Source organism: Paraburkholderia bengalensis (assembly GCF_037126505.1).
GTDB lineage: Bacteria > Pseudomonadota > Gammaproteobacteria > Burkholderiales > Burkholderiaceae > Paraburkholderia > Paraburkholderia bengalensis.
Genome location: NZ_JACFYJ010000015.1, coordinates 1 through 57,671 on the forward strand (window position 1 = coordinate 1; position 57,671 = coordinate 57,671).

General features: G+C 57.9%; 48 protein-coding genes and 3 pseudogenes (1 of these 51 running past the window's edge). 37 read left to right on the forward strand and 14 right to left on the reverse strand.

What is annotated here, in order from left to right:
* Positions 1–222 precede the first annotated feature (222 nt).
* The 3 genes from H3V53_RS11820 to H3V53_RS11830 all read left to right on the forward strand — a co-directional run bounded on the left by H3V53_RS11820 (position 223) and on the right by H3V53_RS11830 (position 2,961).
* The gene (locus H3V53_RS11820) at positions 223–813 is read left to right on the forward strand and encodes an IS607 family transposase (RefSeq protein WP_336598052.1); all 591 of its coding nucleotides are present in this window, start codon (positions 223–225) and stop codon (positions 811–813) included.
* Between the two features lie 215 nt (positions 814–1,028).
* Entirely contained in the window at positions 1,029–2,135 is a 1,107-nt protein-coding gene (locus tag H3V53_RS11825; protein ID WP_419539474.1) for an IS5 family transposase, read from the forward strand.
* A 97-nt stretch (positions 2,136–2,232) separates the two neighbouring features.
* Positions 2,233–2,961, forward strand: coding sequence for a hypothetical protein (locus H3V53_RS11830; protein ID WP_336598054.1), 729 nt, complete (start codon positions 2,233–2,235; stop codon positions 2,959–2,961).
* A 497-nt stretch (positions 2,962–3,458) separates the two neighbouring features.
* On the opposite strand, the gene H3V53_RS11835 is transcribed toward H3V53_RS11830, so the two are convergent.
* The 3 genes from H3V53_RS11835 to H3V53_RS11845 form a co-directional block, all read right to left on the reverse strand.
* A protein-coding gene (locus H3V53_RS11835) for an IS5 family transposase (protein WP_336598055.1) occupies positions 3,459–4,270 on the reverse strand; the annotation gives its coding sequence in 2 pieces (ribosomal slippage) (positions 3,459–3,922 and positions 3,922–4,270; 813 coding nt in all).
* Positions 4,271–4,353: 83 nt separating this feature from the next.
* Positions 4,354–5,409, reverse strand: a complete 1,056-nt coding sequence (locus H3V53_RS11840) for a hypothetical protein (RefSeq protein WP_336598056.1) — start codon at positions 5,407–5,409, stop codon at positions 4,354–4,356.
* Positions 5,410–6,996: 1,587 nt separating this feature from the next.
* Positions 6,997–8,103: an IS5-like element ISBph2 family transposase gene (locus tag H3V53_RS11845; protein WP_336598057.1), complete on the reverse strand. Its 1,107-nt coding sequence runs from the start codon at positions 8,101–8,103 to the stop codon at positions 6,997–6,999.
* A 738-nt stretch (positions 8,104–8,841) separates the two neighbouring features.
* Here H3V53_RS11845 and H3V53_RS11850 point away from each other — a divergent pair.
* The 5 genes from H3V53_RS11850 (at position 8,842) to H3V53_RS11870 (ending at position 12,389) form a co-directional block, all read left to right on the forward strand.
* Positions 8,842–9,339: a toll/interleukin-1 receptor domain-containing protein gene (locus tag H3V53_RS11850; RefSeq protein ID WP_336598058.1), complete on the forward strand. Its 498-nt coding sequence runs from the start codon at positions 8,842–8,844 to the stop codon at positions 9,337–9,339.
* 61 nt (positions 9,340–9,400) lie between these two features.
* Positions 9,401–10,837, forward strand: a complete 1,437-nt coding sequence (locus H3V53_RS11855) for an SIR2 family protein (protein WP_336598059.1) — start codon at positions 9,401–9,403, stop codon at positions 10,835–10,837.
* A gap of 2 nt (positions 10,838–10,839) precedes the next feature.
* On the forward strand, positions 10,840–11,322 hold the full coding sequence (locus H3V53_RS11860; protein ID WP_336598060.1) for a TIR domain-containing protein: 483 nt from the start codon (positions 10,840–10,842) through the stop codon (positions 11,320–11,322).
* A gap of 74 nt (positions 11,323–11,396) precedes the next feature.
* Positions 11,397–11,681: a hypothetical protein gene (locus tag H3V53_RS11865; RefSeq protein ID WP_336598061.1), complete on the forward strand. Its 285-nt coding sequence runs from the start codon at positions 11,397–11,399 to the stop codon at positions 11,679–11,681.
* A gap of 78 nt (positions 11,682–11,759) precedes the next feature.
* Positions 11,760–12,389, forward strand: a complete 630-nt coding sequence (locus tag H3V53_RS11870) for a hypothetical protein (RefSeq protein ID WP_336598062.1) — start codon at positions 11,760–11,762, stop codon at positions 12,387–12,389.
* A 433-nt stretch (positions 12,390–12,822) separates the two neighbouring features.
* Here H3V53_RS11870 and H3V53_RS11875 read toward each other — a convergent pair whose 3' ends face one another.
* Entirely contained in the window at positions 12,823–13,734 is a 912-nt protein-coding gene (locus tag H3V53_RS11875; protein ID WP_336598063.1) for a LysR family transcriptional regulator, read from the reverse strand.
* A 284-nt stretch (positions 13,735–14,018) separates the two neighbouring features.
* Here H3V53_RS11875 and H3V53_RS11880 point away from each other — a divergent pair, with 284 nt between their 5' ends.
* The 8 genes from H3V53_RS11880 (at position 14,019) to lhgO (ending at position 23,462) form a co-directional block, all read left to right on the forward strand.
* Positions 14,019–14,432, forward strand: coding sequence for a cupin domain-containing protein (locus H3V53_RS11880; RefSeq protein WP_336598064.1), 414 nt, complete (start codon positions 14,019–14,021; stop codon positions 14,430–14,432).
* 7 nt (positions 14,433–14,439) lie between these two features.
* Positions 14,440–15,249, forward strand: a complete 810-nt coding sequence (locus H3V53_RS11885; protein ID WP_336598065.1) for a hydroxypyruvate isomerase family protein — start codon at positions 14,440–14,442, stop codon at positions 15,247–15,249.
* A 36-nt stretch (positions 15,250–15,285) separates the two neighbouring features.
* Complete coding sequence (locus H3V53_RS11890; RefSeq protein WP_336598066.1) at positions 15,286–16,599, forward strand: NAD(P)H-dependent oxidoreductase; 1,314 nt, start codon at positions 15,286–15,288, stop codon at positions 16,597–16,599.
* 78 nt (positions 16,600–16,677) lie between these two features.
* On the forward strand, positions 16,678–18,111 hold the full coding sequence (locus tag H3V53_RS11895) for an NAD-dependent succinate-semialdehyde dehydrogenase (protein WP_336598067.1): 1,434 nt from the start codon (positions 16,678–16,680) through the stop codon (positions 18,109–18,111).
* Positions 18,112–18,126: 15 nt separating this feature from the next.
* Complete coding sequence (locus H3V53_RS11900) at positions 18,127–19,146, forward strand: TRAP transporter substrate-binding protein (RefSeq protein ID WP_336598068.1); 1,020 nt, start codon at positions 18,127–18,129, stop codon at positions 19,144–19,146.
* 99 nt (positions 19,147–19,245) lie between these two features.
* Positions 19,246–21,108: a TRAP transporter large permease gene (locus H3V53_RS11905; protein ID WP_336598069.1), complete on the forward strand. Its 1,863-nt coding sequence runs from the start codon at positions 19,246–19,248 to the stop codon at positions 21,106–21,108.
* A 38-nt stretch (positions 21,109–21,146) separates the two neighbouring features.
* Positions 21,147–22,202 (forward strand): alcohol dehydrogenase, encoded by a 1,056-nt coding sequence (locus tag H3V53_RS11910; RefSeq protein ID WP_336598070.1) that lies wholly within the window; start codon positions 21,147–21,149, stop codon positions 22,200–22,202.
* Between the two features lie 18 nt (positions 22,203–22,220).
* Positions 22,221–23,462: an L-2-hydroxyglutarate oxidase gene (lhgO, locus tag H3V53_RS11915; RefSeq protein WP_336598071.1), complete on the forward strand. Its 1,242-nt coding sequence runs from the start codon at positions 22,221–22,223 to the stop codon at positions 23,460–23,462.
* Between the two features lie 180 nt (positions 23,463–23,642).
* Here lhgO and H3V53_RS11920 read toward each other — a convergent pair whose 3' ends face one another.
* Positions 23,643–24,446, reverse strand: a complete 804-nt coding sequence (locus tag H3V53_RS11920) for an SDR family NAD(P)-dependent oxidoreductase (protein ID WP_336598072.1) — start codon at positions 24,444–24,446, stop codon at positions 23,643–23,645.
* 176 nt (positions 24,447–24,622) lie between these two features.
* Between H3V53_RS11920 and H3V53_RS11925 the strand changes: the two are divergent.
* The 4 genes and pseudogenes from H3V53_RS11925 to H3V53_RS11940 all read left to right on the forward strand — a co-directional run.
* Positions 24,623–24,877, forward strand: a pseudogene (locus tag H3V53_RS11925) (carboxymuconolactone decarboxylase family protein); the annotation flags it as partial.
* Between the two features lie 194 nt (positions 24,878–25,071).
* Positions 25,072–25,308, forward strand: a complete 237-nt coding sequence (locus H3V53_RS11930) for a beta C-S lyase family protein (RefSeq protein ID WP_336598073.1) — start codon at positions 25,072–25,074, stop codon at positions 25,306–25,308.
* Between the two features lie 18 nt (positions 25,309–25,326).
* Positions 25,327–26,124 (forward strand): MalY/PatB family protein, encoded by a 798-nt coding sequence (locus H3V53_RS11935; protein ID WP_336598074.1) that lies wholly within the window; start codon positions 25,327–25,329, stop codon positions 26,122–26,124.
* A 146-nt stretch (positions 26,125–26,270) separates the two neighbouring features.
* The gene (locus tag H3V53_RS11940) at positions 26,271–26,813 is read left to right on the forward strand and encodes a cysteine dioxygenase family protein (protein WP_419539475.1); all 543 of its coding nucleotides are present in this window, start codon (positions 26,271–26,273) and stop codon (positions 26,811–26,813) included.
* Between the two features lie 186 nt (positions 26,814–26,999).
* Here the strand turns inward: H3V53_RS11940 and H3V53_RS11945 are convergent, their stop codons facing one another.
* Genes H3V53_RS11945 through H3V53_RS11965 form a run of 5 tightly spaced genes read right to left on the reverse strand, consistent with a single transcriptional unit; the run spans position 27,000 to position 32,001 of the window.
* Entirely contained in the window at positions 27,000–28,541 is a 1,542-nt protein-coding gene (locus H3V53_RS11945; RefSeq protein WP_336598075.1) for a class I adenylate-forming enzyme family protein, read from the reverse strand.
* Between the two features lie 5 nt (positions 28,542–28,546).
* Entirely contained in the window at positions 28,547–29,281 is a 735-nt protein-coding gene (locus tag H3V53_RS11950; RefSeq protein ID WP_336598076.1) for a CoA-transferase subunit beta, read from the reverse strand.
* Positions 29,274–30,116 carry a CoA transferase subunit A gene (locus H3V53_RS11955; protein ID WP_336598077.1) on the reverse strand — a complete coding sequence of 281 codons (843 nt, stop codon included), beginning with the start codon at positions 30,114–30,116 and terminating at the stop codon, positions 29,274–29,276. Before H3V53_RS11955 ends, H3V53_RS11950 begins: the two co-directional genes overlap by 8 nt.
* Positions 30,117–30,127: 11 nt before the next feature.
* A complete protein-coding gene (locus tag H3V53_RS11960) occupies positions 30,128–30,850 on the reverse strand; it encodes an enoyl-CoA hydratase/isomerase family protein (RefSeq protein ID WP_419539477.1) in 723 nt (240 codons plus the stop codon).
* 2 nt (positions 30,851–30,852) lie between these two features.
* Positions 30,853–32,001 (reverse strand): CaiB/BaiF CoA transferase family protein, encoded by a 1,149-nt coding sequence (locus H3V53_RS11965; RefSeq protein ID WP_336598079.1) that lies wholly within the window; start codon positions 31,999–32,001, stop codon positions 30,853–30,855.
* A gap of 267 nt (positions 32,002–32,268) precedes the next feature.
* Between H3V53_RS11965 and H3V53_RS11970 the strand changes: the two genes are divergently transcribed.
* On the forward strand, positions 32,269–33,018 hold the full coding sequence (locus tag H3V53_RS11970) for an IclR family transcriptional regulator (protein WP_336598080.1): 750 nt from the start codon (positions 32,269–32,271) through the stop codon (positions 33,016–33,018).
* 7 nt (positions 33,019–33,025) lie between these two features.
* Here H3V53_RS11970 and tcuC read toward each other — a convergent pair whose 3' ends face one another.
* The gene (gene tcuC / locus H3V53_RS11975) at positions 33,026–34,324 is read right to left on the reverse strand and encodes an MFS transporter (protein WP_336598081.1); all 1,299 of its coding nucleotides are present in this window, start codon (positions 34,322–34,324) and stop codon (positions 33,026–33,028) included.
* 1,278 nt (positions 34,325–35,602) lie between these two features.
* On the opposite strand from tcuC, the gene H3V53_RS11980 reads away from it, so the two are divergent.
* Positions 35,603–35,875, forward strand: a complete 273-nt coding sequence (locus H3V53_RS11980; protein ID WP_336598082.1) for a hypothetical protein — start codon at positions 35,603–35,605, stop codon at positions 35,873–35,875.
* 510 nt (positions 35,876–36,385) lie between these two features.
* On the opposite strand, the gene H3V53_RS11985 is transcribed toward H3V53_RS11980, so the two are convergent.
* Positions 36,386–37,339 (reverse strand): IS5 family transposase, encoded by a 954-nt coding sequence (locus tag H3V53_RS11985; protein WP_336598083.1) that lies wholly within the window; start codon positions 37,337–37,339, stop codon positions 36,386–36,388.
* A gap of 132 nt (positions 37,340–37,471) precedes the next feature.
* Here H3V53_RS11985 and H3V53_RS11990 point away from each other — a divergent pair.
* Positions 37,472–38,279 (forward strand): annotated as a pseudogene (locus tag H3V53_RS11990) (IS5 family transposase).
* 391 nt (positions 38,280–38,670) lie between these two features.
* Here the strand turns inward: H3V53_RS11990 and H3V53_RS11995 are convergent.
* Positions 38,671–39,546: a LysR family transcriptional regulator gene (locus H3V53_RS11995; RefSeq protein ID WP_336598084.1), complete on the reverse strand. Its 876-nt coding sequence runs from the start codon at positions 39,544–39,546 to the stop codon at positions 38,671–38,673.
* Positions 39,547–39,691: 145 nt separating this feature from the next.
* Here H3V53_RS11995 and H3V53_RS12000 point away from each other — a divergent pair, with 145 nt between their 5' ends.
* The 10 genes and pseudogenes from H3V53_RS12000 to H3V53_RS12045 all read left to right on the forward strand — a co-directional run bounded on the left by H3V53_RS12000 (position 39,692) and on the right by H3V53_RS12045 (position 49,179).
* On the forward strand, positions 39,692–41,440 hold the full coding sequence (locus H3V53_RS12000) for an acyl-CoA dehydrogenase family protein (protein ID WP_336598085.1): 1,749 nt from the start codon (positions 39,692–39,694) through the stop codon (positions 41,438–41,440).
* Positions 41,440–42,630, forward strand: a complete 1,191-nt coding sequence (locus tag H3V53_RS12005) for a CaiB/BaiF CoA transferase family protein (RefSeq protein WP_336598134.1) — start codon at positions 41,440–41,442, stop codon at positions 42,628–42,630. Before H3V53_RS12000 ends, H3V53_RS12005 begins: the two co-directional genes overlap by 1 nt.
* A gap of 63 nt (positions 42,631–42,693) precedes the next feature.
* Complete coding sequence (locus tag H3V53_RS12010; protein WP_336598086.1) at positions 42,694–44,010, forward strand: MFS transporter; 1,317 nt, start codon at positions 42,694–42,696, stop codon at positions 44,008–44,010.
* 273 nt (positions 44,011–44,283) lie between these two features.
* Entirely contained in the window at positions 44,284–45,015 is a 732-nt protein-coding gene (locus tag H3V53_RS12015; protein WP_336598087.1) for a transporter substrate-binding domain-containing protein, read from the forward strand.
* Positions 45,016–45,117: 102 nt separating this feature from the next.
* Positions 45,118–45,752, forward strand: a pseudogene (locus H3V53_RS12020) (class I SAM-dependent methyltransferase); the annotation flags it as partial.
* 359 nt (positions 45,753–46,111) lie between these two features.
* A complete protein-coding gene (locus H3V53_RS12025; protein ID WP_336598088.1) occupies positions 46,112–46,384 on the forward strand; it encodes a hypothetical protein in 273 nt (90 codons plus the stop codon).
* A 387-nt stretch (positions 46,385–46,771) separates the two neighbouring features.
* A complete protein-coding gene (locus H3V53_RS12030; RefSeq protein WP_336598089.1) occupies positions 46,772–47,488 on the forward strand; it encodes a UPF0149 family protein in 717 nt (238 codons plus the stop codon).
* Positions 47,489–47,570: 82 nt separating this feature from the next.
* Positions 47,571–47,837, forward strand: a complete 267-nt coding sequence (locus tag H3V53_RS12035) for a hypothetical protein (RefSeq protein WP_336598090.1) — start codon at positions 47,571–47,573, stop codon at positions 47,835–47,837.
* A gap of 141 nt (positions 47,838–47,978) precedes the next feature.
* Positions 47,979–48,440: a DUF6882 domain-containing protein gene (locus H3V53_RS12040; RefSeq protein ID WP_336598091.1), complete on the forward strand. Its 462-nt coding sequence runs from the start codon at positions 47,979–47,981 to the stop codon at positions 48,438–48,440.
* Between the two features lie 169 nt (positions 48,441–48,609).
* Entirely contained in the window at positions 48,610–49,179 is a 570-nt protein-coding gene (locus H3V53_RS12045; RefSeq protein ID WP_336598092.1) for a HEAT repeat domain-containing protein, read from the forward strand.
* A gap of 418 nt (positions 49,180–49,597) precedes the next feature.
* On the opposite strand, the gene H3V53_RS12050 is transcribed toward H3V53_RS12045, so the two are convergent.
* Positions 49,598–50,983: a hypothetical protein gene (locus tag H3V53_RS12050; protein WP_336598093.1), complete on the reverse strand. Its 1,386-nt coding sequence runs from the start codon at positions 50,981–50,983 to the stop codon at positions 49,598–49,600.
* A gap of 1,036 nt (positions 50,984–52,019) precedes the next feature.
* Between H3V53_RS12050 and H3V53_RS12055 the strand changes: the two genes are divergently transcribed.
* The 4 genes from H3V53_RS12055 to H3V53_RS12070 form a co-directional block, all read left to right on the forward strand.
* On the forward strand, positions 52,020–54,167 hold the full coding sequence (locus tag H3V53_RS12055; protein ID WP_419539476.1) for a two-partner secretion domain-containing protein: 2,148 nt from the start codon (positions 52,020–52,022) through the stop codon (positions 54,165–54,167).
* Positions 54,164–55,966, forward strand: coding sequence for a ShlB/FhaC/HecB family hemolysin secretion/activation protein (locus H3V53_RS12060; protein WP_336598094.1), 1,803 nt, complete (start codon positions 54,164–54,166; stop codon positions 55,964–55,966). The genes H3V53_RS12055 and H3V53_RS12060 overlap by 4 nt, the downstream gene beginning before the upstream one ends.
* An 11-nt stretch (positions 55,967–55,977) precedes the next feature.
* Positions 55,978–56,901 (forward strand): peptidylprolyl isomerase, encoded by a 924-nt coding sequence (locus H3V53_RS12065; protein ID WP_336598095.1) that lies wholly within the window; start codon positions 55,978–55,980, stop codon positions 56,899–56,901.
* Between the two features lie 125 nt (positions 56,902–57,026).
* A protein-coding gene (locus H3V53_RS12070; protein WP_336598096.1) for a two-partner secretion domain-containing protein crosses the window boundary here: on the forward strand, positions 57,027–57,671 show its 5' portion. 11,124 nt of this gene lie beyond the right edge of the window; only the first 645 of its 11,769 coding nucleotides appear in the window; the start codon lies at positions 57,027–57,029; its stop codon lies off the right edge, out of view.

Below are 57,671 nucleotides of genomic sequence, written 5' to 3' on the forward strand. Positions count from 1 at the left end.
TGCTGGTTTCCGACTTCGACAATCAGATTCTCAGCTGAATCCTCCACCGCCTTCAATCCTTCGCCCCAATCCCCCGTACACCACTTTCGACTTTAGCTCCAAGGTCGATTTCTCCTGGCTATGTACCGGGTTTCGAACAGAACAGTAACCGCCGAATCCATGCAAACCTGATCATTGCCCGTTTAAAAACGTTCGCTTTACGAGATATCAGGGGGATATCTCATGCGACTGTTATCGATTGGTGGGACTGCGGTGGGGGTAGCGGTAGGTACACTGCGACGTTGGCATCGGCAGGGACTACTGATGCCGTCTTGCCGGACAATCGGCGGGCATCGGCGGTACCAGCACGATACTGTGCAGACCCTGGCCGGCACCGGGCCTGCCGCAACCGGCAAGACGGTCTGCTATACGCGTGTTTCCTCACACGACCAGGCGGAACAACTCAAAACGCAGGCCGCAAGACTCAAAAAGCACTGCACTGACGCAGGCATAGCGGATATCGAGGTGATCACTGACCTCGGAAGCGGGCTGAACTATCGCAAGAAGGGACTGCAACGGCTGCTGGTTGACATTCTCCGTGGCCGCGTTGCACGGCTGGTGTTGGTCACCAAAGACCGACTGCTGCGTTTCGGTACCGAGCTGTTGTTCCGTATCTGCGAATTCTTTCACGTCGAAGTCGTCGTACTGGACGCGGTCCCGGACGTAAGCCGCGAGCAGCAGCTACCGGAAGACCTCGTCGAGATCCTGACTTTGTTTTCGTCGCGGCTGTACGGTTCACGCAGTCGAAAGAACCTGCGGGCGCTGGCGGACTGATGCAGTCGACAACCCAGAACCGCTCTGACAGTCCGCGAAGTCGGGCTGTAAGCTGGCAATGCCAGCCGTTTACGGTTTACTGACACACCAGCCCGCCTGCTGCAGATAGGATTCAAGTGCAGCCTAGCAGGCTGTTGAAATTGGAAGCGATGTAAACGGGCTTTGAGCGCCGAGCGTTATGGATATTGTGTTCATGACAGTGGGCGATAAGTGCTATGCGCGGGATGGATGAGATGCAAGAGACGTTGTTCACAACAGTCAAACTGGAAGACTTTGTCCCTGCGGATCATCCGTTGCGGCCGATCCGGTTGCTGGTCAATGATGCGTTGAAGCGGCTCAATGGGCTGTTTAATGTGATCTATGCGGACAGCGGGCGGGCTTCGATCGCGCCGGAGAAACTGTTGCGTGCGCTGCTGTTGCAGGTGTTCTATTCGGTGCGAAGCGAGCGAATGCTGATGGAACAGATGCGTTACAACCTGCTGTTCCGTTGGTTCGTCGGGCTGGCGATCGAGGACGCCGTGTGGGACCACTCGGTGTTCTCGAAGAACCGCGACCGCCTGCTGGAGCATGAAGTCGTCGAAGCGTTCTTCACGGAAGTCATGAGTCTGGCCGAGAAACGGGGCCTGCTCTCGAAAGAGCATTTCTCGGTGGACGGCACGCTGATTCAGGCATGGGCCAGTCACAAGAGCTTCCGCGCGAAGGGCGGCTCGGACGATGGACCGCCGGCAGGCGGCGGACGCAATGCAGACACGGACTGGAAAGGCAAGCGGCGCAGCAATGAGACGCATGAGTCGAGCACCGATCCGGATGCGCGCCTGTTCAAGAAGAGCAGGAAGAGTCCGGCCATCCTGTGCTACCACGGACATATCCTGATGGAGAACCGCTCTGGACTGGTGGTGGGCGCTGTGGTCAGTCATGCGGATGGTTTCGCCGAGCGCGCGAGTGCCTTGCGACTGCTCGACTGCGTGCCGGGAAGTCATCCGAAGACAGTCGGCGCCGACAAGGCTTACGACACGTGCGACTTCGTGAACGATTGCCGGACTCGCAACGTGACACCGCATGTTGCGCGCAACGATGAGCGGCAGGGTGGCAGCGCCATCGATGGCCGCACGTCGCGGCATGCGGGCTACCGGATCAGCCAGGTCATCCGAAAGCGTATCGAGGAGCACTTCGGCTGGAGCAAAACCGTCGGTCGGATCCGGCAGACGGTCTATCTCGGCATCAAGCGCGTCGACCAGCACTTCAAGTTGACGATGGTTGCGAGCAATCTGACCCGCATGGCCCGAATATTGGACGCGGTGCCGCAAGGAGCCGCGCAATGAGCCGCCGGGATGTGTGCGCAACCCGGCGCGATGCTGCCACGCGCGAGCGGAGTATCGGCAAAATGCACGGCGCATCGGGAATTCAGCGGCAAATCGCATGGATAACCTGCGAAAACATTGCTTTGGTCATTACGACAAGTCGCTTTTCAACAGCCTGCTAGGCTTTCTCAAGCACCGGTGGCTGGTGTGTATCCCCATCGGAGTTTCTTGCCAGAAACGCACTATAGAGGTCGCGCTGAACGCTTCCTCTACCGTCACCGAACACGTGCTTCCGCTGGCTCAGCGGCTTTTTCCTGGACGTGTCGGTCGTATGGTCGTACTGGCTGGTCTTCAACTGGCCCACATCAATGATTTGACGCTGCCCGCCAGCTCTTTCAGCCTTTCGGGTCAGCTCGCTCATGAAGTGTCCAGGTGCACGGACGCTGACGCTGCGTCCGTAGCATCTTTGCAGGGTTTTCGGAGAGACGCCATCATCGCGCCATATCCTAGCCTTGCTGAGCAGGAAATTCGTGTCGCGCCCGTGCGCCTGCCTGCGCACGTCCGCCTCATACCGATGCACCTCTGCGAGTCGTCGCTCGGCTTTCGACTGCCGAAGCGCGCGGACCCAGTTACGGCAGCCCTTCTTCGCGCGACCATCGGGATGGTAGTTAGCGGGATTGTTCGCGCGGCGCTGCCGGTCGATGTGCCGCTGCAGGCGACGGATCTCGTCGTGCGGACGGTCGACCTCGGGCGCGAAGCGCTGCTGCAGGCCGGCTTCTTCACCTGTCACCCACGCGATATTCGACGGACCGTTTCCATTATTGAAATTGGACCGACTATTTTCTAGCTTCTTGAGGGTCGTGGCTGAGTGGTGCGAGGAACCATTCGTCGCCCAATTTTTAACCAGTGATTGGGCGGCGAAGATTCATGCTGCTGAGGGAGAAAACAATGCTGCGAACTGACAAAGAGCCATCAATCAAATATCGGCGCGTATTCGATAAGTCTGCCTCCGTGACGCGTGTCACTGCGAAACAGCTGAGCAAGGTTTGGCTCGAACGTAAGCGACAATTGAGGGAGAAGCTCGCAAGTCGTATCGACGGAACGGATAGTACCTGCGACTGAGGCTGCACGCGGTGAGTGCGTGCAGTACGCCCGGCTTTGAACGTACGCACTGTCTGCGGGCTAGGCGAGCGTCGAGCAGTCCGCCCATTACCGTGTACGAAAAAAAGCGACGATTTGCATCGTCGCTTCGAACTGGCTCATTTTTCCGTGCGGCCTCCGGGGCGATACGGGCCCCGGTACCGCTCTGCATGCGCGTCAGCCGTGTGGTTCTTCTTACAGGCATTAACAAAATGACGTTTTCCGTCGTCTCCAGCAGATGATGCAGCATGCGATTTTCATGAAGGCTTCGTGGATGAATGCAAGACGTTCGAAGCGGATGCGCAGCCGTCGAAAGTTGTGAAGCCAGGAGATGGTGCGCTCGACGACCCAGCGGGTTTTGCCCAGTCCGCTGCCGTGAGGTTCGCCTCGTCGGGCGATTTCAGTGTCGATGCCGGCAGCGTGTAGCGGACGGCGGTATTTGTCGTGATCGTAACCTCGGTCGCCTTGAACGATCCGGGGTTTCGAAAGCGGGCGGCCAGGTTTGCCGGCGATGCGCGGGATGGCGTCAACCAGCGCGTGAAGCTGGGTGACATCGTGGCGGTTGGCGCCAGTGAGGATTACCGCGAGCGGGATGCCTTGCGCTTCTGTGATGAGGTGGTGCTTTGAACCTGGTCGCGCACGGTCGGTGGGATTGGGTCCCGTTTTTGACCCGCACCAACCGCGCGGATCGAGGAGGAGTCGACGACCACGCGCGACCAGTCTATGCGGTCCGCTTCGCGTAGCTTTGCAAGAAGCAGTTCGTGCAGTCGGTCCCAGACGCCGGCGGCCTGCCAGTCGCGCAGACGGCGCCAGGAGCTCATGCCGCTGCCGCAACCCATCTCGCGTGGCAGCAGGTCCCAGCGCAGGCCAGTCTGCAGGATGAACAGGATGCCGGTGAGCACTGCCCGGTCACCGAGTGGTTTGCGTCCGGGGTAGCGTGAACGGCGTGGTTTGGGTGGGGGCAGCAGGGGTTCAATGAGTGCCCACAGCTCATCATCGAGTATCGGCTTGGCCATGTCCTTTCCGTTACCGAAACAATGATGAAGTTAACATCAATCGCTGCGAGTTAACAGCCCCTGCATCATTTTGTTAAAGGTTCTTAGAACGGGATTTCCTCGAGTTCGTCCGGGTCATCGGTTAGCGGCCGTTCTGTGAGCAAAGCGTCGAAAACGCTGAATCGTTCTTCGGCGGGAAAGGTCGAGCCGTCCGTCAGCCGCGCCAACCTGTCTCGTCGAGGAAGCAGCTCGTGTGAGTCCGGCCGACACACCGCATCTCGGATGATTGCTCCATCGACCAGGCTGTTAAACCGGTGCACCGCCAGGCAGCACCGGTCGCTCGCGATAAAGAGCACGGGAAGCTCAGTATCAAACTCGAGAAGATAGCTTGCAAGTCGGTTCGCGTCCAACCGGACCGTACCTGACGCGAGTTCTAGCACGAGGACTGGTGCCGCATGCGGCCGTTGTACCACAGCAAGTGAAGGGGCATCGTGCCTCAAATATGGCGCGCATTCGGTTATCCATGCGTCGGGTACCTTGATGGCGACATGTTTCCGATACGTGGCAGTTTGCAAAGACGAAGGAAGCTGCGTATCCCTGACCAAGTAAGCCGTTCGGTTCGCGTATTCGCTCGCTCTGATTTGCTCAATGGCCTTGGAAGTTTCCTTGATCCATTTCGTGATTCTTGCGGGTGCCTCAAGCTTCGTGCTTCGAACATCCAGCGCGAGCGACAGCATCCGGTCGTACGATGCGTTCAGGTCCGTCGACCACTCCGTAGCATTCTGCCTCTGCGGATTCAGCTTTTGCGAGTCGTGTCGAGTGTGCGAGATGGTTGTCGTTTCCGCACCGTCTACGGACTTTTCTTCGAGGGCGGCCTCGACCAACGCGGCGACGCGGCACATATCCTGGAGGAAGATGGGGGCAGCCTCGGCATAGGCGTCGAAAACGTCATCGTCGGACCACTGGCAACGTTCTTCAATGTCAGTGCGGCGACGTTTGAGGAATTCGAGCGCCGTCGCGGGTGTGAGCTGCTGCCAGGCAGCGAGATATCGTCCGTCGGTCGATGCGACGGCTGTCACTTCATTCTCCAGTTCGGTAAGTAACTCGGCCAATGTGATTTCCTCGGGAACCGGCAGGTCGAATTCTTCGGCGTATTGCATGTTGTTGTGTCCTGTTTGAGGTGAATCTCTTATAGCGTCGCTTTTTAGCCTTCATGCGAACCTCCCTCGGTCTGTAGAGGAGACGCGCGGATGCGGTGCTCGCGCGGCGACGGTTCATATAGCGAATCTCGTATAGCGATCGGTTTAGCGGCCATGAGGAAGGATTCGCGGCTGCGCGCCATGCCGCCGGAGTCTGGTTGGCGTCAGTTGTTTGCACAATTCAGGATTTGGTCGACCGTCAGCGTGTGTACCGAAGAGGGGAATGGTGCGCCGACGCGAGGGGCCGTTGTCGTCCGGCAGGTCATGCGTAGACGGGCAAGCGTGGGCGGAGAATCCGCTCATTTTTGAGCGGGTACTGCCCGGACTGAGCGGATTCCTTGAACATGCGCGGTTACGGGCGAAGTTCGTCCGTCGCACGCTGCATGTGGGGGAACGCGGCCCCCGCAGTCCCGCTCCGCGAGTGATCCGTCACGAGCGCGCGAGCGCACCCGGCCGCGTGTTGGGAGTTGCAGCCGTAGGTCTCGCGGGCACAAAAGGAATGTTCGAGACGCGCCGCAATCCACCGATGTGAAAGGCCAGAGTCGGTCCGGGGCAGGCTTGCCGTGCGCCTGAGAGCGCTGGCGCTCATCGGGCTGAAATTTTTTCGACAACTCCGTCCACTTGTCCACAGATTCTGTTTGCAACACTGTGGATAACTTGTCGGCGACTTCGGCAAGTCCTTGATGTTAAAAGCTGTCGGCAGCGTGGTCTATGTTTCGGGCGCGGCGACGCACCTCAGCGTGCTATTCAGTTTGCACAGGTAGACGTTTTCTGCAACGTTACGCCGACAGAATAGCGAGCGCCCCGCATGTTCGTCTGCCGAAAGGTGCCGTGGCGTTGCAGCCGTCAGCGAGGGCTACGGCCAGCGTCGTATAGCAGATTAGCACGGTCATACGGCGAGCGCGATCAGCGTCTCCAGGGATTCATGTCTTCGACGCGAACATGCATGTCGGACTTCACCGATTGAGCTAGCTCCCTAACCGATATTGTTTTCGCGCGGACAAAGACGTCTCCGTCTGTCGTCAAATACCAATGAAGCCGTGTCCCCGGTCGCAGACGAAGTGCTGCACGGACTTCTACCGGCACTATGGTCCGTCCCTTGGATCTCACTATCGACTCTGCCATTTCTCAGTCCTCCACCACTGTAAGGCGGCATGCGCATCCAAGATTTGCTGAACCCGTTGGCTCAGTCCTGGGGGGTGCCGCAGTGCCGGACGAGGGCATCTATCTCGGAGGCGAAATCCCCTCGAAGGACGCCACTACCTCTTGCAAGTTCGGCCCCGCTCGGTTCGCCAGTCGGTGCTCATATGCCGCGATCCGATGGATGACGTCGACGACGCTATTCACTCCGTCCACGCGAATGCGGCGTGGCGATGCATGGCGTCCGGCCGGCGTATCGAGAGTCACGAGGGCGATATCATCTGCGATCTTAAGGCTTATCCGCGCTTCGAGCATCGACGAAATCACTTTCGGCTATGACCGCGAGGCACTGGATACGGCGCTGGAAGCCGGGATTGCGCTAAGCCATTCCCTCGCTGCCTGTCGCTCCTATGCCGCTTTCGTGGCGAGCGTGCGCATGCGAGTTAGGTTGTAGGCTGCCTGAGTCAACAGGAAGAGCTGGTCAACTCGTTGCAGGCCCCGAAACATCGCCTGCCGAATTCTTCCCACCGTCTTGCTCCAGCCAAAGACCTGCTCAATGCATTTGCGCTTGCGCTGACTGACGGCATAGCCGGCCCAGCGCGTTGTGCGTCCGTCGATGGCGGAGCCACCCGCGCGGCCATTGTTTTGCGCAACATGTGGCGTCACGCCGTGTGCGCGGCACGTCGCCACGAAGCCGGCCGTGTCGTAGTTCTTGTCTGCACCTACCGTAATCGACGTATCGGCAAACTGCGCGGCGTCCGCAAGCATTTCGGCTGCTGTGTCCCGCTCGGCTGTGCCATTCGCCTGCGTCACCTGTGCGTTCACAACGAGGCCGTGTCGGTTATCAGTCAGCACGTGCCCCATGTAGCAAAGCATCGCGCCCGTGCCACGACTCTTGCGAAACAGCCGGGCCTGACTGTCCGTGCTGGATTCATGCGTGTCGTTGCTACGCTTCTTGCGATGCCAGTTCTCGTGAGAGCCGGCACCGCCGTCAGGCGGCGAGTCGTCATCCGACTTCACCTTCGGCACAAAGCTCTTGTGTCCGGCCCAAGCCTGAATGAGTGTGCCGTCGACGCCGAAATGCTCGCCCGACAGGTGGCCACGCACGCGTGCTGTCTCGACCGTCTCATTGAACAGACTGACCATGACATCATGGGCCATCAGTGGGTCGCGGTTCTTACTGAAGGTGGAGTGGTCCCAAACAACATCGTCCATCGCCAGTCCGACGAACCGGCGGAACAGCATGTTGTAGGAGATTTGCTCCATCAGCATGCGTTCGCTGCGAATCGAGTACAGCACTTGCAACAGCAGTGCGCGAATCAGCTTCTCCGGCGCGATACTTGGGCGTCCGCCCTTCGCGTCGCTCTCGTACATGCGCGAGAAGACCGAATCCATGCGAGTGAGCGCTTCGTTCAACCACAGCCGAATCGGTCGCAACGGGTGATTGGCCGGAACGAAGTCATCGAGCCTGGACATCGTGAACATCGATTCTGTGTAGCCGTCCGCTCCGCGCATCGCTTTAGTCTCATCGTTGTTCGATTCTTCATTTCAACGTTTACCCCTCCCGCGCGGATGACGTGCGCGGGAGGTATTTCAACAGCCTGCTAAAGGTAAGAAACATGCATTTTACTGGGTTTGCAAGGCGCGGATACTGTGCTAGAAGAAGCGGGAACAGACGCTAATCCCTATGTGATTCGACAACCAGAATGTGGTTGGGGAAGGGCGCAATGGGGTCTCGCTATAGCGCTTACCATAATGGCCCTTGTTGGCGTTAGCAGTCGCGCTCGGGTTTCAGAAGGCGGCGAGCGCCGAGAGGGGGGACGCTCTCTTGGGCATCTCACCCCCGTCAATGGAGACTGTCGCCCCTGTCAATTACAAGCGACGCGATGACAAGCGCCTCACGTCGCAACACAGGATTTGATTTTTGTGCCTATTAAAACCAACAATAAATAAAGTTTGTTCGTCCTTTTACATCAATTGACAAAAGCATATGCGGCATTGACAAGAAAATAGGTAGATCCGCTTCCTGTTTTTACCGAATGGCGATATAGTCGGCAAATTGTTCTGTGGTTGGCGTCCATCGTTAGCGGCCGACAGCGGCTGATTGGCGCTGAGAGGCGCGAGCCATAAAGGTGTACCGGTCATCGTTACGCAGGTGAGCATCGGTCGGCGTATCGTCTGACGCACAGACACAGCCCCTCCCATCGTGCCGAGCACTTTGAGGTTCATCGTTATCCGTTCTTCTCGCTTCGAATGCCTATTACCCAAAATATCTTGCGGCGCGCAGTGCAGCGTTCGCCATTACGAAAAAGCTTTTCACCGCTGCCTGGTCAGAAGACAGCATTTCTGTGCCATAGCCACGTCGACCGGGACTTGGCGGAAGGGTTGCAACAATTGTTGAAGGAAGAAGGCTGGAGTCTGTACATCGACTGGCAAGACCATAGCATGCCGCCCGTTCCCGACCGGGAGACGGCTCGAAAAATTCAGTTGCGCATCAGTGCGTCCGACTGGTTCTTGTACCTCGCAACGGAGAATTCAGCTGGATCACGATGGTGTCCGTGGGAAATCGGGATCGCAGATGGCAAGAAGGATCCGAGCAGGATCGTTGTGATACCGACGGAGGACGATCGCGGCCGACACTATGGCAACGAATACCTGCAGCTCTACCGGCATCTGGACCCGACGAGCTTGGGGCGTTTGCAGTTTTTCGAAGCGGGTTCACGGCAGGGGCGTGGTTTGAGTTTTCTCTGAAGCTACAAGCAGGGGCGGAGCCCTGCTAGTTTGATAACAACAAGTCATCAAGGTCACGAAGATGGAATTTGGCAGAGAAATCGAAGCGTTCGTCAAGGAATTCGTTCAGGACATCGGCAATAACACGGCGGCAGTCTTCGCCGGTGCGGGAATGTCAAAATCGGCGGGTTATGTTGACTGGCCCGAACTGCTGCGTGATATCGCTTTGGAGGTGGGTCTGAAGGTCGAACGCGAGCACGACCTGATTTCACTCGCGCAGTTTCACGTCAACCATCTCAAGGGGCCTGCAAAGCTTGCGAGAAAAATCCTCCAGGAGTTTTCTGAGCAGGCCGAGGCGACCGAGGCGCACCAAATCCTTGCACGGCTCCCAATCGGGACCTACTGGACGACGAATTACGATTCGTTGATCGAAGATGCGCTGAAAAAGGCGTCCAAAGTCGCTGACGTCAAGCACAACATTTCGCAGTTGAACACGACACGCCCGAAGCGGGACGCCGTTGTTTACAAGATGCACGGCGACGTAACAGTGCCAGCTGATGCCGTGTTGTACAAGGAGCAGTATGAGCGATACTACGAGAATCATGCACCTTTCGTGACGGCACTCAGCGGTGATCTGGTATCGAAGACGTTCCTGTTCATCGGATTCAGCTTCACCGATCCGAATCTCGACTACGTACTGAGTCGCCTGCATACCAAGACAAAACGCGATCATTATTGCTTCATGCGTCGCGAGACAGGTACAGCCGGCGACGATGAAGAGCTTGTCAGGTACAAGGTCAGAAAGCAGGAGTTGCGAATAGACGATCTGAAACGCTTCGGGATTCAAACTCTGCTTGTCGAGGATTATGCCGATATTCCCAAGATCTTGAAGGAAATCGAAGCTCGGTTCTTGAAGAAGACGGTGTTTTTTGCAGGCAGTGCGGAACAATATGGCGCCTGGAACCGAGACGAAGCACTCGGGTTCATACATCAACTTTCGGCCAAACTGGTGGCGACGAATTTTCGCGTGGTCAGTGGATTCGGATGGGGGATCGGAAGCGCTGTTATCAACGGGGCGTTGGAGACAATCTACACCAACCCGGAGAAATTCTCCGAAGACCAGCTGATCATGCGACCGTTTCCGCAGATTGCGAGCAGCTCGACCGACCTCAAAGTGCTGTGGGAAGAATACCGCCAGCGCATGCTTTCCCTTGCAGGGATTGCTATTTTCGTATTTGGCAACAAGCTCGACCCGACGACTCCCGGCGCGGTCATTTGCGCAAACGGCATGATCAGGGAGTTCGAAATCGCTGTCGAGAAAGGCATCGTACCGATTCCGGTTGGAGCAACCGGCTTCGCCGCGAAAGAAATCTGGGAGCGGGTGATGGGCAGTCCCGCGACCTACTATTCAGGGCTCGACTGGTTGATACCCCTGATTGGCGAGCTCGGAGACAGCAGTTTGAAGCCTGAAGACCTTGTTTTGAAAGTAGTCAATATTGTTAAGACCTTGGGAAAATAACCATGACCAAACGCCAGATTTTCTATAGCTTCCACTTCGACAATGACGTGATGCGCGTGCAACAGGTTCGGCAGATGGGTGTCGTTGAAGGCAATGAGCCCGTTACACCGAATAAGTGGGAAGAGCTCAAGAAGGGGAAGAGTGGTGTGGAGGACTGGATCGACGACAACATGAAGGGTAAGTCGTGCGTGATCGTCCTGATTGGCGAGAAAACGGCTTTCCGGCCTTGGGTTCAATACGAAATCAAGAAGGCATGGGCCGACGGCAAAGCGCTACTGGGCATCTACATACACAATCTGAAATGCCCAAATAACGGAACTTGCTCACAGGGTACAAACCCCTTTGACCAGATCACTTTTAAGCGAAATGGCATAGTTGTCGGAAAGCCGAGCGTCTATAACCCCAAAGCGAGCGATGCCTACGGGGATATCAAGGCAAACCTGTCGAAGTGGATCGAGGCAGCAATCGCCGACCAGTCGAAATAACGCGCACGGATCCAGCAAATAGGGGGAGTGGGAGCAGGTCGCGGTCCGCCACCTCGACGCATCGAGTTTCTTGCTTGCTCGGCGGTACACGCGAGCTGCTGGATACGGAGCACAAAGAGCTGCTCAAGGCGATCCGCCGCCAGCAGCGCCAGCTCGATACACGTCGCGAAAGCCTGACAGAGGTCGCGGCCGACCGCCTGCGGATGCATCCGCAACACGAGGCGAAGCTTCGTCGCATCACGCATCGCAGTGGCGTGGCATTAGCGCGCCTGCAGGAAAAGCGCGCCATTGTCGAACGCCGCCTCGCGGCGAACGTGCCGGGCATCTGCTTTGGCACGCGCAAGCTGCTTGACCAGTAGCAACACTTGGCGGTCTCGGATTTCAGGGACCATGACGCATGGCGGCTAGCGTGGCAGGACAGTCGCTCCCATCAGATCTTGTTCGTCGGCTCGAAGGACGAGACGGGTGACAACCAGCTGTGTCAGCTCCGCAAGGTTGCAGGCGGTCAATACGATCTCAAGATGCGGATACTGGATCGCCTGCGTAGCAAGGGCGAGCGCAAGTACCTGACCATTGGCAATTTGGACTTCAATCAGGACCGCGTGGCGCTGGCCGAGGCACTGGATGCGAACGTCACGTTAACCTCGCGTCTGCACTGGGAAGGGCAGCACTGGCGGGCATTTGTCTCGTTCGATCACGCGCCGGCCCGACGGGTGACGCTGGACGTGCAGCATGGTGCCGTGGGGGGCGGCTTCAACGTTGATCATCTGGCGGTCGCCGAGACTGATCCGTTCGGTCACCTGTTACGCACGAAGCGCTTTGCACTGCTTCGGGAAGACGCCACGTCGGGCCACCGCGAGGCGGTGCTTTCCGATGCGCTATCGGCGGCGGTGGGGTGGGCGAAGGATGAACTGAAACCCCTCATCGCAGAAGAGCTCGATTTCGCGGCAAAAAAGAAAGCATGGCGCAGCTCAGCCCGAAAAGAGCACGGATGCTTTCTGGGTTTCGCTATGCAAAATACCGGCAACTGCTCAAAGCGAAGTGCTTCCGCGCAGGTGTCGAACTGATTCTGATTGATTCGGGCTATAGGTCGACCGTCGGTGCGGCGAAGTACGCATCGCGACGAGGCTGGAGTGTGCATGCTGCCGCAGCGGGCGTTATCGCCCGCCGCGAACAGAAGTTGACTGAGCGTTTGCCTCACACCGATACGGTTGTCCGTGTACCGGTGCGGGGCCACCAGTACGCCCACGAGCTACCTGCAAGGAAAAGCGGGGATTCGCGTGTGACCGGCTGGCGCAGCGTTCATGCAGCGTGTAGAGGTGTGGTGCGCGAGCGCTGGCTCGCCACACGGCGCGGCTTGCCGCGCCGGAGTGCGAAAGGCACCACTGGTAATGGTGGAAACACCGTTCCCCTCAGCAGGGGCGACCGTTTGCCCTGCGATGACAAACTGCATGAGCAGATTTGTACATTTTCAAACTAACGGCAGGAGGCAGTGATTACTCAGGCAAAAGGTTTCTCAGCCTGATGGAGGCGCATGCACTCTCGAAGAATTCCAATAAATTGCTCCGCTGTGCGCGACTGTACCGAAAATTTCGCACAAACAAGATTGACATTGAAGCTGATTGTTGCCGCGAGCGGCCTGACTACCAATCCTGCCCAAAGATCGTTGGCAACAGAGAATTCGTCAACAATTGCTACGCCGAGTGCGCGTTTCGCGAGCGCGCATGCGAGTTCAGCTCTGGGAACATCGATGGTAGGCGTGATGTCGACCCCGTGCGCTTCGAGCGTGGAGCGAATGAGCCTGCCAAAGGCGATGCTCGGAGACAGAAAGATCGTCTTGTGCGTACCAAGATCGTCAAACGTGATAGTTTTGCGGGCTGCCAGAGGATGATTATCTGGCATTGCGCAGACCATTTTCCCAGTTCCGAGTTTTTCCACAGTCAGATTCGGGTTGTTCAGCGGTAGTACCGTGACCGCAAGGTCGATTTGTTTGCTAAGCAGCTCATTTGGAACGTCTTTTGTAAGCGTGGTGTGGAACCTGATGCGAGTCTTGGGGTTGCGCTGGGTGAAGAGCTCGATAACACGTGGCATCAGGCTCAAGCCGAGACTTGGACTGCAGCTAACGCCAATTTCGGTGGTAGATCGGCTCGCCAAATGTTCCACAAAGCGATCGACGCTCAGAGCCGCATCGTATACTTGCTGTACTTCTTCGAAGAGCGACGTCGCGGCTGACGTAGGAAGAAGTTTGCCGCCCGTTCGCTCAAACAGTTTGATGCCCAGACTCGTCTCGGTATGATTAAGTAGCCTGCTGACAGCAGGCTGCGAAACATATAGCATGCGCGCCGCGCCACTTACTGTGCCGGTGAGCATCACGGCGCGAAATACTTCCATCTGTCGCAACTTGAATTTCACCGAGTCTCCCTCGTTTGATTTTGTTGTTGTACGCCGCTCATCCATAACCGGTCAACCGGTCCAAAATGCTCCAGTGCCCAACGGCTCAAGGCAATCGGGATATTCCTGTATGCCGCCGGCGGTTGTGCCGGCCTTCTGCGTGAGGCTGCCCCATAATCTTTTGGCATAGGTGCATCCATATCGGCATAAATCTTCGGACGACACGCTGCTAACATCCATCTAATCGTTGTGCCGACGTCATTGACAGGTTCGATGAAGGCGGCGGAAAAAATAGAGACAAGCGTATGAGTAAAATCCACATTTTTCGTGTCGATAGCGTGCCGACTATCAGCCGAGGAGGAGGCGTCACAACGACACCACTCGCGACTCAGTTCACGGCGCCGGAATCGCGTTTCACAACCGGTATGAGCGTTTACCCGGTAGGCAAGGGAGCGCCGCTGCATAAGCATAACTGCGACGAACAGGTAACGCTGTTGGAGGGAGTGGGCGAAGTCGAAATCGATGGGAAAATCACGCCACTCAAACAGTACGACAGCACGTATATCCCGGGCGGCGTGGTCCACGCCTTCAGGAACAAAGGGAATTCTTCCATGCGCATCCTGTGGATTTACGCCGCGTCTCGTGTCACGCGAACGTTCGAAGGCAGCGACGAGGAAGTTGAACATCTGTCCGCAAAGGACATGATGGTCAAGACCTGATACGCCGATGAACGCGAACAGGCTGTGTGCGAACCTGTCAACACTTTTCACTGAAGTTCCGCTTGCGCGGCGATTTGAGCTGGCAGCCGCATCAGGCTTTGACTTCGTGGAGCTGCAATACCCGTACGAGCTTCCGGCGCGCGAGGTGAAGCAGACGCTTGCCAGCCTCGATCAGGCGGTAACCCTCATCAATGGGCCACTCGGTTCTGAGCCGGCGCGGCGCGGATTGGCCGCTGTCGCCGGGCGACGCGACGCGTTTCGTAGCGCATTTCTCCAGGGTCTGGAGTATGCGCACACGTTGAACTGCGGCCTGATCCATGTTTTGTCTGGTGTTGTTGACCAGGAAAGCCACGACGCGGCGCAAGCGGTGTGGCTGGAAAATATGGTGTGGGCGGCCGGCGAAGCGGGCAACGCAGGCATAACCGTTGTTGTGGAAGCGCTAAACCCGATCGATGTACCGGGCTACTTTCTCCGGTCTCTCGACGACGTAGCATCGCTTATAGCGATTGTCGGAAACCCGAATCTGAAAATGCTGTTCGACACTTACCACTGTGCAATGTCCGGAGCTGATTGCATGGCGGAGTTTTCGCGCCGGGCGACTCATGTTGGCCATATTCAGATCGCTGATTGTCCCGGACGTGCCGAGCCTGGCACGGGAAACATCGGCTGGGCGAGGTTCTTTGATCAGCTCCATCAATCCGACTATTGCGGGGCAGTTGGTCTTGAATTTCGTAACCAACAGAGTGTCTCGCAGTGTCTTGCTGCAATAAATCAGTTCATTGACCGATCCAGACTGCGCGTTGGGGCATCTTCCTGACAACCCGCCATCGCGTGCTGACAAGGAGAGTATCAAGTGACTTTCATCTTCAAACTCGGTGAGAGAGCGAAAATTTCGGACCGTCCAGTCAGAGTTGGACTGATCGGCGCCGGCAAGTTTGGGTCAATGTTCCTCGCTCAGGTGCCGACAACCGTCGGTCTTAAGGTAACGGTTATTGCCGACCTTTCGATCGACAGGGCTCAAGAGGCATGCCTCCACGTCGGCTGGAGCGAACAACAAATCGCGGGCGTGCAATTCACGGCTGACGCAATAAACCTTATCGAATCGGGTGATGTTGATGTTGTCGTCGAGGCGACGGGACATCCAGCGGCAGGGATTCGACATGCGCGTGCCTCCATCGTCGCACGCAAGCATATCGTCATGGTGAATGTCGAAGCTGATGTGCTGGCGGGTCCACTGCTCGCGCGGGAGGCGCGCGATGCGGGAGTCGTATACACACTTGCCTACGGAGATCAGCCCGCGCTTGTATGCGAGATGGTCGAGTGGGCACGCAACTGCGGCTTTGAAGTGATTGCAGCAGGCAAAGGAACGCGATACTTGCCGTCCTTCCACGCGTCGACTCCAGACGACGTTTGGAAGAACCGGGGAGTCAACCCGGAAGATGCGAAGAAGGGGGGAATGAACGCCCAGATGTTTAATTCGTTCATCGACGGAACGAAGGCGGCGATTGAGATGGCGGCCGTTGCAAACGCTACGGGCCTCACACCGGCGCCAACTGGACTTGCATTTCCGCCAGCTGCTGCTGACGAACTAGTAAGCGTTCTCAACACACGCACATTGCATCATCGTGGCCAGGTCGAGGTTGTTTCGAGCGTTGAGCGCGATGGAACCGTAATCCCCGGCAATTTGCGATGGGGCGTGTATGTTGTCTTCGAGGCGCCTAACGAATATTCCATGCGGTGCTTTCGGGAGTATGGCGTAAAGACCGACGAGAGCGGCAAGCTGGCAGCGTTGTATCGACCGTTCCATCTCATTGGACTCGAGCTCAATGTCTCTATTTTCGCAGCCGCGTTGCGCCAGGAGTCAACGGGATGTCCGCACGGATTCGTCGCAGACGTTGTTGCGACTGCTAAACGCGATCTGGCGGTTGGCGAAGAACTCGACGGTGAAGGGGGATATCTGGTTTGGGGCAAACTCATGCCCGCATCGGACAGTCTGCGAGTTGGTGCGCTGCCAATTGGTCTCGCTTCGCGATGGAAAGTCGTCAGACCGGTGAAGAGGGGAGAGTGTCTGACCTGGGATGACGTCGAGGTAGAAGAGGATGACGACGCTTACCAATATCGGCGGGCAATGGAACTCGAGTTTGCACTCGTACCACAGCCTGCCTGATAAACACCGGCGGGCACCGTGCCTTGCGGTGGAGGTTTGACGCAGGACGGACAATAACCAATATTGGAGGAGACAGACATGCGAACACATTCGCGTCTTTTTATAGACGGAGCCTGGGTGGAGGCGACCGGTGGTGGTTACACCAACATCTACGACCCGACAAGTGGTGAGCTTGACGGGCGGCTTACCCACGCCGGCAAGGCTGATCTTGATGCTGCGGTAGCGGCCAGCCAGGCGGCGTTCAAGGTGTGGCGCGCACGGTCGGCTTTTGAGCGTTGCAAGATCATGCGGAGTGCGGCCTCCCTGTTGCGTGAACGGGCACCGCAGATTGCTGCGCTGATGACCCGTGAGCAGGGCAAACCGCTCAAGGAAGCAGGCATTGAAATCGAACTCTCGGCAGACCTGCTTGACTGGTTTGCCGAAGAGGGCCGACGAGTATATGGCCGTGTCATTCAAGCGCGCGGCCCCGGTATCAATCAGGTAGCGTCGCGCGAACCTGTAGGGCCGGTCGCAGCTTTCACCCCGTGGAATTTTCCAATCTCACAGGCAATTCGCAAGATCGGTCCCGCGCTGGCTGCGGGTTGCTCAATGGTCATCAAACCGCCTGAGGAAACACCGGCGACCACCGGTGCGCTCGCTGACATCTTCCAGGATGCTGGTCTTCCGGCTGGGACGCTCAATTTCGTGTACGGCGTCCCGAGCGAGATTTCAGAATACTTGATCTCCAATCCTGTAATCCGAAAAGTATCGTTCACTGGCTCGGTTAGTGTCGGCAAGCATATCGCGGCGCTGGCTGGCATTCATATGAAGCGCTGCACGATGGAACTGGGCGGTCATGCGCCCGCCATCGTATTCGATGATGCGGATATCGATGCAGCCGTGAGGCTATTGAAGTTCTCCAAATACCGTAATAGCGGTCAGGTGTGCGTGTCGCCAACCCGTTTCATGATTCAGGGCGGAGTATACGAGGAGTTCAAGCGAAAATTTATCGAGGAGGCTGCGCGTGTTCGTGTAGGTAGCGGCGACCATCCAGACACGATGATGGGTCCGCTATTTAACACGCGACGTCTGCGCGCAGTACAGGAACTGATCACTGATGCTGTTGAGCGAGGAGCGAAGCTCGAACTCGGCGGGAGCAGGATCGGAGAGTCGGGACATTTTCTTGAGCCTACGGTTTTGTCGCAAGTCACGCCGACGATGCGCATCATGAATGAAGAGCCGTTTGGACCGGTAGCGTTGCTGAGTTCGTTTGAATCAATAGACGAAGTGATTGAGGAGGGGAACCGGCTTTCCTATGGACTGGCCTCATATGCTTTCACCCGGTCTGCCGTGACGGCGTCACGGCTGTCGACGGAACTGGAAGTAGGGATGCTTTCAATCAATCATCTGGGCCTTGGCCTGCCCGAAACACCGTTCGGAGGCGTCAAGGACAGCGGGTACGGTTCGGAAGGTGGGACCGAAGCGATCGAGAGTTACCTTGCGACCAAATTCGTATCGCATGCAATTTTGTGACATCGGGGGCCAATCATGATCTCGCAAAACCGCAGAACCCTTATCAACGCTGCGATGGCTGCACCGTTGGTCGCCGCAATCGGCGCACCGACCCGGCTTCTGGCTGCATCCACGTACACTCTTAAGCTCGCAACTGACGCGCCGGCAGGGCATCCTGTCAACAATGCGATGAATGCTGCGGCTCAAGGGATCAAATCGGCGAGCAACGGGCAAGTAATTCTTCAAGTGTTTTCGAATAATCAGCTGGGTAGCTCAACCGACCTCATTGGTCAGGTGCGAGCTGGTGCAATTCAGCTATTGTCTACTCCAACGTCTGTCCTTTCCGCACTCGTACCCGCAGCAGGTATCTGCGGAGTCGGATTTGCTTTTCACGACTATGACAGTGTCTGGAACGCTATGGATGGCGATTTGGGCGCATACATTCGCGCGCAGATTGCAAAATCGGACTTATACGCGATCGACCGGATTCAAGATAATGGTTTCCGGCAAATTACCACGAGTACCAAGCCGATCAAAGCGTTGTCTGACCTCCAGGGTTTAAAGATCCGTGTTCCGGTTAGCCCGTTATGGACGTCATTGTTCGCGGCGCTGCAGGCTGCGCCAACCAGTATCAATTTTTCGGAGCTTTATTCCGCGTTGCAGGCGCGAGTCGTTGATGGTCAGGAGAATGCGCTGCCTATCATCAATTCCGGTCGCCTCTATGAAGTTCAGAAGTTTGTCTCAGTAACCAACCACATGTGGGACGGATACTGGGTCGTCGCCAACACCACTGCGCTCAACACTCTTCCGGCAAACCTGCGAGCAATTGTCGAGCAGCACTTGCGTGCAGCCATTATGAACCAGCGTGCGGAAATCGCCACCCTGAACCGATCATTGCAGGCGAAGCTCCAATCCGACGGCATGGCCTTCAATGCGGTCGACACATCAACTTTTCGAGCTGCGCTTTCCAAGGCCGGATTCTACGCTAACTGGAAATCGAGATTCGGAGATGAGGCTTGGGCGCTACTTGAGCGTTACTCCGGCAAACTGGTTTGAAGCATGGCAGTCACAGCCCGTCGAGAAATTGCGTGTATATCGACGCACCTCGCGCGCTGTTTGTGCATCCCGTACTCGAACGTGACATGAGGTGTTCCAATGGCTCACACCCTACGTGTTTCCCATTCCGAGGCGAGTTCTACAGCCGACAAATGTGAAAACGTCCTGGAGGCGCTGCTGTATGTTGGGGCAGGTACATTGCTGGTCGTCGAAGTATTCCTTCTAGCCGCTGGCGTGCTCGCCCGCTATGTTTTCGGCAAGCCACTCGTATGGTCGGACGAGTTGTCCTCGATTCTGTTCATCTGGCTCGCCGTATTTGGCGCATGCATCGCTTTTCGGCGCAAGGAACACATGCGTATGACGTCATTCAGTGCACCTGCGGGTGAGCGGACACGCAGTTTTCTCGACGTAATGGCGATAGTCTTACCAATGGTGTTTCTGTCACTCGCTCTTCAGTCAGCTTACGATTATGCGGCGGCTCAGTCTTTCATGACGATGCCTGCTCTGGAAATATCGGGAGCGTGGCGAGCAGCCGCATTACCGGTAGGTCTTCTTCTCATGTGGGTGTTCGGCCTGCTTGAGCTCATCCGACATCAACATTTTGTCTCGGTGTGCTGGGCAGTCGGTTTGTCAGTCGCAGCGGCCTACGGGCTGTATCTCTGTTCGCCTTTGTTCGCAGAATTGGGTAAATGGAATCTTGCGATCTTCTTCGTCGGTTTCGTATCGGCGGGTGTGTTTAGCGGCATCCCTATTGCATTCTGCTTTGGGCTCGCGACGGTGGCGTACCTGCAGCTAACAACGCCTGTGCCACTCATGGTATTAATGGGCCGTCTTGACGAGGGCATGTCGCATCAGATTTTGCTCGCTATTCCGCTCTTTATTTTCCTTGGCTTTCTGATGGAAGCGACGGGCATGGCGAGGCGCATCGTGGAGTTTTTCGCGTCAGTCGTCGGCCATCGCAAGGACGGGCTTTCGTATGTGCTGGTCGGCGCGATGTACACCGTGTCGGGCATCTCTGGGTCGAAGAGTGCGGACATTGCTGCCATTGCGCCTGCGTTGGTTCCTGAGATGCGCCGGCGAGGAGAGAGCGACGGTGAGGTCGCGGCGCTCCTTTCTGCGACGGGTGCCCAGACGGAGACAATCCCGCCAAGCCTCGCGCTCATCGCAATCAGTTCGGCTGCAGGTGTATCGACTTCGGCGCTCTTCACGGGCGGAATGTTGCCAGGTGCCGTAATGGGAATACTTCTCTGCTGGTACGTCTGGTGGCGCAAACGGGGGAGTGAAGCAACCGGTGGGAGAAGGTCGAGCTTCCGTGAAGCGATGCGCAAGCTGGCGATGGCGCTTCCAGCGTTGATATTGCCCTTTCTCATCAAGTCTGCGGTTGTGGAGGGCGTCGCAACGGCAACCGAAGTTTCGACCATCGGTATAGCCTACGCGATTGTCTATAGCGTAATGTTTGGCGGCGGTGTGACCTGGTCCACCCTGGGCAGAATATTTGTCCGGACAACGTCCCTCGCAGGTGCAATCCTGTTCATCGTCGGAACGGCGACCTCGATGGCATGGGCGTTGGCGCAATCGGGTTTTTCGCAGGATCTTGCCTCGGCTTTCCTTCATCTACCTGGCGGCGCGATAACGTTCTGGATCGTCAGTATTGCCGTCTTCGTCGTCATAGGCAGCGTTCTTGAGGGGATACCTGCGATCGCACTTCTGGCGCCCTTGCTGTTGCCGATTGCAAAGGGTCTATCCATCAACGAAGTGCACTACTCGATGGTCATCATTCTTTCCATGGGCATTGGGTATTTCGCACCACCTTTCGGTATTGGTTATTACACCACGTGCGCGATTTCTGGCGTGGAGCCGAACGCGGCCATGAGGCCAATGCTTGGATTTATCGCTGTGCTGGCACTAGGCGTGGCAATCATCGCTGCCGTGCCGTGGCTTTCGACCGGCTTTCTGCATTAGACACTATTCACAGTCGAAGGAATTGTCGACAAATCGATATGAACAGCTATCAAATCACCCGTTTCGCCGAACCACTGGAAAAGCGAAGCTATCCGCTTCCACAGTTGCAAGGTCGTGAAGTGCTTGTGAAGGTGCAGGCGTGCGGCGTTTGTCACTCGGATCTTCATCTCTGGTCGGGCTTCTATGACCTCGGTGGGGGCAATCGGATTTCACTGATCGACCGGGGAGCCACGCTCCCCTTCACAATGGGGCACGAAGTGGCCGGGGAAATCGTGGCGGTAGGGCCGGAAGCTGATGCCTCGACGGTCGGGCGGACCGGGGTGGTATTCCCGTGGATTGGTTGTGGGCAATGTGACGCCTGCCGGCGCGGCACCGAGTTGATGTGCGAGGTGCCACGTACGATCGGGACACGCAAAAACGGCGGGTACAGTGATCACGTGGTAGTCCCCGACGCAGAGTATGTGGTCGACTATGGCGCCCTTGATCCCAAGGTAGCGGCAATCGCAGCCTGCTCAGGTCTTACCGCGTACAGCGCGATTCGTAAGTTGCCGGATCTGACAGCAGACGACCATGTGCTGGTGATTGGCGCAGGGGGAGTCGGGCTGGCTGCTGTAAGCCTCCTGTCAAACCTGACTCAGGCGAACATTGTTGTAGCGGATCTTTCCGAAGCGAAGCGTGAAGGCGCGATGAAGGCAGGCGCAGGAGCAACTGTCAGCAACGAGGACGAAGCGCGCTGCATTGAAGACGTTCGACGGATTTGTGGGGGCGCGCCACGAGCGGTCATGGACTTTGTAGGTACCCAGGGTACAGGTCAATTGGCGCTCAGCTTGTTGGGGCGTGGCGGACATATGATTGTTGTTGGCTTGTTCGGCGGCGAAATCTCCGTTTCCATTTCGATGCTCGCAATGCGCAACATCACGATTCAAGGTTCGAACGTCGGTACTCTTCAGGAGCTGAAAGCGCTTGTGGCCCTGCTGCAGGATGGAAAAGTAGATCCCGTGCCAATCACCAGTCGCCCAATCGAGGAAGTCAACAGTGTGCTGGTCGAGCTGGCGGAAGGCCGGGCAGCGGGCCGAATTGTGCTGACGCCGTAGAACTGACACCAGGCCCATATGATCTACGACTATTGCATCGTGGGCGGTGGCATTGTTGGGCTTGCTACCGCCATGAAACTCCTCGAGGCCGACCCGGATGCTTCCCTCGTGCTGCTAGAAAAGGAGCAGCGCTTGGGGCTGCACCAAACCGGGCATAACAGCGGGGTGATCCACGCGGGCATCTACTATACGCCCGGGAGCCTGAAGGCCGAACTGTGCCGACGTGGGTTGAGAGAAACGAAGGCCTTTTGTGACGAGCATGGCATCCGATATGAGAATTGCGGGAAGCTCATTGTTGCAACGAACAAGCTTGAAATGTCGCGCCTCGATGCGTTGGCTGCCAGAGCGGGAGAGAATGGCATCAGAGTTGAATATCTCGATTCCGAAGCCTTGCAAGAGCGGGAACCCAACGTTGCCGGGACAGCCGCGCTCTTTGTGAAAGAAACCGCTATCGTTAGCTACCTGGATGTCTGCGCCGCCATGGCAAAGGTAATCGTCTCGAGGGGGGCGCAGGTTATCTTTGGCAGCAAGGTTGTCGGTATCGCCGAGAAATCAGATTGCGTCACAGTCGACACAGAAGATGCGCAGTGGCATGCCCGGAAGCTTGTAGCCTGTGCCGGGTTGCAATCGGACCGCATTGCACGGCTAGCGGGCTTACCTGTCGAACACCAGATCATCCCATTTCGCGGGGAATATTACCGGCTTCCGGAGCGCAAACGGGATATCGTGAAGCATCTTATTTATCCGGTTCCCGATCCAGCCCTACCGTTTCTTGGCGTTCATCTCACCCGGATGATTGATGGTTCAGTCACGGTTGGGCCGAACGCAGTTCTTGGTTTCTCGCGTGAAGGCTACGACAAATTTGCGTTCAATGCCGCTGATGTAGCGGAATTCGCCCGATTTCCTGGGTTCTGGCGCACCATGCGTGCAAATCTGGTTCATGGCCTTCGTGAAGCGAGTAATTCGATTTTTCGCAAGGGTTATCTCGAAGAATGCCGGAAGTACTGTCCCGGTCTCGAAGAAGCCGATCTAATGCCGATGGAAGCCGGTATTCGGGCGCAGGCGGTCGCTATCGACGGCTCAATGATCCACGATTTTCTGTTTATTGAGACGCCTAGAATGCTGCATGTGTGTAATGCACCATCCCCGGCTGCGACATCATCGATACCAATTGGCGAGATGATCGCGAAGAAAGTGCATGCCGGGTTGCCACGGTCCAAATCAATGCCAGCCGTAGATAGCGAAGCTGAAACCCGTTAGCCTGGTGTGAAGGCACGATCCGGAATATGATGCGGTTCGCGCATCACAAGCGCGCAGCGCTGCTACGAGAGAACAGGCGCGCCTGCATTATTGCCGCAAAATCAGAACCGAGCCGACGGCCACCAAGCAGGAATGAAATAATATCGGGTAACGCCCGTCATGTGCCACCCGATTTCTGCATCACCTTGAAGCCTTCCAATACCTGGCGACTAACCGGCTCGGTTCATTACGCGTGCGAAATCCCCCGTCGACGACAAGCACGTGCCCAGTTACAAACGATGACGCTTCCGAACAGAGGTAAAGTGCGGCCTGCGCGATATCGGTTGGCTTTCCGAGCCTGCGTACAGGCGTTTTCCCGATATACTGCGCAGCAGCTTCAGCGTCGTCACGTAGCCACCGAGTCATCGGCGTCTCAATATAGCCAGGGGCAATCGCGTTGACTCTGAGCCCTAACGGCCCCCATTCGGACGCAAGACAGCGCGTCAGATGAGCGGCAGCCGCCTTGGTTGAAGCATAGTCCGGGCAGTTATGGCGAGCACGAATGCCGGCGTAGCTCGCCAGATTCAGAATGCTACCCGAGCCTTGTTCCACCATAACACGCGCTGCCGCTTGCGCTCCGTAAAAAGTGCCGCTCAGATTTACATCAAGTGTTTTCTGCCAGGCGGATGCCTTGTACTCCAAGGCATTTTCACGAAATAAGACTCCAGCATTGTTAATCCAGATATCAAGATGTCCATATTCCTGCGCTATAGATTTCGCTAACGCATTCGTTTGTTCCGTGTCGGAAACATCGAGAGCTCGAAGGGCAGGCTGGGGATCTGATTCACCAAATGCCTCTGCCAGGACGTTCGTCGTCAGATCGGTTGCGATAACAGTTGCGCCGCTTGAGATCAATGCGTGAACCAACGCACGCCCAATACCACCACTGGCACCGGTGACAACTGCAATCTTGTTTTTCAGGTCAGAGTACTGAGCAAATTCCATGAGTTATTCCATAATAGTGGACGCCGTTGAAGGAGAGAGGCTCTCATCAGACGGCCATATTTCGTCGAGCGGCACGCCAGCCGTCTCTTTAATCAGCCGAGATGCGACGCAAACAACTAACGCGAGCGCAATGACATAAGCTTGATAGACCCATTAACACACCGGTTATCAACACCTACCGCGCGATGAACGAAGCCGTAGCGAGCACCCACGTGCTCGATGCCAAGACGCGTGAGCTGATCAGCCTCGCGGTTGCCGTTACGACGCGCTGCGACGGCTGTATTTCTTCGCATTCTGCAGCGGCGCAAAAAGCCGGCGCGACTCGGGAGGAAGTCGCGGCGGCACTGGGCACAGCCATAGCGTTGAATGCGGGTGCGGCCTTCGTCTATTCGTCGAGAGCGCTTGAAGCATTCGACCAGTTCGGCGCCTGAGTTTCGCAAATTGAATCGAGCGGGGCGCACACGCGTTCCGCTTCGCGTGCTGCCCGTCAAATCGACCAGACATGTATAACTTTGACGAAGTCATCGATCGCCGCAATACTAACTCGATGAAGTGGGACACAGCGAATCAGCGCCTGACGCCCGAACAATGTGCCGCCGACCCGTTGCCGATGTGGGTCGCTGACATGGAATTCCGCGTCGCACAGCCGATCCGCGATGCAATTCGCCGTGAGATCGATCACGGCGTGCTGGGCTACGGCAGGATATCGGACAGTTACGTCGACGCCGTTCTTGGCTGGCAAGCGAGGCGGTTCGACTTTCATGCACGCGCCGAATGGCTGACGACTGCGCCAGGCATAGTGAATGCGCTGAATATGGCAATTCAGGCCTTCACGCATCCTGGCGATTTCGTGCTCATTTAGACGCCTGTTTATCACCACTTGCAGCACGACATCGCAATCAATGGGCGACGTCTCATCGACGCGTCTATCCCATTCGACGGCGAGACGTATTGCTTTGACGCAGACGCGTTTGAAGCAGCGATTCGTCCTGGGACAAAGCTCTTCATTCTGTGCAATCCGCACAATCCGACGGGTAACGTATGGTCGCGCGATGAGCTGCTCGCGATGGCCGACATCTGCGCGCGTCACGGTGTGCTTGTCGTGTCCGACGAGGCGCATCAGGATTTCGTGTTCGCTGAATACCAGCATACATCGTTCGGCGTGCTCGGAGACGACGCAATGAACAACGCGATTATCTGCACGGCGCCGAGCAAGACGTTCAACGTCGCGGGACTTCAGTGCGCGAACATCTTCATTTCGAATTCGCGATTACGCGGAGATTATCGCCGGCAACGCGAGCGCTGTGGACTGAATCACCTCAACACGCTGGGCATGGTGGCATGCGAGACTGCGTATCGTGAGTGCGAATCGTGGGCTGATGCGATGACTGTATACGTGCGGGAGAATCGCGAATATCTGAATCGCGAGATAACAGAGAGGAGACTGCCTGTGAGAGTTGTGCCCTCGGGTTCGCTGTACCTCGCGTGGCTGGATTTTCGCGCGCTGAAAATGCCGGCGCCCGAACTGAATGACCTCTTATTGCGCAAGGCTAGGCTGTGGCTCGATCCTGGCCTCAAGTTCGGCGAAGCAGGGCGAGGCTCCATGCGCATTAATCTCGGCTGTCCGCGTGTGACGGTCGAGGAAGCAGTCGGTCGCCTGTCGGATGCGCTCGCGTAGAGGTGTCCAATTGTGATCGCGTCGCGAATGACCGTAATATTTTGGAAGCTAGGATTACGGTTGAGCTCGTAAACACGGACATTGATAACCCCATGAGTCTCGAAGCAAGCCCACGATTCCGCGACTTTATCCGCCAGGTCACGCGAGTGCTCGATGCGCAACCCGTCGATGAGGGCGTGCTGCTCGCGCGCATTGGCGAAGCAGCGCGTTCGCTCGTGTCGATGGACGACTGGCTGCCGCCGGGGGCAGCGGTCCCACATCCGCAGTTCTATCAGCAATATCTGCTTTATTGCGACCCGTCCGAACGATTTTCCGTGGTCAGCTTCGTATGGGGTCCGGGCCAGAAGACGCCAATTCACGATCACATGACATGGGGCGTCATTGCGATGTTGCGCGGTGCCGAGCGTGGCGAGCGCTTCGCCATTGGCGCACCAATGACCTCGCTTGGCGTGACGATCCTTCGGCGTGGCGACGTCGAGTATGTATCGCCGAAGATAGGCGACATCCACGAGGTATCAAACGTTTTTTCCGACGCAGTGTCTGTCAGTATCCACGTTTATGGCGGCAATATTGGACGGATTGCCCGTCACGTGTTTGAGGCGGGCACCGGAGCATCGAAAGAGTTTCTGTCCGGCTACGCGAATGTTGATCAGGCGCTCCACGGCTACACATCGTTCCCAAGTAGTTAGCGCAGACGCCGATCTCGACCGAAAAACATATGTTAGGTCTGTTGGGATTCGGTCGAGTAAGATGGAAGCAAGAAGCACTGGCCATGGGCAAGGCGCAGTAAGAAACGAATGGCGGCGCGAATAATGTTACCCCTGCAGAAAACGGGAACCAGGCGGTTGTTCTTTTTCGCTACACTTTAAGCGACACTAATTCGCTGCCTGCTTCTCATCATAAAACTCGCCGGCAAGACGCGACGCGAGTGCCTTGCGATCTACCTTGCCGACCGCTGTTTCTGGCAGCGAATCAACGAACAACACGTCGTGCGGCACATAAAGCCGCGAGAGCCGCTTTCTGACGGCATCCTGCACGTGCTTGGCGCTTGCTGTGCCTCCATTCTTCGGGATGACAAAGGCAACCGGCACCTCCCCGAGGTCCTTGTCTGCGCGTCCGACCACGCAGCACGCAACGACATCGCCTTGCGCGACGATCACGCTCTCAATCAGCAACGGCGACAGATTCTCGCCGCCGCGAATGATCACGTCCTTGATGCGGCCCGTCACGTAGAGATAGCCGTCGTCGTCGAAGCGGCCGAGGTCACCGGTGCGTAGCCAGCCATCGGCGACGGTGCGGGCAGTAGCGTCGTCCGAGCCGAGATAACCGGTCATCAGGTTTGGACCCGCGATGCAGATTTCGCCTTCGACGTCGGGCGCGTGGCTCATCGTGCCGTCGGTGGCGCGCAGAGCTACCGTCTGTCCCGGCAGCACCTTGCCGACTGAGCCGATGCGACGTGCCGTCGGCGGATTCAGCGTGCTCGTGCAAGTCGCCTCAGACAAGCCATACGAAATCACTAGCGGACAGCCGAGCTTCGCTTCTACTTCGCGATGCAGCGCTTCGGTGATCGGCGCCGATCCGCAGCGCGCCATCCGCAAGTTGGCGAGCGCGGCCGGATCGAAGTCCTGCGCAAGCAGGCGCGAGTACATCGTCGGAACCCCGGTAATGATGGTCGGCCTAAAGCGCGTCATAAGTACTGGCATGTCTTCCGCACGGAAACGCGGGCAGAACGCGATCTTCGAACCGGCGAGCAAGGGCGCGAACAACTGATTGTTGACGCCGTTGGTGTGATATATCGGCATCACGTGCAACAGGCAATCGTCGCTTGACAGCGCACTTTGTTCGAGCACGCCGAGCGCGTTGTTCAAAAGCGCGGCCTGTGTGAGTTGCACGACTTTCGGCCGCCCCGTGCTGCCCGATGTGAACAGTAGCAGCGCGGGACAATCCGACGCAACATGGACAGGTGGAAAATGCGAAGCCTGCGTCATCCGTGCAAAGTCGAGCGTCGTGGTGCCTTCGGAAATCGAGAGCGATTCTACGAACGCAGCATGTTCCGCATCATGCACGAGGAAACGCGCGTTCGTTTCTATGAGCCGTGCGCCGACTTCCTCGGACGCCAGTCTTGGTTCGAACACGCAAGGGCACAATCCTGCGCGGATCGCGGCGAGCAGCAGCACAACAGTATCGAGCGAGCGCGACATGATGATCGCAACGACATCGCCCTGGCGTGCGTCGTGCTCCGACAGACTAGCCGCGACAGCGCCCGTCTCGTGGGCGAGTTCCACGTACGTCAGCGTCTTTGTACCATCGGTCAAGGCGGGAAGGTCTTGCACGCCGTGCGCCTGCCAGTACTGATCGAAGGCTTGTGCGAGACTCGCCGGCCGGGCGTCGAGATTCAATAGGGTGGAGATCGTCACGGTCATTACCTGAGTCGAATGGCAGCATAGCGTTCGAATGTCCCTTGCGGGTCCAGTGAGGCGAGCGCTTCACGTTCGCGCCTGGTGGGCAGGGCTGTCGACGCGGCATCGGTGGCGTCGAACGAAAATCCGGTTCGCTCACGAACCTCATCGAGGCTCGATTCTGGATGCCATGATTGCAGCGCCAGCCTGCCGTTGCGCTTTACGAACACCGCGATCGGCGTGACGACGCCATGCATGCCGCCCCACGACGTGACGAAGTCGAGCTTGTCGACGAGCGTTCGCTTCGAATGCTCGGTGCGCCATGTGCAGGCGCGCTTCGCGGTGGGAAGCATTACCGCGCCGCCACCGCCTCCGGGCAGACGCACTTTTGGATGCGACCAGTCACCGATGCACGAGTTGTTCGCATTGCCTTCGCCGTCGAGCTGCGCCGCGCCGAGAAAGGTCAGATCCATGCGGCCGCGCGTGCAGAGATCGTAGAAGTCTTCGTTGGCGAAGATCGATGCCGAGCCTTCGGCGAGCAGCGGATCGGAGCTGGAAATCGGAATCGCAGAGGGCGACGGATCGACGCCGCCCGCGACGTTGATATAAACGAAATCCCAATCGTACGCGCGTTTGGCGAGAAGGCAGGCGAGCATCGGTGGCGTGGAGTTCACACCACTGAACGTGATCTCGTCCGGGCGGATGAAGCGCGCCAGATTGGTGACGATGTACGAGAAACCGTTCCAGCTTTCAGCCATGTTGACGTGCCTCCGCCTCTTTCGTTTCCGGGGCTGCCTCGATGTGACGGGCCAGAGAGTCGGCACCGTCTTCCAGATAGGCCTCGATCGCGGGATAGTCGATCGCGTACGACGGCCAGCACGACCCCGGCCACGCGCCGTTTTTGACGATCGCGTAGTGCTGCACCATAAAGTACGGCACGACGGTCAGCTCGGGCTGATCAGCGAAGTTCTCATCGGACACTTCCTCGGCGACGACGAGCACGCTCTTCGATGCGCGGCTCATGATGCGGTCCCAATGATACGTGCCTGCGATTCGCACGTTGCCAAGCCGATCCACACTTGATGCGTGAATCACCGCGAAGTCGGGCGATATCGCAGGAATGACATAGGTCCGCTGGCCACTGTCGTAGGGGTCCTCGATACTTTTCCAGCCGTTGACACGCACCAGTTCGCTGCCATGTATGCCGCCGCACGGCATGAAAGGCACGCCGAACGCAGCCGCGCGCAGTCCGGCGGTGAGCGTCGCGCACGCATGCTCTTCGAGCTTTAGTCGACCCGTCTCGACCGCGCGTCTGTACCATGGTGCAAGGCCGAAATTCCCTTCCATCGCGACGATACCGCAACGCGCGCGCGACACGACACCCGCGCGGCACAGAATATCGATGTCGTAACCTGGTGACTGCTTGATGATCTCTATGTCGCGCTTTTCCTGACGGATCAGTTCGCGCACGAATGCGAACGGCCCGCGATGCAGGAAACTGCCACCCAACCCGAGTGACGCACCGTTCGGTACGAGCGCCACCATTTCGCCCAGCGAGAGTTCCTTGTTCTTGCTGGCATATCCCGAACTCATATCCAGTCCCCCTAGGCCTTCTTCGACGAGGCCAAGTACGCCTCGATGCGTTTGTGGATACCAGGCACAGCCGCCGAGCGCACGAGCACGGCGAGATCCGTATTCGCCTGTTCAGTGTCGAGTACGCCGTACAGCAGCGCACGGCTTTCAGCGGACAGGGCGCCCACGCGCGCCAGCGCTTCCTCGATCACCATGAAATGTTCTTCCGGACCGGCGATGCGCTCGATAAAACCGTTCGCGCTCGCGCGCTCGACATCGAACGTCGCGGCCGTTTCCAATATGCGCCGCGCCTCGGGCGTACCGACGATGCGAGCGAAGCGCGCTGACCCAAGCACCAGCCCGAATTTCAGTCCAGGCATGCGGAAAGTCGAGCCGGGCGCCGCGACGCGCAGTTTGCATGCAGCGACCAGATCGACGCCCGCGCCGAAGTTGCGACCGTGCGCGAGAGCCACCGTAAAGCATGGCGAACTCGCGATCTTGTTTAGCAAAGTCTCAATGCGGATGAAACGCAGCACGAGATCACCTTCGCTCTGCGTTTCAACGCCGCTCATGTCGAAGCCCGCGCTAAAGCAACGGCCTTCGCCTTGCAACGAGACGAGCGGCGTGTGCGCGGCTTCGGCTGCATCGAATGCTTGAATCAGTTCTTCGACGAGCGCCGCTGACAGCGCATTCAGCTTGTCCGGGCGATTAAGCGTAATCGCCCAATGCGTCGATTGCCTGTCAATGAGTATCATGCTCACGCCTCAACCTCCGATTTCTTCAGCAATTCAGCGTTGTGCTCGCCGAGACCCGGCGGCCGCATGCGAATTTCAGGCGTCCGTCCTGAGAGTTTGACGGGCGATGCGAACGTCCTTGTCTGCACGCCGTTGGGCAATTTGAGCGGTTGCACCCATCCCATATGCTCGACTTGTATGTCCGTGAGCACTTGCGAATAGGTGTTGATCGGCGCGCACGGCACGCCGGCTTCACGGAAACGCGCGATCCAATGCTCAGCGTCGTGGTTCGCGAAGACCGCTTCCAGCGTGTCGCGCAGTTCGATCTGATGCTGCGCGCGCAGCGTGGTGGACGCGTAGCGCGCATCGCCTTCGAGTTCGGGACGTCCGACCACACCGCACACCGATTTCCACAGTGCGTTGTTGCCCGCCGCCATGCCGAAGTAAGTATCGCGCGCCTTGAACGCCTGATAAGGCGCATTGCGCGGATGCGCCGAGCCGAGCTTCTGCGGATCTCGGCCCGTGCCGAAGTACTCCGACGTCTGCAGCGCCGCGATGGCGAGCGTGGCACCTAGCATCGGCACATCGATATGGGTGCCGTGGCCCGTTTGCGCGACGCCGCGCAGCGCGGACACCACCGAGAACGCCGCGTACAGGCCCGCCGAGAAATCTGCGAGCGGCACGCCGCATTTGACGGGTGCGCCGTCGGGCTCGCCTGTAATGCTCATGATGCCGCTCATGGCCTGAACGGTCAGATCGAAGCCGCCTTCCTGCGAGCGCGGACCCGTCTGCCCGTACGCGGAGATCGAGCAATACACAATGCCAAGCTTCATCGCGCGGATGGCTTCGTATCCGAGACCCAGACGATTCATCACCCCTGGACGATTGTTCTCGATCACGACATCGGCGGTATTGATGAGTGTCTTGGCCTGCTCGACGTCATCAGGATTCTTCAGATCGAGCGTGACCGAGCGTTTGTTGCGATTGAGCGAAGCGAAGTTCTCGCTATAGCCGTCAGTAATCGGCGGCCACGCACGAAGTGTATCGCCCCCCTGAGGATGTTCGACCTTGATGACGTCCGCGCCCATGTCTGCGAGCAGCATGCCGCAATATGGCCCTGCAGCGACATTGCAGAACTCGATGACCCTGATTCCCTGAAGCGGCTGATTCATTCAATTCCTCCGGCAGTCTGTTGGTATGCGACGGCACGTTCGCTCGCAGTCGCTTGCGATCATTGTGACGTCCTGTCGCGTGCATGTAAACCAAGAAATGAAACTTACGTCCTGAATTATAGGACTAACATCTCGGTGCAAACACTGATTCCGTGTGCTGTGCGGCGCTGCGCGCAGTCGACAGGAGGCTTCGAAAGGCAGCATTGGCAATGCATTCCGTGGTTTAGTCCAGTGTAAAATGAGCTTTTAATCCCAAGTTTTAGGACCATGGACAAGACGTTGCTCAAGGGCCTGATGTTGCTGGAGGCACTCGCCGACAAGAACGGCAAGCCGGTCACGATTCAGGTGCTGGCAGAACAGGTCGGGCTCACGAAAAGCAATACGCATCGCACCTTGCAGACGCTCGCGCATGCGGGCTACGCAGCCCGCGACGAGGTCACCGGCAACTATCGCAGCACGTTCAAGCTGTTCGAACTTGGGGCGAAGCAGATGGCGACCGTTGACGTGCGACAATTCGCGGCGAGCCATATGCGCGCGCTCGTCGACCTGACGCAAGAGTCGGTGCATCTGTCCATTCTCGATGGCGCCTCGGTCGTTTATGTCGACAAGCTCGACAGCGCACAGCCCGTGCGCGCGTACTCCGTGCTCGGCGGTCATGCGCCCGCGTATTGCGTCGCGACCGGCAAGATTCTTTTGGCGCATCAGAGCCAGGACTATCTGACACGCAATCTGACCCGCCTTGAAGCACATACGAAGGCGACCATCACGAATCTGCCGGCGCTCAAGATTGAACTCGCGCGCGCGGCGGCCAACGGCTACGCGGTGAATCGCGGCGAATGGCGTGAGAGCGTCGGCGGCGTCGCGGCACCCATCTTCGATGCGTTCGACAAGGTGGTTGCCGCCATCGGCATATCAGGACCACTAGAGCGTTTGAGCCTCAAGCGTATGAAAGAATTCGCACCGGCCGTGCAGGAAGCGGCAACGAATATCTCACGCGCGATGGGCTATCGAAAGTAAATATCATTTACGAGACCACCGGCGCGGAAGCTTCGCTCACCGGCCGCTTGTCGGAGCGCACGATCATGAGCGTCGCGAGAAGCGCGAACGACGCGCCCATCACGAGCCATGCGCCGGGCATCGCCTTGTTCGACGTCGTGTGGATCAGCATCGTGCAGATGGCCGGGGTGAAGCCGCCAAAGACGGCCTGCGACAGGCTATAGGCGAGCGAAAAGCCCGTGCCGCGCACGTTGGCCGGAATGATTTCCGTGAGCGTGACGACGAGCGCTGCCTGATACGACGCGTACAGGAATGCGAATCCCACCTCCACCAGCAGAAGGCTCATGAACGAGGGCGCAGCGACGAGCCAGGTCATCGCGGGCCACGCGACGATCGCTATCGTCAGCGATGCACCGACGAGCAGAGGCTTGCGCCCTAGGCGGTCGGACAGCGTTGCCATCACGGGGATCATCACGAACGTCGTGAGTGCGACGCACGTCGTTACGTAGAACGTGTCGATCGGTTTGAGGCCGAGTTCCTCACGGCCAAACGTCGGCGTGTATGCGGTGATGAGATAGAACATGATGCTGGTTAGACTGACGAGCATCGTCGACCCGAGAATGACACGCCAGTTGCGCGCCAGCGACCCGAAAATCTCGAGAATACTCTGCGGCTTTTGCGCTTTGAAAACATGCGATTCCGTGACCGAGCGGCGAATCCAGAACAGCACCGGCACAATCGAGCAGCCGAGCACAAACGGAACGCGCCAGCCCCACGCATCCATCTGCTCGTTCGTGAGTGTGAAGCGCAGCGCGACACCGAGCACAGCGGCGAGCAGCACTGAGACCTGCTGGCTCGCCGACTGCCACGACACATAGAAGCCGCGTCGTCCAGGCGGTGCGATCTCCGACAGGTACACCGACACGCCGCCCGATTCCGCACCTGCTGAGAACCCTTGCAGCAGGCGCCCAACGATCACGAGCACGGGTGCCAGTGCGCCGATGCTCGCGTAACTGGGTGTGACCGCGATCATCAGAACGCCGATGGACATGAGCGTGAGCGTGAGGATCAGGCCCGCGCGTCGCCCGTGGCGATCCATGTATGAGCCGAGCACGATGGCGCCGAGCGGGCGCATCAGGAAGCCCATACCGAACGTGGCCAGCGAGAGCATTAGCGAGACGAACTCATTGTGGCTCGGGAACATGGCCTTCGCGATCGCCGACGCGTAAAAGCCGTAGACCATGAAGTCGTACATTTCGAGGAAATTGCCGCTCACGACGCGTACGACGTTCGCGGCGCTCGCCTGTCCCTTTGCTTCGTTGTTCATAAGGCCTCCGGGTTGCCATCGTTTTCGACCGAATCCTATAAATTAGGATGTTAGTTTCAAAATATAATTTGGAACGATGCTGGCACCGCTCCAAAATCTGGTCAAGACACTTCGAAAGAATCGAGGGAATTCCCTAGGGAGCGCACATCAAGCCGACGAAGTGAAACAAGGTTCCTGGGAAAAGGGATAGACCACGTTGCAGTAGCAGCTACATCCTTGAAGTGCAGGGCGAAGCGGCGTTTCTGTCTAGCATGACACTGGATAAGATGCCGATTACGGAGGCCCCTTTCGGCTGGACACGCCCGCCGAACATGGCGGTGAGGTGGCGCACTTTCCGTGCTAGCGCAACAGCCCGGATGGGAAAAGACCAACATATACAGCTCGCTGCAAACGCTCGGCCACGCTGACTATGCGATACTCGGCAACGCGTCACGAAGCTATCGGGTCACGTTGAAACTCTTCGAGCCGGTGCGCGCCAAATTAAACGGGAGGAGCGGCGAGCAGACCGCCATTCTGATGATCGATCTCGATCGTTCGAAGAATGTGGACGACTCGCGAAGTCATGGGACTGGCAATATATCGCTTCAAAGCTTCGCAACTAAGCCAACCGCCTGTTGCCGTGGCGACGTCATCGCGGTCGGGTACATTCCGAGAAGCTGTCTTGGTTTGCGTGAACTTTTCAAAAAACGGCACACCGTCAGCTGTCTATCAAAGTTTCCGACGACAGGTCGATAGAGCGGGACGTCAATTGGCTGCGCGATCGGCGAATGCGTCTCCACGAATTTTTGTTTTTTCCCCGTCGTTACCCGGGCCGTTGGCAACGAAGTGTGGCGCCATCGCTTGCGATGAGTGAAATTGCCGCAGCCATGTCGATCGACGGGGTTTTACGCAGCGCGGGTGCTATCGTTGAGACCGGCAATATGTTCGAAGTATCCACACTTGCTCGGTCTTAACAGTCGACGGAGGGCTATCAAGCATCGGCGTAGCCAATGCTCTCACGTTACGCGGCCCGATTTCGCAGATCAGCGGCTAGACCAATCGGGGTACTGTCAGCCGGTACTAGCGATATCCAGATGTTATTGGGTGCACGCTATGGGGCGCAGCGACCGTCGGTGCCCGCATACTTCTTGGGTCGACGACACTACTCCTGCCTCTTATGGTATCGCCCAACCGACCGGCATCGTCTGTGCGATTCGGTCTGATAGATCCCCTAATATGCGGATTTCGTGCTACTTTCACGCTCCCACTACCGCTTAAAAATGGAGCTAAAAGTACATCATGACTACGCGCGTACCGGTTGAACTTGAGGAAAACAAGCTTTGGATTGAAGAGGAAACCTGGAACGACGTGCTCGTAGACAAGGGAGTTTCGGGACTTTCTAACGTTGCACTTGCTGCAGTGGATATCATCAAACGGGATGGCGCTTTCATCGTCTATCACGAAGAGAAAGGCATCATGAGACATATCCATCGGATGAGTGATCTCGAGAAATACGTGCAAGAGATCAACCAACATCGCGCGACATTGGGACTCGACCAACTCGACATGTGATCGACGGCCGACGCCGACCACAGGGTAAAAGAACGCCGGCATCGAGGTGTCCCGGGTCTGGTCGGCGCACGTTTCTCGATGAGTTGCGTGTCTGCGCATTCATAGGCAAGTCAGCGGCGCACTTGATCCGCGCCGCAGATTTGATCGATCTTGCTTGACTTCCCGTTCATTTTAGACCGAGCGACCCGAGCAACCACGGCCGCTCGATACAGACTGCCTCGTTTGCGATTTGCGACCTTCAGCGGACGAGGGCATGTTTTCAATATATATTGTTGATTTTATTTGTCATTTGACTGACACGCTGGGGTTCCTGCTAGTCTTAGTTTAGAAGCCTTAACAAAATGATTGCTTTGATCTGTTAAGGAAGGTCTGCAGAAGTCGGTTTCGGCGCGATGATCTTCCGCATTCATCGCAGCCTGACCGCTGAGAACATTTTTGAGGTGAAGATCACTTGGTATTACCACCTGTCCGGCCTATGCCGGCGAAACGTGTGGCCACACCGACCCGATCTCAAGATTTTCGCAAGGCTCTGCGCGCCATCCACAAATTGCTCAAGGCAAACAATGTGGTGATCTGAGCGGTATTTTTCATCAAACCACGATAGCGCGTCTTCGCATAACTGAACTGTCTCTTGATGACGCGGAACGGGTGCTCGACCTTGGCTCGAATTCCAGCCTTCAGCCGCTCGATTTCATCGTATATCGCATCCAGAGGATCACCCGGATCCAGCATTCTGCGCTTGCCCGGTCTCATCGCAACATGCCAACGCGATGCGTGAGCCTCACAATGCTTTTCGATCCCCTGATACCCGGCGTCGGCGTAGACATCCGTCTCTTCGCCATGCAGCAACGCGTGGGCAACGGTGATGTCGTGCACATTGGCCGCCGTTCCAATGACCGTATGAACCAGTCCGGAGTCTGCGTCCACGCCGATATGGGATTTCATTCCGAAGTACCAGTTGCTGCCTTTCTGCGTCGATTGCATTTCTGGATCCCGGGTGCCGGAACCGTTCTTTGTGGAACTGGGCGCGGCAATCAGGGTGGCGTCGACTGCGGATCCGGCCTTTAGCATCAAGCCTTTCTCCGTCAGGATCTCATTGACCAGTGCGAGCATTTGCGCCGCCAGATCATGCGTCTCAAGCAGATGGCGGAACCGGAGAATCGTGCTTTCATCCGGCAATCGCGCCATGCCGCCGTCAAGACCTGCGAACTCGCGATACAGCGGCACGTCATAGAGCGCTTCTTCCATTGCAGGGTCGGACAGACCAAACCACTGCTGCATAAAATGAATCTGCAGCATCGTCGCGATCGGGAACGGCAGCCGCCCCGTTTTACCCTTCGGATAGTGCGGCTCAATCAGCGCAATCAGCCTTGACCACGGCACGACACGGCCCATCTCATCGAGAAACTCCCGCTTGCGCGTCCGTTTTGTCGTCAGATCCAGACCAAGACCGAGTTGCGTCATCGACTCTCTCTCCAGAACATCCCTGCTACCCAGGATAGTTCACCTGCCTGTCAACGCCAGGACTTTTGCAGACCTTCCTTAACTTCCAACGATTGCTGTTAACCTCGTCATTGTTTCGATGACGAGGAGGCCATGGCGAAACTACTCGATGATGAGTTGTGGGCATTCATTGAACCCTTGCTGCCCCCACCCAAACCTCGCCGCTCACGATATCCCGGACGCAAACCACTGGATGGCAGGGCCATGCTTACCGGCATCCTGTTCATCTTGCAGACGGGCCTGCGCTGGGACCTGCTGCCGCGCGAGATGGGGTGCGGCAGTGGCATGAGTTGCTGGCGCCGTCTACGAGACTGGCAGGCTGCCGGCGTCTGGGACCGGCTACACGAAGTGCAGCTCGCGAAGCTACGCGAGTCCGACCGGATTGACTGGTCCCGTGTCGTTGTCGACTCTTCCTCGATGCGCGCGGTGGGTGCAGGTCAAAAACGGGACCGAATCCCACCGACCGCGCGCGACCTGGTTCAAAGCACCACCTCATTACCGAAGCGCAGGGCATCCCGCTCGCGGTAATCCTCACCGGCGCCAACCGTCACGATGTCACCCAGCTTCACGCGCTGGTTGATGCGATCCCACCCATTGCCGGCAAGCGCGGCCGGCCACTTTCGAAGCCCCGCATCGTTCAGGGCGATAGGGGCTACGATCACGACAAATACCGTCGTGCGCTGCACGCAGCGGGCATCGCTACCGAAATCGCCCGACGTGGCCAGCCTCATGGCAGCGGCCTTGGCAAAACCCGCTGGGTCGTCGAGCGAACCATTTCGTGGCTTCACAACTTCCGGCGACTGCGCATCCGCTTCGAACGCCTGCCTTCATCCACGAAGCCTTCATGAAACTCGCCTGCTGCATCATCTGTTGGCGAAGGCTGAAGAACTCATTTTGTTAACGCCTCTTAATGGAATGGTCGATCGCCCACCCATTGGGGCGGTGATTCGCGAAACGCGTCTTGCGATGGGGCATACGTTAGGTTTTGCTCAGCCGGCGTGGCATGCACGCAACGACACTTTCAACTAAGTGCACTAGCGCATACTGTCTTCCCTGAAGAAGCCAAGCCTCATCGTCGATTATTGGGCAATAGTTGGGAAGTGACGTTCCTAAGTTGCAGCAATGGTCCAGGTGGCGGACACGAAAGAAGGCCGGTGGATTGGGTGTCTTCCGCCAAACAAACGTACGAAAGCGAAATTCGTTAGCGGGCCGCCAATGGACTCGCGCTCTGTGATTTGCATGCCTCCCTTCTGTTTGCAATCGCGGCTCGAGGCTGCGCCAGCTTGAGCGTTTCACGGTGGTGACAGGGAGGCCAAGAAGCGGTCGGCCAGATCAAGCTGGCTTCCCGCCCTTGTCAGGCGCAGGACCTGTGACGCGAAAGGGTTTTGCGCGAGCGGGACGAAGGCAGCGCGTTGCGATTGTGTTTTGGCCAACGCCTGCGGAACGAGCGCCACACCCATGCCGAACTCGACCATAGACACTACTGTTTGCCATAGACGTGCTTCATGCCGGATGTTGGGGCTGAAGCCAGCTGCCACGCATGTCGCAATGATCTGGTCATGATAGTGAGGCGATACGCTGCGCGGAAATAGAATGAACGGCTCGTCGGACAGCTGGCGCAAATCGACACGCCGATTTTTCGACAAACGGTGGCCGACCGGCACACAACATAGGAACGCCTCCGTACACCACAGACTAGCTTCAACCTCGGCCGGGAAGTGCCCCCAATGTGCAAATCCGACATCTATCTGCATTTGCTGAAGCGCGCGTGCCTGTTCGGCCGTGTTCATTTCTTTCAAAACGACTTCAACGTTAGGGTGGTTGGCTTCGAAGCGCTGCACAGCTTCAGGAAGACCACGATAAAGCATTGAGTTAACGAAACCGACGCGCAGGCAACCAGCGAGCCCATGTGCGGATTCCACGGTCATTTTGGTCACTTCGTCGGCCTGCTGCAAAAGACGCTGCGCCTCCTTGAGCAGCACCTTGCCCGCGTTGGTGAGCGCCACGGCTTTGCTGTTCCGCTCAAGCAGCTTCACACCGAGTTGTTCCTCGAAGCGGCGAATGTCGAAGCTCAGGGCCGGTTGGGAAATGAATAGCCGACGTGCTGCTCTGCCGAAGTGCAATTCCTCGGCGACTGCAACGAAGTATTTGAGTTGTCTCAACTCCATGGTCAACCTCGGGTAACGATAGATGAATGTTATCGTATGTGCCAATGATTGTATTGGACGATTATCGACGGTGAACGTAACCTGATTTCAAAGCATCGCGCACATAAGACACTGATGCGCCGCACAATGAAACAGGAGACATTCGATGCCAGAAATCCGACAGGAGCACGGCTCGTCCAACATTCCCGACAGTAAAGGCATCAATTTCTTCAACAGCGACCCGTCATTCGGGCCTTTGCTCAAAAGCTATCTGGGCGAGAGGGCATACAACGGCGTCAGGGTGCGACTCGTAGAGCTCGGCCAGCGTGCTTCCGACGAACTCGACGAATGGGCAACGGTTGCTGACCACAATCCGCCTGTACTACGTCAGCGAACGAGGCGCGGCGAAGCCCTGCAACGCATCGAGAAACACCCGGCCTATGTGGCACTTGAACGCGTCGCGTACAGCGAACTCGGTCTTGCATCCATGAGCCACGGATCGGACGCTCCAGTGCCTCTTGTCAAATACGCGCTGACCTACCTTTTCGTTCAGGCTGAGTTCGGCCTCTGCTGTCCTGTCAGTATGACTGACTCGCTTACGCGTACGTTGCGCAAGTTCGGTTCGAAGGAGCTCGTCGACCGTTATCTGCCGATGCTCGCGTCGAAAGACTTCGACGCGCTGTTTCAAGGTGCGATGTTCATGACCGAACAGGCGGCCGGGTCCGATACGGGACGCATCGAGACGCGTGCAACCGCCAGCATCGATGCGCAGGGAAATGAGGTCTGGAAACTGACCGGCGACAAGTGGTTCTGCTCGAATCCCGATGCCGACCTGGCCATGGTGCTTGCGCGTCCCGACGATGCTCCCGAGGGCATCAAGGGACTTGCGCTGTTCTTGCTACCCAAGACTCTCGAAGACGGTACGCGCAACGCGTATCAGATTGTGCGCCTGAAGGACAAACTCGGCAGCCGGTCGATGGCAAGCGGCGAGATCGTGCTCCAGGGTGCGCAAGCATATCTGATCGGGGAAGTAGGGCGCGGCTTTCACCAGATGGCCGACATGATCAATATGTCGCGCCTTTCTAATGGTGTCCGTGCTGCCGGCCTGATGCGCCGCGCGCTCACGGAAGCGATACATGTCGCGAGACATCGCTCTGCATTTGGCCGCAAGCTCATCGACATGCCGCTGATGCAACGTCAGTTGCTGAAAATGATGTTGCCAGCCGAACAGGCCCGTTCAATGTTCATGCACATTGCGACGCTGCTGACACGTGCCGACCGAGGCGACGCGCTCGCGACGAAATGCGTTCGCATCCTCACGCCACTCGTGAAATACCGCGCCTGCCGGGACGCGCGCAAGGTCACGGGCGATGCGATGGAAGTGCGCGGTGGGGTTGGCTATATCGAGGAATGGGCGGACCCGCGACTCGTGCGCGATGCGCATCTTGGCTCGATCTGGGAAGGAACCAGCAACATCGTCGCGCTGGATGTGGCGCGTGCGACCCGGCGCGAGGGCGCGCTCGAGTCTCTGAAACAGTACCTCAATGCGCAACTCGACGATGCCGCTTTGCCCTCGCGAAGCGTCGCCTTGCTCCGCGATGTCTTCAATCGCGCCAGCGCTGCCATGGATAGCGTCGCGGAGTGCGGGCGCGATGAAAACGTGCGTGAAGCGGCGAGTGCCGTCTACAACGCAACCACGGCGATTTTCATGGCGACGGAGGCCGCGCGTGTCGCGCCCGACTATCGCAGACTTGCGCTCGCTCATCTCATTGTCGAACACAAGCTCTTGCCACGCGACCCGCTCAGTCCCAAAGGAGTGCGCGTCAATGCCGCGTTGCTACGCACGCTGGTAGAAGAGACGCCCATGTCGCACGACGAAGCGATGACGTTTTTCCCGAGTGAAGGAGAGGCATGATGAGCACGCAACGCGTGGCGGGCGCGCTGGAAGGCCTGCGCGTGATCGATCTGAGCCGCGTGCTGGGCGGTCCCTATTGCACGCAGGCACTGGCCGATCACGGCGCACAGGTCATCAAGCTTGAACCGCCGGCTGGCGATGAAACGCGTGGTTGGGGGCCGCCATTTATCGGCGAATCGGCTTCGTATTTTGTTGGGGTCAATCGCAACAAACAGGGAATCTGCGTCGATCTTTCGCAAGAATCAGGGCGCGCGGTGCTTTGGCAATTACTCGAAGGCGCCGATGTACTGGTCGAAAACTTCAAGCCCGGGACCCTCGAGCGCTGGGGAATGGACTACACGACGCTCTCGCAGCGCTTCCCACGCCTCATTCACTGCGCAATCTCGGGGTTTGGGCCCGATGGCCCGCTCGGCGGCTTGCCCGGGTACGACGCCGTGATTCAGGCGATGGCGGGACTGATGAGTGTGAACGGTGAACATGATGGACCGGCGCTGAGAATAGGCTTGCCCATCGTCGATATGGTGACCGGTCTGAACGCATTGGCGGGCATTCTTCTCGCGCTTGCGGAACGCGACAAGAGTGGGCGAGGTCAGTCGCTCGATATCGCACTGTATGACTGCGGTGTTTCATTGCTTCATCCGCATCTGCCGAACTACTTTGGAAATGGTCGCACGCCCGTCCGAAGTGGCAATGCGCATCCGAACATCGCTCCATACGACAGTTATCGAACCGCTACGTCACCCATATTTCTCGCGGTCGGTAATGATCGGCAGTTTGCGAAGCTGTGTGGACATCTAGGCGCGCCGGATCTGGCACACGACGAGCGCTTCATCGACAACTGCAGCCGTTGTGCGCATCGCGATGCACTCAAGGAAGTACTGGAATCATTGCTGACGGCGCACGAATGCGAGCCGCTAGCGGCGGACCTGATTCGTGCCGGCGTGCCCTGCGGTCCCGTGCAAACCGTCGATGCAGTGGTGCGGCATCCACATACGTTGCATCGCGACTTGCTGGTCGAAATCGGCAGTTATCGCGGAACGGGTACCCCCATCAAGCTATCGAGAACGCCCGCGACCTATCGAACACCGCCTCCCGCGTTAGGCGGTGACACCCAAACCGTACTAACTTCGCTCGGGATTGACGAAAAAACGCAGCAACAACTGTTCGATGCGGGTGTATTGAAACGCTGACAGTGCAATCTCGATCACGGAAGAAGCCGGCGGCATAGACCGGCCTACACAAGGAGACAGTTCATGCAGAGCCAAGCATACGGACGTCCGGCCCGTCAGCCGGGACGCGCTGCGTTTGCCGCATTCATCGGCACAACCATCGAGTGGTACGACTTCTACATCTATGCCACCGCATCAGCGTTGGTATTCGGCAAGCTGTTCTTTCCGCAAGGCGATCCGTTCTATAGCACTCTGGCTTCCTTTGGCACATTTGCCGTTGGGTTCTTCGCAAGGCCATTCGGCGGTCTGGTGTTTGGCCATCTGGGTGATCGCATCGGTCGAAAGAAGGCGCTGGTCGCAACGCTCGCCATCATGGGTATCGGGACGGTAGGCATTGGGTTTCTGCCTGTCTATGCGAAGGCGGGTGTACTTGCACCTGTGTTGCTCGTCTTGCTGCGCGTCGCGCAGGGCATCGCAATTGGCGGCGAGTGGGGTGGCGCCGTCCTGATGGCGGGAGAACACGCACCGAAAGGCAAGCGCACGTTCCTCGCTTCGTTCGCGCAGCTTGGCAGCCCCGCCGGTTTGATTCTCGCGCTGCTTGCCTTTCGCACAATCGGGCATTTGCCGCCTGAGGCGATGATGGATTGGGGCTGGCGTGTACCTTTTCTCGCTAGCGCAGTGCTGCTTTTTGTCGGTGTCGTTATTCGTGCGGGCGTATCGGAGTCGCCGGAGTTTCTCAGCTTCAACGAACGCTCGAAGCCCGCACGGCTGCCAATACTCGACGTATTGCGCAACGCGTGGTCCACGGTGCTTCTATGTCTTGGGGCGAACGTAATCGGCGTGGCAGGGGCGTGGTTTCTCAACACATTCATGCTCAACTTCACGACGGAAACGCTTGGTCTCGATCGTGCGCTGATTCTCGATTGCCTTTTCGTCGTTGCCTTTGTCCAGTTGTTCAATCAGTTGATTGCCGGCTGGCTCGCTCAACGCATTGGAGCCGGGCGATTCCTCGCGTGGGCGGCTGCACTTGCGATGCTGTCGCCGTATCCGATGTTTATCCTGGTATCGACTGGAAACCCGGTAGCGATCGTGGTTGGTATTGCCATTGCCGTGATGTGCATGTCGGGCTCATACGCTGTCATGGCTGGACTGATGACGGAAGCGTTCGACGTCGGTGTGCGTTATTCCGCCATTTCACTGTCGTATCAGAGTTGCGCAGCCATGGCAGGCGGTCTGACGCCGCTCATCGGTACGATTCTCGCGCACGCCTGGCCAGGACGGTGGTTGCCCTTGGCTTTGTTCTACAGTTCGCTTGCCGCTATATCGCTTCTGTGCTTGCGCGGATTGCAGCGACGGGACGGTGCGTCACAGTCTCTGTCGACAGTGGCCATGTCAGAATGAGGGTAAATCGGCTGACTCCGCCGCGCAGCGATCGGCCACAAGCAGTCATCGGAGCCAGCTCCTCAGAAAGTTCAGAAACCAGTGACAGCAGATGACCGACAATACTCAGTCATGGAAGTCGGCCGATAGCTGTCGTTGAATTTTCACGGCAGCTCTGCATCCCCTTCATTAACGTGGGGATTTCGGCAAAAAGGCGACATCCGCGTATGGAAGTAGAATCGTCAACAATCGGCTCCAGAGTTTGCTGGCCGTTCCCGTTTGCGAGAACCAGTGATGAAGGTAACGATTGCGTACATCGAAGAACCTCCGTTCGATTGGACGGAGGAAGACGGCACCGCGACTGGCGCGGATATTGACCTGGCCGAAGCGGTTCTTCGAGCGATCGGGATCACCTGGATCGAGCATCACCCGACGACGTTCAGTGAACTGTTACCCGGCGTTGAAACCGGCCGCTGGGATATGAATGTTCCGCTGTTTGTCACGCCTGACCGTGCCAATCTGGTCGCGTTCAGCGTGCCGGTGTGGGCTATAGCGGACGGGTTCCTGGTTCGAGCTGGGAATCCGAAAGCACTCTTCAGTTATGCGTCTCTCGCCAGACGCGACGATGCGCGCCTTGGCATCATTTCCGGACAGGTGCAACACGACTCGGCGAGAGCATCAGGCGTCCGTGAGGATCAGATAGCAATCTTCGAGCATCAGGTCGATGCGATCGACGCAGTTAGGTCGGGGGCGATCGACGCGTGTGCGAGCACCGCCTTGGGAAACCGCATACTGGCGGCTCGTATCGGAGGTTCGATCTTTGAGGCCGTGGAGCACAAACCGCAAATGAACGGCGAGCGACCAGAGCTTCCGTTCGGAGCGTTCTCGTTTGGCAGACGAAACAGCGATCTGCGCAATGCGGTGAACGCGCAGCTTCGTTCATATCTTGGCTCGCGAGAGCATCGCGCTCGCATGGCGAAATTCGGGCTGACACACAACGAGATCGATCCCGTTCTCGTTGGTTGAGGTGGGACGGGCGTCGGCCACAACTGGCCGTTCGACACGTATATCTAGATCGTTCACAATCGCTACACCTTTCTTTTGACGTAGAGTTTGTGCGCGACAGAGATGAGTGCATCGAAGCAGCCTATCGGACCTGTCGCCTGTTCCGGGTTCGCGGAACGCTATGCAGCAGCCGTGATCACAAAGCCGCACAACACGCTCTACAAACGCCCCGCAACGAAGTCGCTCCTGGGCGATGCCAATAGCTAACATGTTCTTGACGCAGGATGTGGACCGGGAATTTGTAGCGAACATCTCGCGCGAAACGGCGCGACTGTTCATGCGTTCGACATAACACCGGAGATGGTCGAACCTGCTTACCATTGATGTGCGCAACTTCCGGTTGAACTGATGACGGGCGATCTTACAGCGTCGCTCGATTGGCCTCCTGAGCAATCGTTCGACAAGATATTGTGCTCGCTCGCCCTCGACTGTGTCGAAGAGCTTGTGGCGGTCTGCAGTGAGTTTCGGCGGGTCGCGCGACGCGGTGCAATTCTGGTATTTTCGATGGCGCATCCGATGACGACTGGATGGATCAGCGCACCCTTGGCGAAGGGACATACTTCACGACCTCGCGCTTCGGGCTGCATTGGTCAAGCTTTGGCGAGCCGAAACCTTACGTGAAGGCTTACCGTCGGCCTCTTTCCGACATTTTTAACGGATTGACTGAAAGCGGCTGGCGATTGGATCGTTTTGTCAAATGGGGAACTGGCCGACTGAGAACGGCCGGGCAGCGGTGTGTCGAGGCAATCTGTCAAGAGTGGCATCGGCGGCAAAGCCCGCCGGGCGGTACGGCGACCTCCGTATCGACGGCTGCAAACGGTCATGAGACCGTGAACATTGCGCCATCCGTCGGTGGCATGGACATGAGCCGAGTTGTGCGCTGACGGGTGTCACTGTACGGCACTATAGAGCCATTTCGAAGGCGGCATAGAGACGCCACCTGAGTGGCGGCACATAGACGCCAGCAGCATCGGGCTAGAGCGCGATTCGAACTTTCCAAGTCGGGACGCTCCGTTCTATTTGAACGGAGCGTCCATGGCCAACAGGAGGTTCGTTATTGTTCGAGTACCACCAAGTCCTTGCCCGCATGCGGCAGGGCGATTCCGACCGCGACATCGCTCGCGCCGCCTTGATGGAACGCAAGAAGCGGACGACTATGCAGCGCCAGATCGAGGCGCGGGGATGGCTCGATCCCGCCCAGCCATTGCCGGTTGACGCCGTGATCGCTGGCTCGCCGCACTTGCCGCATACCTGTGTGTCGACGACAGAGCCGTTTCCTGAACAGATCCCCGGCTGGGAGGCCACCGGCGCATGGCGAGGTTCGGATTAACGGATAGAGAGATCAATCCTGCGGTGCTGAACGCATCGCTCCGCTGAAAGATTTAACTGACGCTAACTCAAAGCTTGACAACACGTCGGGCAACGTCATTGCCGGCACGCCCCGCATGTCCGGTGCGAGCGCGAACAATCTGTGGCGAGCTGTGTCTTCACATGAGAACTACGGCTCACAAGCCCAGCGCTCAGGCTGTATGACGAGCTGTTACACGACGCAAAATGTCGCGGATCGTGAAAAGTACATGCAGGGGAGGGATGTTTCGCGGTAGCGCTATCAGCACGCACGTGTACTCACAACGGAAACGGACGCTCCGGCGACAGGGATGTAGAATTGTGTTTTCTTTTGCGTAATCGTGATATGTGTGCCTCTGACACCATGCGAATGATGGCTCCGCTGTCCGATGAGGAACTGGACGAGCTTGATCAGTTTCTCATGTCAGACGTTGTGTCCGATGAAGCGATGATGCTCGATATGCTCGACGGATACCTGACGGCCCTTATCGTGGGACCTTCTACTTTGCAGCCGAGCCAGTGGCTGCCCGGGATATGGGGCTCGGCTGCGGACGAGGCGCCGCATTTCGAAACGAGCGAACAGGCGCAACACATTCTTGATCTCATCTTGCGTCATTACAACGGCATTATCTGGAGTCTGCAGGCCGACGCCGATGCTTTTGAACCAATGTTCCATGAGACGACCTATCCGGACGATCCTCGCGCATACGTCGATGGTGAAGCTTGGGCCCACGGTTTCATGCAAGGCATCGAACTGTCACAACAGGATTGGCAGCCACTCTTTGAGGATGCGCAAGGTCAAGCCTGGATGCGTTCCATCTATCTGCTAGGCGCTAATGATGTGTCGCAAGAGGATGAGGAGTTGACGCGGTGGCCAGCTCAGCGGGAGGAGTTGGCGAAAGCAATTCCTGCTGCTGTCGCCGCGATTTACCGGTATTGGCTGCCCTACCGAAAGGCAGTTCATGAACGGCATGTAGCTACGACTATCCAGCGTGCGACGCCGAGGATTGGACGCAATGATCCGTGTCCTTGCGGAAGCGGCAAGAAATTTAAAAAGTGTTGCGGCGCGGCAGCGGTACTTCACTAATTGCAGTCGCATCCATCTGGGATTGCGGACGCCTGTCGGGTACGCCTCTGTAATGTTGCAGTGAAATCTGCGCGAGCGAAAAATGACTTTGATTGAAGATGGAAATTTCTCCCGTTGGTTGCGTATGGCTTTGTTCGTAGTTGGGGCTGGCAATCTTCGGAGGCAGCTTGGCGATCGACTTGTTACCTCGATGGGCACGGATGGTCGGCTTCGTGTCGGGTTTCGGAATAATGGTTTTGAGCGGTTTTTGCAGCCGTGCGCTATGTTAGGTATCAAGCCGTTCGACAACAGTTACGGGAACGCGCGCAAGAGCTACAGTGCAGGGTTCAACGAGGAAAACATGCAATAAGGCGTTGACTGCTGACGAACGCAGGCGGCGGCGAGCTACCGCCGAAGGTTCGGCGTCGGACCGTGTACGGCCATAAACGGCCGTTCGACAGCGGTGCGAAGATCGTCGAAAATGACGCCGTCTCAGACCAAACAAAGACCTGTGAAAGACGAAGAATTTGATGCGTTCTTAGAACGCGCTCTGGCTGAACTCCGCGCAAAGCAGGCGGTTCTGTCCAATTCGTTCGGCATCGGAGGCAATGAGCGTTTCGTCGTGGATTTTGCGTCGTCTCTTCTGACATTCTTCGTCGGTGAAGCTCCAACCGCAGAGGCGTCCATATTGCCATTGGGAACGCACTCTCTCGACAAACAGCGCTATCGTTGGTCATGGTCGGATGAAGGTCTTCCAATGGATGTTCGGGATGCGTCCAGAAAAACACAGGCGCTATATGACTTAACTGGCTTTGAAATGTTCAAACAAGCCACAATCCAATGCGATCAGACGATGGCATGGGAAATTGCTGCATTGTCATGTTCTGTTCTCGCTGCGCACGGCGCTTACCGAATCCCCAATGGATCGAACCAGCATTATGTTCTGATCCACTCAATCCACCAATTCCCCTGAGTCGCAACGTCGCCCAAGTATCTGCCGACCGCAGAGGGCAATAGGCGGCCAGTTGCGTTCACTCGCATTAGATGCGCAGATCGTTGACAATTCGATTGCTGAGGCGGTCACGGTTTCGTCGATCTGGCCGCACTATTAGACTCGTAATTGCTTTTTGTAAGGTGCGGTGATGCCGCAGGAACTGCTCGAACTAATTCAACAGATGACCGCGCAACAAGACGTCGTTAGCTCGGGCGATTCGATCTCTTGGCAGGCACATCGCGAAGCGGAACTGCTTTCCGACATGACTTTGGTCGATGAACTCGATGCATACCTCGGTCAGAAACCAAAAAAGGAGCAGCGAGCAGCGGTTTACTTCATCATCGGTAAGATCGGAAAGAATTGCCTCAGCGAAGAGTGCGCGTCGCGCTTAATCGAATACTCGTCAAAAGAGCCCGATAAGTATGCGCTGGCAAGTCTCCTTGAACGGCTTGCCGATATCCCGAAGCCGGAAAGCGTCGATGTCAGACCACTATTTCCTTTTCTTAAGGATAAGCGATGGCTGGTGAGGCATGCCGCAATTCAGTCCCTTAAGCGCTGCACAAGCTCCGAGGCTGAAGACAAGTTGCTGGAGATTCTCGCAACCACCTCAGATCCCTATGACATCATATACTGCCATGCCACTCTTAACCAGATTGGCACGCGCAAGGCGTTGCCCGCTCTAACTCAAAACCTAAAGTCTCGAAAGCGCGATGTGTAAGTGTCGGCTCAAGCGGCGATCGAGGCGATTAAGACACGTGACGGCCAGCCTGTCGCGAAGGCCGGTGATGGGTCTGCGCCTGCCCGAAGTTAGAGTTTGAGAAGGGTGATTCAACGTCCGTTTTGCGATAGTGCGGTCGTCCGGTCCGGGGTCGTATACGGAAGTTCGGCTCCAACCGAGATCGCGGCGACCAATCTGCGCCCCTATCTGATGGCTGACCATCGAAGGCGTCCAAGAGGCAACTGAGGGACCGACGAAGATGGGGCGGTCGGTCGGAGTATGGTAGACCGCGCCAAGCACCCCTCGTGACCTCAGCCACAGTCGCGGCAGTGGGGGCGCGTTCGGAACATATCTCGCGATAGATCGGCGCCCAAGACACTCAGCGGCCGCGTCGTTGCTTTGTCGACGCCGCCAAGTCCTACAACAGGACCGCCCGATGCAAAAGTTCCAAGGCCTTCAATTCGTCCAGTCGACCTGTGCGTGCCTTACCTGCGAGCGTCTTAATCAAAGCTTCTGCTATCGGTGCAATACCGTGCAGATTGTCCAGGCTGGTCGCGGCCGTGATTGGAAGGGGGAGGGAGGGTTGCTGCGCAGTCGGGGAGTCAGTCATCGCGTCGGGCAGTGCTAATGTCACTGCCGGAGCATCGCTGTCATTCTGTTCAGTTGAAGGGCTGACAGGATTGGGGGAGAGTTCATTTTCCTGAGCTTCCCGACTGACGACGGTAGTTCCTTTATCTTCCGCGACGTTCGCCGCAACGGGTGAAGCACTTTCGGAGTCAACCGAGGCGATTGCACGCTCGAGATGCGTGGGCAACCTCTCACTGGCGGTTTTTTCTTGCTCGCCATCGTTCGTTGCTGGCGCAGGCGGTACCTTTTGTTGCACGGACGAGTGCCCGCGCGGAGCAGGCGTTAGCATTTGGGACACGGATTTTGGAATCTCGGCTTCCGTGCGCGGGCTGTCCAACCAACCAACGGGTAGTCCGAGACGTTCTGTGAACCGGTTTGCTTCGGCACTGTCCATGCGCTTCTTGCCGTGCAGTCGGTCGGCGATGTTGAATCCACTCATCTCCATGACTACACCGAGTTTCACTTTCGAGCCGTTGCGAGTTGTGAGAAGGCGGAGGTTGGAGCGACGGATGCTCTCCACGTCAGTAGTGTCGCTCAATGCCAGCGGTTGCTGTTGGGATGTTTTGGAAGACGTCCTGTGCTTAGACGACGACACTTTGAACGGGGCGCCAGTTTTAGGCTGTTCACGTACTACGCTTCGACTGTTTTTGACAGTTGCCGGCTTGCCGCCAGCTACTTTCTTTGGCATTTGCGCTTCCTCGGGCAAACTAACTTCTGGAATTGGTTGCTGGTCGACGTCCGGTGTAGGTGCCGATTCAAGTGCTTCGGGCTTTGGGTCGAATTCCTCGTCGTTCCGAATGAAGTCGAGCGGAGACTTCAAGCGAGCGATGGTCTCGTCCGCGAGCGCAGGGTGAGGCTGATCAAAGAAGCCATGCGGTAATCCGAGCGTGGTTTCCATGTGGAAAGCGGTCTCAGGCGTGAATCTCTCGCCTTTCATCAGTTCGGCCACGCGCGTCATGTTCGATTCGAGTGCAAGGGCAATATTTTCTGCGCCTACCGCGCTGACCAGAAACTGAAACGATCGTGTTTTCAGGATGGATGCTGTCTGATCGGAGTCTTTAGCCGCCGGCTTCACATATGGTGATCCTTGTCGTTGAACCGGAGGCTTTTTCTCGTGGTGGAATTGGCGTTGACCGTTGCGCCGAGATCCCGCATATGGCCCACGGGCTTGACTCATAAAATACGGCTCCATGCGATGTGGATTCTGGGTTCGATGATTATAGACGAGGGGAAGTGAACGAAGCCGCTTTGCGTGGCCGTGTACACGGCTCCATACCGTCCTTCGATCATCCTGAGGCGTACAACTTGGGGAGGGCGGGGAGTAACAGCGACGACTCCCATCACAGCGTCGCTGCCTCAGGAAATCCGACGGAAACGGATCATCTGGTTCACATATTGTGATCGACGACCAGTGGCCTGCATCTTGTCGCCAACTCTTGTCGCATCTTGTTCCGACTTCGGTACGCACACATCAAATCTATCCGATGCGTCGTCCGCCTTCGTCATGGTCAAGTCGTAGCATGTACGCTTGCCACGCCCGATCGACTTCCCGGTAACCAAGTATGGAGCTGTGTATGTGGTGCCTATGACCCGGTTAGCTATAGTGGCGACAGCAAACGGCAATTGCATCGTGAGCATGCCGGCCGCGATACCGCCTGTCACCCAGGAAGCTCGAATTCCCAGCGGGAGCATTGCCCCGGACTTCGTCGTGTACAGGCGACCAACGAGTATTCTCTGGAAATGCCACGTCATCGCCAAACCAACGGGGACCGCCACCAACCAGCTTACATGCTTATATTGGCTATTGATTTGAATGGCGGGACCGCCAGCGTAGCCAAGCCAACTGGTTACAAAAAATACAATGAGATATACAGCTTTCAGCGGAGTTAGCGTAGGGCCTTCGGGTTCAAACCTGATGCACTGCTCAGGACAGGGGAGAGATAACGGTCTCTTGTGGCCAATGGAGTATATACGGCTGCAGCCATACATCGGACGGCCGCTGTCGCGGTACTTTTCTGATTTTACAATTTACGTAAAATTGACCGCTTAACAATTGACACTTCGTTTCTGAACTACCGTTAGAAGAAATATTCCTAAAGTTTTGGTAAACAATGCCGACAACGGTCCCATGAATACGAGCAGGTCTTCACGCGACCTGCATAAATTAAAGATCAAACGGGGAACTGGCCGACTGAGAGCGGCCAGGCAGCGGTATGTCGAGGCAATCTGTCAACGGTGGCGTCGGCGGCACAGTCCGCCGGATCATGCAGTTCTGTTTGTTTTCCCTGACGCTGATGTCGGTGCATGCGCACGCAGCAGGCGTCGTCGCGGACGGCGGCACGGCCACTTCCGTATCGACGGCTGCGAACGGTCATCAGACCGTGAACATTGCGCCATCCGTCGGTGGTGTATCGCACAACACGTATAGCCACTTCAACGTGGGCAGTGCGGGCGTCGATCTGAACAACGTCGGCATCAACGCACGAACCATCGTCAATCAGGTAACGGGCACGGACCCGAGCGTGATCTCGGGCCAGCTCGCCGTGCTTGGGTCACGCGCGAATGTCGTGCTGGCGAATCCGAACGGCATCACGATCAACGGTGGATCGTTCGTCAATACGGGCCATGTCGCGCTCTCGACCGGACAGGTCAGCTTCAACGATGTGCTCACCGGGTCGGTGCTGCAGCGTAACGTCGTGCTCGACACGAAGACGGGAACGATTATCGTCGGACCGCAAGGCTTGTCGAGCGCGCTCGTTGCATTGGACCTCATCGCGAAGAACATCCTCGTCAACGGGCCGCTGACCAACACGTTCACATCACCGACAGCCACCGTCAGACTGCTTGGCGGCACCAGCAACGTGACACTGAACACGGGCGTGTCGCCCAATGACAACGCCAACGACTGGCTCTCGTTCAACGCATCGTCGTCGCACGATACGGCCAGTTCGTTTGCCGTCGACATCACGGCAGCGGGCTCGCTCACCAGCGGCCGCGTGCAGCTGATCGTCACCGACAAGGGGCCGGGCGTGCGCAGTGCAGGTCCGATGAACGCGACGCTCGGCGATTTCACGCTTGCCTCCAATGGTGCTGTCGAGTTCTCGAACACGACGCTCACCGCGAACGGCAACGTGAACATGCAGGTGCAGGACACACTGACTGCGACTTCGATGCAGATGCAGGCGGGCAACACGGCGTCGATTGCATCGACAGGTCAGTTGGCCTTCAACAGCACATCGCTCCTGGCAAGCGGCGGCATCAATGTCAGTGGCGGCGGCGTGAAGCTGTACAACGACAGCGGTACGCAGACCGTGATCGCATCGTCGAACGCGGGCGTCGTCGTCAAGAGCAGTCAGGACATCGTCAATGTCGGTTCGCTGGTGCAAGGACAAACGCAAACAGCAGGCGACAGCGATTCCAAAGGCGCGGTCACGCTCAACGCCTCGGGCAACGTGCTGAACCAGTCGACCACGACCTCGAAGCTCGGCGTGTTATTCGGCGTGAACGGCGACGTCGTGATCAACGCGGGCGGCACCATTACCAACGAAGACGCGCGCATCCTGTCGAACAGCAACGTCACGCTCACGGCGGGCGGCGACGTCGACAACATCATCGACCATTCGAGCGGCGTGAACGGGGGCAATGCCGTCGGCTACTCGAACCGAAGCTGGCGGCTGATATTCGTGGAGCACCACGAGAACGGCTTCACCGTCGACTACGGCGCGCTGAACGATCCCGACAAGCTCGCCTACATCACAGCTGACAGCGGCAATGTGACGATCAACGCGCGGAACGCCAACAATGTCGGCGGCTCGATTCTGTCGAACGACGGCAGTATCTTCGTGTCGGCCGCGCAGAACCTGCTGACGCAAGGTGTGTTCGTCGGACAGGGTTCGTATCATCAGTCGTGCTTCATCTTCTGCAGCGCGAGCGCGTCGAGCACGGTACAGGCGTTCGGCGGCGTCATGGAGGCGGGCAAGGACATCACCCTCAAGGCGGGCACGCAGATCACCAACACGGGCGGCACGGTGATCGCCATCGGCAACCTGAAGCTCGATGCACCCAAAACGCTCGCGCAAGGCGTGCTCGGCTACACGGTCATCAACCGGCGCAACGATCTGAAGACGTGGTTCGGCAACACGTGGGCGGCCATCTATGCAGCCGATACGGGCGGCGTCTTCACAGGCGGAAACGGCCAGGTCGAACTGACGGGCGAAGCGGACATCGACGGCGGATCGTTCAACGCGCCGGGCGGCATTCACGCGGCAGGCGGCGTGAACACGATGCGCGTGCCGTACCGCGCGCCCGTGACGATCGGCACGCACAATCACCTCGGCCTCGTTTCGTGGTTCGGTCTATGAAGCGGCGTCCTGCAATCTTGCGCGGTTGTTTTGCCGTGCTCGCCATCGGCGCGAACGCGGCCGCGAGCGCGCAGGCGCTTCCGTCATTGCCGCCGGGCGGGTTCAATGCGCTGCCCGGACGCGCGGAACAGGATCCGGGCCAACGGCTATTGCAGGAGCAGCAGGACAGGCAGCGACGCAACGAAATCCAGCAGGCGCCCGCGCAGATTGCCGCGCCTGAAGTGCCCGCCTTGCCGAATCTGCCCGAAGGCGCGGACGTCGATACCCTGCCCGATGTCGAACCGATGTTTGAGATCAGCCGCATCGAATTCATCGGCGATCGCGTGTTGAGCCAGAAAGAACTGGACCGCATCGCCACGCCGTTCGTCGGCAAGCGGCTGGGGCGCAACCGCATCAATCTGCTGCTGCGACGCGTGACGGAAGCGTTCATCGAACGCGGCTACATCACGACGCGCGCTTATCTCGGTGCACAGAACCTTGCGTCGGGCACGCTAAAGGTCAACGTCGTCGCGGGCAAGGTCGCGGGCTTTACGCTGAACGGCAAGCCGCTGCGTCCACGGGACCCGAACGAGCCCTGGTACGACACGCACGGCGGTGGCCTCCTCACCGATGCCGGCACGGCCTGGGCATTCGGCGACAGCGTCGGCGACGTGCTGCGCCTGCCGGATCTGGAGCAGGGCGTCGACCAGATCAACCGGCTGCGGCGCAATCAGGCCGAAATCCAGATCATGCCAGGCGAAGCGCCCGGCGATTCGATCGTCGCGATCTCTAACCGCTACGGCGACCGCACGTTCTACAACCTCGGCATCGACAACTACGGCAGCTCGCAAACGGGCACGCTGCGCTATCGCGGCGGCGTTGAGGCAGACAACGTCATCGGCTTGCAGGAATCGCTGTCGCTGAATTACGTCGGCACGGAAGACAGTAATGCTCTCGTGTTTTCCGCCGCCGTGCCGTTCGGGTATCAGACGTTCAGCTATACGACTTCGTACTCCGAGTATCAGCAGACCATCGGCGATACGGCGTTGCTGCAAGGACGCACGTTCAGCCAGATTCTCGGCTGGAACGATGTGCTCACGCGTTCGAAGTCCGGGCGGATGAGCGTCGACGTCACGCTCAACAAGATGCGCACCGAGCGTAGCGTGAACGGCATCGACCTGTCGCCGCAAGACCTGACCGTGGCGCGTGTCGCGCTGAACGGCCTGCGCCGCTTCGTGGCGAACGATCAGGGCGCGGCCGCGACGTGGGACTTCGGCATCTCACAGGGGTTGCCGTGGCTTGCAGCAAGTCACGACGATGGCGATATCGGCAAGTCGGACGCGCACAGCCAGTTCACGAAGCTCGACGGCACATCCACCTTGCAGATGACGCTCGGCTCACTGCTCGGTACGCAATGGGCGTATCGCGGCACGCTGCGCGGACAGTTCAGCCGCGTGGCGCTGTTCGGCACACAGCAGATCTATCTCGGCGGCATGGACTCGGTGCGCGGCTTCACGGAAGGCGGCATCGCGGGCGATAGCGGCGCGTATATGCGCAACGAAGCGGCCTGGCAGAACGTGCCCGCGTGGCATGACGCGCGTGTCGAACCCTACGTGTTTCTCGACGGCGGCAAATCACATCTCGTTGCACAAGGCGGCTGGCCGACGCTGGTCGGCACCGGTATCGGCGCGCGTGCCGAATGGCGGCACAACGCGCAAACCGTCACGGGCGAAGTCCTGCTCGGACAGGCATTGATTCAGCCCGCAGCGCTTGGTCACAAGGCCACTGTGCTGCTGGCCACTCTCAACTGGTCGGAATGAAGGAGTTCAACATGAAGCGGCATCTCAATCACATCACGTTCACGCGCCTGACGGCAACGCTTGCGCTGGCTGTCGGGCTGTCCGGTGTTGCGGCGCCTTCGATGGCGGCAAACAAGCCGTCCTCGTCGCATGCGAAGGCGGCGGCGCCCGCATCGGCGAGCGTTGCGGCTTCCGGCCCGCTGCCCGCTAACGCCGTCGCGCGCGTGAACAGCGTGCTCATCACGCAGGGACAGGTCGATGCGATGCTGAAAGCGACCAATACACCGGATACGCCGCAAACGCGCACGGCCATCAAGAACCAGTTGATCGCGCGGGAACTGTTCCGTCAGGCGGCAGAGAAGCAACATTACGACACGCGTGCGCAGGTGATTGAAGCCGTCGAACAGGCGAAGTCGCTGGCGATGACGCAGGCGTATCTGCGCGATCAGGTGAAGCCCGTGCCCGTCACCGACGCCGATGTGAAGGCGCGCTACGACGCGATCGTCGCGACGCTCGGCGACAAGGAATACAAACCGAGCGTAATCGCGGTGAAGGACGAAGCGACCGCGAAGGACGTGCTCGCGCAACTGAAGAAGGGCACCGATTTCGCGCAACTGGCGAGGCAGTACAGTCAGGGTCCGGCCGCCCCGCAAGGCGGTGCGATGAACTGGGTGTCTTTCAAGACGCCGATCCAGCCGGGCGCGACGCAAGGCTGGCCGCAGCCCGTCGCCGAAGCAATGGTGAAGCTGCCGCAAGGCGGCGTGACGACGACGCCGGTTCAGGTGGGCGACGCCTTCTGGATCGTGAAGATGGACCAGTCGCGCGCGACGCAGATTCCTGACTTCGATACGACGAAGGTCGCGCTGCGCCAGCAGCTCGAGCAGGTCGCGCTGCAGAAGGCAACGGCGCAAGTGGTGGTCGATCTGATGAAGAACGCGTCGATCCAGCAGCAGTAAGGCGAAAGCATCCAAGGCCTCGACACCGGGAGGCCGCAGCAGACGGGGAAAACTCTGCTGCAACGTAAGGCGGACCGGCCAGCCCGCCTTGCGACCAACAAGAAAAGACGAAGAACGAGAACACCATGAGAGTTTCGACGCGCGATGCCTTGCGGCAACTTGACCACGTCCGGACCATTCGGGATGAACTGCGCGCGCGCCTGCGCGACACGTCCGGCTATATCTGGACGGTTGCCTCGAACGGAAAAACGTACAGCTGGTGGCAACGCGGCGTATCCGCCGTGGTGGCCGCGACGCTGTTCGTCGGGCCCTTGACGGTCACGTTCGAGCAGAGCCAGTCGGCGGCAGGCGTGCTCGCGGCGGGCAGCAGGCGTCTGGACGACGACGCATGGCGACAGATACGCGACCTGGCCGGGTTGCGCGTGCGCTTCATGATGCAGCAGGCGTTCGCGACGCCTATCGTCGACCCGAACGCGCCCATCAGCTTTCAGCCGAAGATCACGCAAAGCACAGGCGCGAATGGCGGCGTGCCCGTCGTCAACATCACCGCGCCGAACGCGGCCGGGATTTCGCTGAACCAGTATCAGACCTTCAATATCGATCCTGTCGGCCTGATTCTGAACAACAGCCTGATGTCGGGTACCTCGCTCACGGGCGGCAACGTTAGCGCAAATCCGAATCTTTCAGGACGCTCGGCGAGCATCATCGTCAACCAGGTGACGTCGACGGGCGCGGCCTACGCAAGCTTGCTCAACGGTCCGCTGGAAGTG

What these genes read in the sequence shown, in the direction of transcription:
- H3V53_RS11860 (WP_336598060.1), top strand. Translation starts at nt 10,840, where the DNA reads ATGACCAAACGCCAGATTTTCTATAGCTTCCACTTCGACAATGACGTG.
- H3V53_RS11820 (WP_336598052.1), top strand. Translation starts at nt 223, where the DNA reads ATGCGACTGTTATCGATTGGTGGGACTGCGGTGGGGGTAGCGGTAGGT.
- H3V53_RS11985 (WP_336598083.1), bottom strand. Translation starts at nt 37,339, where the DNA reads ATGACGCAACTCGGTCTTGGTCTGGATCTGACGACAAAACGGACGCGC.
- H3V53_RS11840 (WP_336598056.1), bottom strand. Translation starts at nt 5,409, where the DNA reads ATGCAATACGCCGAAGAATTCGACCTGCCGGTTCCCGAGGAAATCACA.
- H3V53_RS11950 (WP_336598076.1), bottom strand. Translation starts at nt 29,281, where the DNA reads ATGGCTGAAAGCTGGAACGGTTTCTCGTACATCGTCACCAATCTGGCG.
- H3V53_RS11885 (WP_336598065.1), top strand. Translation starts at nt 14,440, where the DNA reads ATGAACGCGAACAGGCTGTGTGCGAACCTGTCAACACTTTTCACTGAA.
- H3V53_RS11905 (WP_336598069.1), top strand. Translation starts at nt 19,246, where the DNA reads ATGGCTCACACCCTACGTGTTTCCCATTCCGAGGCGAGTTCTACAGCC.
- H3V53_RS11900 (WP_336598068.1), top strand. Translation starts at nt 18,127, where the DNA reads ATGATCTCGCAAAACCGCAGAACCCTTATCAACGCTGCGATGGCTGCA.
- H3V53_RS11970 (WP_336598080.1), top strand. Translation starts at nt 32,269, where the DNA reads ATGGACAAGACGTTGCTCAAGGGCCTGATGTTGCTGGAGGCACTCGCC.
- H3V53_RS12010 (WP_336598086.1), top strand. Translation starts at nt 42,694, where the DNA reads ATGCAGAGCCAAGCATACGGACGTCCGGCCCGTCAGCCGGGACGCGCT.
- H3V53_RS12045 (WP_336598092.1), top strand. Translation starts at nt 48,610, where the DNA reads ATGCCGCAGGAACTGCTCGAACTAATTCAACAGATGACCGCGCAACAA.
- H3V53_RS11995 (WP_336598084.1), bottom strand. Translation starts at nt 39,546, where the DNA reads ATGGAGTTGAGACAACTCAAATACTTCGTTGCAGTCGCCGAGGAATTG.
- H3V53_RS11960 (WP_419539477.1), bottom strand. Translation starts at nt 30,850, where the DNA reads ATGATACTCATTGACAGGCAATCGACGCATTGGGCGATTACGCTTAAT.
- H3V53_RS11855 (WP_336598059.1), top strand. Translation starts at nt 9,401, where the DNA reads ATGGAATTTGGCAGAGAAATCGAAGCGTTCGTCAAGGAATTCGTTCAG.
- H3V53_RS11930 (WP_336598073.1), top strand. Translation starts at nt 25,072, where the DNA reads ATGGAATTCCGCGTCGCACAGCCGATCCGCGATGCAATTCGCCGTGAG.
- H3V53_RS12030 (WP_336598089.1), top strand. Translation starts at nt 46,772, where the DNA reads ATGATGGCTCCGCTGTCCGATGAGGAACTGGACGAGCTTGATCAGTTT.
- H3V53_RS11965 (WP_336598079.1), bottom strand. Translation starts at nt 32,001, where the DNA reads ATGAATCAGCCGCTTCAGGGAATCAGGGTCATCGAGTTCTGCAATGTC.
- H3V53_RS11825 (WP_419539474.1), top strand. Translation starts at nt 1,029, where the DNA reads ATGCGCGGGATGGATGAGATGCAAGAGACGTTGTTCACAACAGTCAAA.
- H3V53_RS12055 (WP_419539476.1), top strand. Translation starts at nt 52,020, where the DNA reads ATGTCGAGGCAATCTGTCAACGGTGGCGTCGGCGGCACAGTCCGCCGG.
- H3V53_RS12035 (WP_336598090.1), top strand. Translation starts at nt 47,571, where the DNA reads ATGACTTTGATTGAAGATGGAAATTTCTCCCGTTGGTTGCGTATGGCT.
- H3V53_RS11845 (WP_336598057.1), bottom strand. Translation starts at nt 8,103, where the DNA reads ATGCGCGGAGCGGACGGCTACACAGAATCGATGTTCACGATGTCCAGG.
- H3V53_RS11920 (WP_336598072.1), bottom strand. Translation starts at nt 24,446, where the DNA reads ATGGAATTTGCTCAGTACTCTGACCTGAAAAACAAGATTGCAGTTGTC.
- H3V53_RS12050 (WP_336598093.1), bottom strand. Translation starts at nt 50,983, where the DNA reads ATGAGTCAAGCCCGTGGGCCATATGCGGGATCTCGGCGCAACGGTCAA.
- H3V53_RS11850 (WP_336598058.1), top strand. Translation starts at nt 8,842, where the DNA reads ATGCCTATTACCCAAAATATCTTGCGGCGCGCAGTGCAGCGTTCGCCA.
- H3V53_RS12060 (WP_336598094.1), top strand. Translation starts at nt 54,164, where the DNA reads ATGAAGCGGCGTCCTGCAATCTTGCGCGGTTGTTTTGCCGTGCTCGCC.
- H3V53_RS11895 (WP_336598067.1), top strand. Translation starts at nt 16,678, where the DNA reads ATGCGAACACATTCGCGTCTTTTTATAGACGGAGCCTGGGTGGAGGCG.
- H3V53_RS11880 (WP_336598064.1), top strand. Translation starts at nt 14,019, where the DNA reads ATGAGTAAAATCCACATTTTTCGTGTCGATAGCGTGCCGACTATCAGC.
- H3V53_RS11955 (WP_336598077.1), bottom strand. Translation starts at nt 30,116, where the DNA reads ATGAGTTCGGGATATGCCAGCAAGAACAAGGAACTCTCGCTGGGCGAA.
- H3V53_RS11830 (WP_336598054.1), top strand. Translation starts at nt 2,233, where the DNA reads ATGGATAACCTGCGAAAACATTGCTTTGGTCATTACGACAAGTCGCTT.
- H3V53_RS11910 (WP_336598070.1), top strand. Translation starts at nt 21,147, where the DNA reads ATGAACAGCTATCAAATCACCCGTTTCGCCGAACCACTGGAAAAGCGA.
- H3V53_RS12005 (WP_336598134.1), top strand. Translation starts at nt 41,440, where the DNA reads ATGAGCACGCAACGCGTGGCGGGCGCGCTGGAAGGCCTGCGCGTGATC.
- H3V53_RS12015 (WP_336598087.1), top strand. Translation starts at nt 44,284, where the DNA reads ATGAAGGTAACGATTGCGTACATCGAAGAACCTCCGTTCGATTGGACG.
- H3V53_RS11980 (WP_336598082.1), top strand. Translation starts at nt 35,603, where the DNA reads ATGACTACGCGCGTACCGGTTGAACTTGAGGAAAACAAGCTTTGGATT.
- H3V53_RS12065 (WP_336598095.1), top strand. Translation starts at nt 55,978, where the DNA reads ATGAAGCGGCATCTCAATCACATCACGTTCACGCGCCTGACGGCAACG.
- lhgO (WP_336598071.1), top strand. Translation starts at nt 22,221, where the DNA reads ATGATCTACGACTATTGCATCGTGGGCGGTGGCATTGTTGGGCTTGCT.
- H3V53_RS12000 (WP_336598085.1), top strand. Translation starts at nt 39,692, where the DNA reads ATGCCAGAAATCCGACAGGAGCACGGCTCGTCCAACATTCCCGACAGT.
- tcuC (WP_336598081.1), bottom strand. Translation starts at nt 34,324, where the DNA reads ATGAACAACGAAGCAAAGGGACAGGCGAGCGCCGCGAACGTCGTACGC.